Source organism: Mucilaginibacter auburnensis (assembly GCF_002797815.1).
In the GTDB taxonomy this organism is placed as follows: domain Bacteria; phylum Bacteroidota; class Bacteroidia; order Sphingobacteriales; family Sphingobacteriaceae; genus Mucilaginibacter; species Mucilaginibacter auburnensis.
In genome coordinates this window covers 1,556,074-1,613,744 of sequence record NZ_PGFJ01000002.1, presented here as the reverse complement: position 1 = coordinate 1,613,744, position 57,671 = coordinate 1,556,074, and the positions used below count along the sequence as shown (strand labels likewise).

50 protein-coding genes (2 of these 50 only partly in view) are annotated in these 57,671 nt (G+C 41.0%); 25 read left to right on the top strand and 25 right to left on the bottom strand.

The genetic code is table 11. From position 1 onward, the window contains the following. Both CLV57_RS17920 and aspS read right to left on the bottom strand, forming a co-directional pair. Positions 1 to 325, bottom strand: the 5' portion of a protein-coding gene (locus tag CLV57_RS17920; RefSeq protein WP_100342748.1) for an FKBP-type peptidyl-prolyl cis-trans isomerase. 143 nt of this gene lie to the left of the window's left edge; only the first 325 of its 468 coding nucleotides appear in the window; it begins with the start codon at positions 323 to 325; its stop codon lies beyond the left edge, outside the window. Between the two features lie 78 nt (positions 326 to 403). Then, positions 404 to 2,149: an aspartate--tRNA ligase gene (gene aspS, locus CLV57_RS17915; RefSeq protein WP_100342747.1), complete on the bottom strand. Its 1,746-nt coding sequence runs from the start codon at positions 2,147 to 2,149 to the stop codon at positions 404 to 406. 198 nt (positions 2,150 to 2,347) lie between these two features. On the opposite strand from aspS, the gene CLV57_RS17910 reads away from it, so the two are divergent. From CLV57_RS17910 to CLV57_RS17890, 5 genes are all read left to right on the top strand, one after another. Beyond that, positions 2,348 to 4,066, top strand: coding sequence for a sensor histidine kinase (locus CLV57_RS17910; RefSeq protein WP_100342746.1), 1,719 nt, complete (start codon positions 2,348 to 2,350; stop codon positions 4,064 to 4,066). Positions 4,067 to 4,078: 12 nt separating this feature from the next. Continuing rightward, a complete protein-coding gene (locus CLV57_RS17905; RefSeq protein WP_100342745.1) occupies positions 4,079 to 4,834 on the top strand; it encodes a LytR/AlgR family response regulator transcription factor in 756 nt (251 codons plus the stop codon). Positions 4,835 to 5,182: 348 nt separating this feature from the next. Beyond that, positions 5,183 to 7,573 carry a TonB-dependent receptor gene (locus tag CLV57_RS17900; protein ID WP_100342884.1) on the top strand — a complete coding sequence of 797 codons (2,391 nt, stop codon included), beginning with the start codon at positions 5,183 to 5,185 and terminating at the stop codon, positions 7,571 to 7,573. A gap of 126 nt (positions 7,574 to 7,699) precedes the next feature. After that, a complete protein-coding gene (gene pnuC, locus CLV57_RS17895) occupies positions 7,700 to 8,317 on the top strand; it encodes a nicotinamide riboside transporter PnuC (RefSeq protein WP_100342744.1) in 618 nt (205 codons plus the stop codon). Positions 8,318 to 8,327: 10 nt separating this feature from the next. Next, positions 8,328 to 9,428, top strand: coding sequence for an acyl-CoA dehydrogenase family protein (locus CLV57_RS17890; RefSeq protein ID WP_100342743.1), 1,101 nt, complete (start codon positions 8,328 to 8,330; stop codon positions 9,426 to 9,428). On the opposite strand, the gene lpxB is transcribed toward CLV57_RS17890, so the two are convergent. The 4 genes from lpxB to acs form a co-directional block, all read right to left on the bottom strand. Continuing rightward, complete coding sequence (lpxB, locus tag CLV57_RS17885) at positions 9,399 to 10,511, bottom strand: lipid-A-disaccharide synthase (protein WP_100342742.1); 1,113 nt, start codon at positions 10,509 to 10,511, stop codon at positions 9,399 to 9,401. The two genes, CLV57_RS17890 and lpxB, sit on opposite strands and share 30 nt — an antisense overlap. 27 nt (positions 10,512 to 10,538) lie before the next feature. Beyond that, positions 10,539 to 11,312, bottom strand: coding sequence for a 5'/3'-nucleotidase SurE (surE, locus tag CLV57_RS17880; RefSeq protein WP_100342741.1), 774 nt, complete (start codon positions 11,310 to 11,312; stop codon positions 10,539 to 10,541). A 103-nt stretch (positions 11,313 to 11,415) separates the two neighbouring features. Further along, a complete protein-coding gene (locus tag CLV57_RS17875) occupies positions 11,416 to 11,601 on the bottom strand; it encodes a CsbD family protein (RefSeq protein ID WP_100342883.1) in 186 nt (61 codons plus the stop codon). Positions 11,602 to 11,776: 175 nt separating this feature from the next. Continuing rightward, positions 11,777 to 13,678, bottom strand: a complete 1,902-nt coding sequence (gene acs, locus CLV57_RS17870) for an acetate--CoA ligase (protein WP_100342740.1) — start codon at positions 13,676 to 13,678, stop codon at positions 11,777 to 11,779. A 256-nt stretch (positions 13,679 to 13,934) separates the two neighbouring features. Between acs and rpmB the strand changes: the two genes are divergently transcribed. The 6 genes from rpmB (at position 13,935) to bshC (ending at position 18,970) form a co-directional block, all read left to right on the top strand. Continuing rightward, positions 13,935 to 14,168, top strand: coding sequence for a 50S ribosomal protein L28 (gene rpmB / locus CLV57_RS17865; RefSeq protein ID WP_022830076.1), 234 nt, complete (start codon positions 13,935 to 13,937; stop codon positions 14,166 to 14,168). Positions 14,169 to 14,253: 85 nt separating this feature from the next. Then, positions 14,254 to 14,436, top strand: a complete 183-nt coding sequence (gene rpmG, locus CLV57_RS17860) for a 50S ribosomal protein L33 (protein ID WP_022830075.1) — start codon at positions 14,254 to 14,256, stop codon at positions 14,434 to 14,436. Between the two features lie 70 nt (positions 14,437 to 14,506). After that, positions 14,507 to 14,671, top strand: a complete 165-nt coding sequence (locus tag CLV57_RS17855) for a DUF4295 domain-containing protein (protein WP_100342739.1) — start codon at positions 14,507 to 14,509, stop codon at positions 14,669 to 14,671. Positions 14,672 to 14,850: 179 nt separating this feature from the next. After that, positions 14,851 to 15,816 carry a signal recognition particle-docking protein FtsY gene (gene ftsY / locus CLV57_RS17850; protein ID WP_100342738.1) on the top strand — a complete coding sequence of 322 codons (966 nt, stop codon included), beginning with the start codon at positions 14,851 to 14,853 and terminating at the stop codon, positions 15,814 to 15,816. A 119-nt stretch (positions 15,817 to 15,935) separates the two neighbouring features. Continuing rightward, a complete protein-coding gene (rimO, locus tag CLV57_RS17845) occupies positions 15,936 to 17,270 on the top strand; it encodes a 30S ribosomal protein S12 methylthiotransferase RimO (protein ID WP_100342737.1) in 1,335 nt (444 codons plus the stop codon). Positions 17,271 to 17,347: 77 nt separating this feature from the next. Then, positions 17,348 to 18,970, top strand: a complete 1,623-nt coding sequence (gene bshC, locus CLV57_RS17840; protein WP_100342736.1) for a bacillithiol biosynthesis cysteine-adding enzyme BshC — start codon at positions 17,348 to 17,350, stop codon at positions 18,968 to 18,970. Between the two features lie 105 nt (positions 18,971 to 19,075). Here bshC and CLV57_RS17835 read toward each other — a convergent pair whose 3' ends face one another. Further along, positions 19,076 to 20,098, bottom strand: coding sequence for an aldo/keto reductase (locus tag CLV57_RS17835; protein WP_100342735.1), 1,023 nt, complete (start codon positions 20,096 to 20,098; stop codon positions 19,076 to 19,078). Between the two features lie 56 nt (positions 20,099 to 20,154). Between CLV57_RS17835 and CLV57_RS17830 the strand changes: the two genes are divergently transcribed. Next, a complete protein-coding gene (locus CLV57_RS17830) occupies positions 20,155 to 20,481 on the top strand; it encodes a hypothetical protein (RefSeq protein ID WP_100342734.1) in 327 nt (108 codons plus the stop codon). A gap of 128 nt (positions 20,482 to 20,609) precedes the next feature. Here the strand turns inward: CLV57_RS17830 and CLV57_RS17825 are convergent, their stop codons facing one another. Both CLV57_RS17825 and CLV57_RS17820 read right to left on the bottom strand, forming a co-directional pair. Continuing rightward, positions 20,610 to 21,590 carry an acyl-ACP desaturase gene (locus CLV57_RS17825; protein WP_100342733.1) on the bottom strand — a complete coding sequence of 327 codons (981 nt, stop codon included), beginning with the start codon at positions 21,588 to 21,590 and terminating at the stop codon, positions 20,610 to 20,612. Between the two features lie 49 nt (positions 21,591 to 21,639). Beyond that, positions 21,640 to 22,761, bottom strand: coding sequence for a glycoside hydrolase family 5 protein (locus CLV57_RS17820; RefSeq protein ID WP_157799215.1), 1,122 nt, complete (start codon positions 22,759 to 22,761; stop codon positions 21,640 to 21,642). Between the two features lie 60 nt (positions 22,762 to 22,821). On the opposite strand from CLV57_RS17820, the gene CLV57_RS17815 reads away from it, so the two are divergent. From CLV57_RS17815 to CLV57_RS17790, 6 genes are all read left to right on the top strand, one after another. Then, entirely contained in the window at positions 22,822 to 24,168 is a 1,347-nt protein-coding gene (locus tag CLV57_RS17815) for a sensor histidine kinase (RefSeq protein WP_100342731.1), read from the top strand. A gap of 14 nt (positions 24,169 to 24,182) precedes the next feature. Continuing rightward, entirely contained in the window at positions 24,183 to 26,264 is a 2,082-nt protein-coding gene (locus tag CLV57_RS17810; protein WP_100342730.1) for a cellulose biosynthesis cyclic di-GMP-binding regulatory protein BcsB, read from the top strand. A 48-nt stretch (positions 26,265 to 26,312) separates the two neighbouring features. Next, positions 26,313 to 28,157 (top strand): glycosyltransferase family 2 protein, encoded by a 1,845-nt coding sequence (locus CLV57_RS17805; protein ID WP_100342729.1) that lies wholly within the window; start codon positions 26,313 to 26,315, stop codon positions 28,155 to 28,157. Further along, the gene (locus CLV57_RS17800) at positions 28,144 to 29,721 is read left to right on the top strand and encodes a hypothetical protein (RefSeq protein WP_100342728.1); all 1,578 of its coding nucleotides are present in this window, start codon (positions 28,144 to 28,146) and stop codon (positions 29,719 to 29,721) included. Before CLV57_RS17805 ends, CLV57_RS17800 begins: the two co-directional genes overlap by 14 nt. Positions 29,722 to 29,988: 267 nt before the next feature. Beyond that, on the top strand, positions 29,989 to 32,319 hold the full coding sequence (locus CLV57_RS17795) for a hypothetical protein (RefSeq protein WP_157799214.1): 2,331 nt from the start codon (positions 29,989 to 29,991) through the stop codon (positions 32,317 to 32,319). A 76-nt stretch (positions 32,320 to 32,395) separates the two neighbouring features. Continuing rightward, a complete protein-coding gene (locus CLV57_RS17790; RefSeq protein ID WP_100342726.1) occupies positions 32,396 to 34,834 on the top strand; it encodes a hypothetical protein in 2,439 nt (812 codons plus the stop codon). A 4-nt stretch (positions 34,835 to 34,838) separates the two neighbouring features. Here CLV57_RS17790 and CLV57_RS17785 read toward each other — a convergent pair whose 3' ends face one another. Together CLV57_RS17785 and CLV57_RS17780 are read right to left on the bottom strand one after the other, a co-directional pair. Then, positions 34,839 to 36,095, bottom strand: coding sequence for a pyridoxal phosphate-dependent aminotransferase (locus tag CLV57_RS17785; RefSeq protein WP_100342725.1), 1,257 nt, complete (start codon positions 36,093 to 36,095; stop codon positions 34,839 to 34,841). A 123-nt stretch (positions 36,096 to 36,218) separates the two neighbouring features. After that, complete coding sequence (locus tag CLV57_RS17780; protein ID WP_100342724.1) at positions 36,219 to 36,956, bottom strand: acyl-CoA desaturase; 738 nt, start codon at positions 36,954 to 36,956, stop codon at positions 36,219 to 36,221. Positions 36,957 to 37,169: 213 nt separating this feature from the next. Here CLV57_RS17780 and CLV57_RS17775 point away from each other — a divergent pair, with 213 nt between their 5' ends. Then, entirely contained in the window at positions 37,170 to 38,450 is a 1,281-nt protein-coding gene (locus tag CLV57_RS17775) for an NHL domain-containing protein (protein WP_100342723.1), read from the top strand. A gap of 61 nt (positions 38,451 to 38,511) precedes the next feature. Here CLV57_RS17775 and CLV57_RS17770 read toward each other — a convergent pair whose 3' ends face one another. The 6 genes from CLV57_RS17770 to CLV57_RS17745 all read right to left on the bottom strand — a co-directional run bounded on the left by CLV57_RS17770 (position 38,512) and on the right by CLV57_RS17745 (position 44,241). Continuing rightward, positions 38,512 to 39,537 carry an LLM class flavin-dependent oxidoreductase gene (locus CLV57_RS17770; protein ID WP_100342722.1) on the bottom strand — a complete coding sequence of 342 codons (1,026 nt, stop codon included), beginning with the start codon at positions 39,535 to 39,537 and terminating at the stop codon, positions 38,512 to 38,514. 87 nt (positions 39,538 to 39,624) lie between these two features. Further along, positions 39,625 to 40,083 carry an IS200/IS605 family transposase gene (tnpA, locus tag CLV57_RS17765; RefSeq protein WP_100342721.1) on the bottom strand — a complete coding sequence of 153 codons (459 nt, stop codon included), beginning with the start codon at positions 40,081 to 40,083 and terminating at the stop codon, positions 39,625 to 39,627. A 399-nt stretch (positions 40,084 to 40,482) separates the two neighbouring features. Next, positions 40,483 to 40,944 (bottom strand): MaoC family dehydratase, encoded by a 462-nt coding sequence (locus CLV57_RS17760; protein WP_100342720.1) that lies wholly within the window; start codon positions 40,942 to 40,944, stop codon positions 40,483 to 40,485. Between the two features lie 29 nt (positions 40,945 to 40,973). After that, the gene (locus CLV57_RS17755; RefSeq protein WP_100342882.1) at positions 40,974 to 42,722 is read right to left on the bottom strand and encodes an ABC transporter ATP-binding protein; all 1,749 of its coding nucleotides are present in this window, start codon (positions 42,720 to 42,722) and stop codon (positions 40,974 to 40,976) included. Between the two features lie 170 nt (positions 42,723 to 42,892). Continuing rightward, positions 42,893 to 43,639: a tRNA pseudouridine(38-40) synthase TruA gene (gene truA, locus CLV57_RS17750; RefSeq protein WP_100342719.1), complete on the bottom strand. Its 747-nt coding sequence runs from the start codon at positions 43,637 to 43,639 to the stop codon at positions 42,893 to 42,895. Positions 43,640 to 43,722: 83 nt separating this feature from the next. Next, the gene (locus CLV57_RS17745) at positions 43,723 to 44,241 is read right to left on the bottom strand and encodes a DUF892 family protein (RefSeq protein WP_100342718.1); all 519 of its coding nucleotides are present in this window, start codon (positions 44,239 to 44,241) and stop codon (positions 43,723 to 43,725) included. Between the two features lie 122 nt (positions 44,242 to 44,363). Here CLV57_RS17745 and CLV57_RS17740 point away from each other — a divergent pair, with 122 nt between their 5' ends. Beyond that, the gene (locus CLV57_RS17740) at positions 44,364 to 44,831 is read left to right on the top strand and encodes a DUF4293 domain-containing protein (protein ID WP_100342717.1); all 468 of its coding nucleotides are present in this window, start codon (positions 44,364 to 44,366) and stop codon (positions 44,829 to 44,831) included. Positions 44,832 to 44,837: 6 nt separating this feature from the next. Here the strand turns inward: CLV57_RS17740 and CLV57_RS17735 are convergent, their stop codons facing one another. Next, positions 44,838 to 45,692 carry an alpha/beta fold hydrolase gene (locus tag CLV57_RS17735; protein WP_100342716.1) on the bottom strand — a complete coding sequence of 285 codons (855 nt, stop codon included), beginning with the start codon at positions 45,690 to 45,692 and terminating at the stop codon, positions 44,838 to 44,840. A 131-nt stretch (positions 45,693 to 45,823) separates the two neighbouring features. Here CLV57_RS17735 and CLV57_RS17730 point away from each other — a divergent pair, with 131 nt between their 5' ends. Beyond that, complete coding sequence (locus CLV57_RS17730) at positions 45,824 to 47,689, top strand: DEAD/DEAH box helicase (protein ID WP_100342715.1); 1,866 nt, start codon at positions 45,824 to 45,826, stop codon at positions 47,687 to 47,689. 74 nt (positions 47,690 to 47,763) lie between these two features. Here the strand turns inward: CLV57_RS17730 and CLV57_RS17725 are convergent, their stop codons facing one another. The 5 genes from CLV57_RS17725 to CLV57_RS17705 all read right to left on the bottom strand — a co-directional run bounded on the left by CLV57_RS17725 (position 47,764) and on the right by CLV57_RS17705 (position 52,456). Beyond that, positions 47,764 to 48,087: a hypothetical protein gene (locus CLV57_RS17725; protein ID WP_100342714.1), complete on the bottom strand. Its 324-nt coding sequence runs from the start codon at positions 48,085 to 48,087 to the stop codon at positions 47,764 to 47,766. Between the two features lie 46 nt (positions 48,088 to 48,133). Further along, positions 48,134 to 48,481, bottom strand: a complete 348-nt coding sequence (locus CLV57_RS17720; RefSeq protein WP_100342713.1) for a hypothetical protein — start codon at positions 48,479 to 48,481, stop codon at positions 48,134 to 48,136. Between the two features lie 184 nt (positions 48,482 to 48,665). Continuing rightward, entirely contained in the window at positions 48,666 to 50,408 is a 1,743-nt protein-coding gene (locus CLV57_RS17715; RefSeq protein WP_100342712.1) for a hypothetical protein, read from the bottom strand. A gap of 38 nt (positions 50,409 to 50,446) precedes the next feature. Next, positions 50,447 to 51,181: a hypothetical protein gene (locus tag CLV57_RS17710; protein ID WP_100342711.1), complete on the bottom strand. Its 735-nt coding sequence runs from the start codon at positions 51,179 to 51,181 to the stop codon at positions 50,447 to 50,449. A 270-nt stretch (positions 51,182 to 51,451) separates the two neighbouring features. Further along, on the bottom strand, positions 51,452 to 52,456 hold the full coding sequence (locus CLV57_RS17705) for an NAD(P)H-dependent glycerol-3-phosphate dehydrogenase (protein ID WP_100342710.1): 1,005 nt from the start codon (positions 52,454 to 52,456) through the stop codon (positions 51,452 to 51,454). A 201-nt stretch (positions 52,457 to 52,657) separates the two neighbouring features. On the opposite strand from CLV57_RS17705, the gene CLV57_RS17700 reads away from it, so the two are divergent. Both CLV57_RS17700 and CLV57_RS17695 read left to right on the top strand, forming a co-directional pair. Next, a complete protein-coding gene (locus tag CLV57_RS17700) occupies positions 52,658 to 52,963 on the top strand; it encodes a helix-turn-helix domain-containing protein (protein WP_100342709.1) in 306 nt (101 codons plus the stop codon). Then, positions 52,960 to 54,186 (top strand): type II toxin-antitoxin system HipA family toxin, encoded by a 1,227-nt coding sequence (locus CLV57_RS17695; protein ID WP_100342708.1) that lies wholly within the window; start codon positions 52,960 to 52,962, stop codon positions 54,184 to 54,186. Before CLV57_RS17700 ends, CLV57_RS17695 begins: the two co-directional genes overlap by 4 nt. A gap of 18 nt (positions 54,187 to 54,204) precedes the next feature. Here CLV57_RS17695 and CLV57_RS17690 read toward each other — a convergent pair whose 3' ends face one another. Beyond that, positions 54,205 to 54,630, bottom strand: coding sequence for an SRPBCC family protein (locus tag CLV57_RS17690; protein WP_100342707.1), 426 nt, complete (start codon positions 54,628 to 54,630; stop codon positions 54,205 to 54,207). 280 nt (positions 54,631 to 54,910) lie between these two features. On the opposite strand from CLV57_RS17690, the gene CLV57_RS17685 reads away from it, so the two are divergent. Further along, positions 54,911 to 56,035, top strand: coding sequence for a bile acid:sodium symporter family protein (locus CLV57_RS17685; protein ID WP_245857101.1), 1,125 nt, complete (start codon positions 54,911 to 54,913; stop codon positions 56,033 to 56,035). A 50-nt stretch (positions 56,036 to 56,085) separates the two neighbouring features. On the opposite strand, the gene CLV57_RS17680 is transcribed toward CLV57_RS17685, so the two are convergent. Next, a complete protein-coding gene (locus tag CLV57_RS17680; protein WP_100342706.1) occupies positions 56,086 to 56,439 on the bottom strand; it encodes a winged helix-turn-helix transcriptional regulator in 354 nt (117 codons plus the stop codon). 296 nt (positions 56,440 to 56,735) lie between these two features. Between CLV57_RS17680 and CLV57_RS17675 the strand changes: the two genes are divergently transcribed. After that, positions 56,736 to 57,671: the 5' portion of a TonB-dependent receptor gene (locus CLV57_RS17675; RefSeq protein WP_100342705.1), read on the top strand. It continues 1,227 nt past the right edge of the window; only the first 936 of its 2,163 coding nucleotides appear in the window; its start codon is at positions 56,736 to 56,738; its stop codon lies beyond the right edge, outside the window.

Here is a 57,671-nt window from a genome sequence, read left to right as displayed (position 1 = left end):
GCCAGCCCTGAATAAGGCCATCCATGCTTGGGAAATAGTAAGGCGTTGTTTTACTGTCAAACACAGTTCCGTTAGTCATCAACTTGCCTTCGTAAGTAATAAAAATACCGTTTGAGGTAGTTGGCTTCACGGCAGCTCCGGGTGTGATTATTTGGTAGTATAAACCCGACTCATCTTTGGTAGCAGTAATGCTGCTATCGGCAAGATATTTAACTATCTGCGCATCATCAAGCTTGGCCTGTGCTGCCGCATCAAATTTATCAGATTTTTTACAAGCTGACATAGCAGCTATTGCGACACAGAAAAACAGTAAATATCTTTTCATATACAATTTATGGTACTTGCCAAACGCAAGTTTAACGCAAAATTACCTTAACTATTTTATTAATACTGTTAAAGAATGTTAAAGCGCTGTTTTAATTTTTAATTCATTTAACTGCGCATCTGCAATGGTTGACGGTGAATCAATCATTACGTCACGGCCAGAGTTGTTTTTAGGGAAGGCAATTACATCCCGAATAGAATCTAAACCGGCAAAGATGGATGTTAGCCTGTCAAAACCGAATGCTATACCACCATGCGGAGGAGCGCCATATTCAAACGCGTCCATCAAGAAGCCAAATTGTTTTTGGGCTTCTTCTGGCGAAAAACCTAAGTGCTTAAACATCAAGGCTTGTAAAGTGCGGTCATGAATACGTATAGAACCACCACCTATTTCTGTGCCGTTAATAACCAAATCGTAAGCATTTGCACGTACTTCGCCGGGAGCTGTATCTAACAAAGCAATATCTTCCGGCTTTGGCGAAGTAAATGGATGGTGCATAGCGTGGTAGCGCTCAGTTTCTTCATCCCACTCCAACAACGGAAAGTCAACTACCCATAACGGCGAGAATTTATTTTTATCTCGCAAGCCTAAACGGTTACCCATTTCTAAGCGTAGTTCATTCAACTGTTTGCGTACTTTATCAGCATTACCGGCAAGCAAAAGCATCAGGTCGCCTTGTTCGGCGCCAAACGCAGCAGCCCACTTGGCAAGCTCTTCTTCGTTATAGAATTTATCAACTGAAGACTTCAAAGTGCCATCAGTATTATAACGGCAGTAGATCATGCCGGTAGCGCCAATCTGAGGGCGCTTTAACCACTCGGTCAGCTCGTCAATTTGCTTGCGGGTATATTCTGCACAACCTTTAGCATTGATACCTACCACCAGTTCGGCGTTATCAAAAATGCCTAAGCCTTTACCTTTTACAAGGTCATTCAGTTCAACAAACTGCATTCCGAAACGGGTGTCAGGTTTGTCAGATCCATATAAACGCATGGCGTCAGCATATTGCATGCGCGGGAAGTTGTCAAACTCAATGCCTTTAATATTTTTGAACAAATGACGGGTCAATCCTTCAAATATATTCAGTATGTCTTCCTGCGTAATGAACGCCATCTCGCAGTCTATCTGCGTAAATTCCGGCTGGCGGTCGGCACGCAGATCCTCATCACGGAAACACTTTACTATCTGGAAATAACGGTCAAAACCGCTCACCATTAACAACTGCTTAAAAGTTTGCGGTGACTGCGGCAGGGCGTAAAATTCGCCTGCATTCATTCGGCTTGGCACCACAAAATCTCGCGCACCTTCCGGGGTTGATTTGATCAACACGGGCGTTTCAACCTCAATAAAGTTCAAACCGTCTAAATATTTACGCACTTCCTGCGCCATTTTGTGGCGAAGCACCAGGTTGTTACGTATAGGGTTACGGCGCAGATCTAAATAACGGTATTTTGCCCTAAGCTCTTCGCCGCCATCTGTTTCGTCCTCAATTAAGAATGGTGGAATTTTAGCTGCGTTTAACACTTCAAGTTCTGATACGGCAATTTCAATTTCACCAGTAGGTATCTTGGTGTTTTTGTTGGTACGCTCAATAACAGTACCACTAACTTTAATAACAAACTCGCGGCCCAGTTCGCGGCTTTTTTCGCGCAGGGTGGCATCAGTATCGGTGTTGAATATCAATTGGGTCAAACCGTAACGATCGCGCACATCAATAAAAGTTGTGCCGCCAAGATCGCGAGATTTTTGCACCCATCCGCATAAAGTAACCAACTGGCCTAAATGACTGATATTTAATTCGCCGCAAGTATGTGTACGTAGCATAGCAGTGTTTTTGTGTAAAGTTTGCAAAAGTAGTGTTTTGAGGTGAAAGCTGAAAGGTATTTTAAGGCGAAAGGTTTGCGGTGAGGTAATGCCAATGAAAAATACTCAATGAAACAGGTTGTATACTCAATGTAGATTGTTGTGGCATTTCAAATAGTGCAAGTTTGGGCATTAATAATTACTTTCAACACCTATAACATGAAGCGATCAGCGTTAATTTTAGTCTTAATTACATTTGCCTGTACCGTATTTGCACAATCTACCACTACTGTAGTTTACAAAACTGCCGAAAAGGAAAGTCAGGTTGTAACTTTTGACGGATATCATAAATTGCCCTTAGAGGGTCTGAGTAGTGTTTGGGTAAGTGTTGCCGCAAGTCGTATTGATGATATACGCTTATCAATGAGAGAGCCTGTTTACGCACATGGATACAAACCCGACCCTAAATATCCGACACGCAAATGGTTACCTAAAACTCCAATTATATTAGGCGTTGTTTATACAAAAAAGAAAGATAATTATCCCCCCAGATATACCATACTATCTTTATCTAAAAGTTATACAGGATATATGATGAGTAGTGAGAATGGGGGTGTTGAAGTGGTTGCTATGGGGGTAAATGAAAGTAACCTGAGCGACTACCGTTTTAGAGCGATTGAGAATGATAGCACAGTGATAATACCTTGGACAGTTCCTAAACTTGAGCAAAAGCATGGTGCAAAGGACGCCTATGGCTATTTAGGAAAATTTTACTTTCCCAATAAAGAAATAACTGTAGAGATTGTTAACACCAAAAATTACAATGTCAGAGATGCTGTTGTTCTTAATTGGCGCAACCATTTAAAGCCGGAAATAACCAGTATAATCGGTTATATAAAAGGAAAAGGTAGTAATACCATAAACCTTGGATTAAGGCCGCCTATCCATATAAGTGCGGATGCTTTAGAAGCTGTAAACATTTCATTTAAAGATCATCAAACTATTCCTTATGATATTTACTGGGTTATGAACAGTAGTAAGTATCATAGCAAAACGGATACCGCATGTATAAGAATTGGTTTAAGGGAAAACACATTCAGTCTCTCTAATGAATATTTTGCAGTACCAGGCAGCTATAAAATTTTAGTTTATCCGGTTGGTACTAAAGATGAAAATAGGAAAAGGAGCGTGACTTTTAAGGTAGACTCTGTGGCAGTTTACAACAAATATTATTCTGTTATACAAATAGTGCCTTATGTCTTACTTGCTCTGCTTGCTTTTGGTATTTACTACATGTTTAACAAACGCAGGTTACGTAAACTAAGACGGCAGAAGGAAGTTGCCAATTTAAAATTAGGATCAGTACGGGCCCAACTTAATCCTCATTTTATGTTTAACGCGCTAACATCTATACAAAATCTTATGCACCAGCAAGACACTAGTGGTGCAAACCACTACCTTTCCAAATTTGCTGATCTTACGCGGCAGGTATTAAATGCTACAACCGCCGAATTGATTAGTTTGGAAGACGAATTGAAGATCATAGAAGATTCTCTACAAATAGAGCAGCTTCGGTTTGGTTTTGCTTACAACGTTAATGTAGATGAGAATATAAACATAGCCAATACCGAGGTGCCGGCTATGCTCATGCAGCCGTTTATTGAAAATGCTGCTAAACATGGCGTTAGTAATAAGTTGCATAATGGAAAAATTGATATTAACATAGCAAGGCAACAGAATGATCTGTTACTTGTGATTACGGATAACGGTAGTGGATTTAATACACAGAATAACGTTGCCACCGGTTTCGGGTTAAAAATTAGCCGGGAGCGTATAGCCTTACTTAACCAATTATACAAAGAACAGCCTATTACATTACAAATTGGTAGTGATGCTAATGGAACAAAAATTACAATTTTGTTATCTGATTGGCTTTAACGCCTGTTTACCATGGAAATAAATAGTATCATAATTGATGATGAGCCTAATAACATTCAAAACCTGCAAACCATTTTGCAAACGCATTGCCCCAATGTAAAAGTTTTAGCTACCGCGCAAAATGCTGATGATGGTATTGATCTTATAAAAAAATATAAGCCCTCTTTAGTGTTTTTAGATATACAAATGCCCCGAAGATCTGGCTTTGACGTTTTAACAGCTTTTAATGAACCTGATTTTGAAGTAATATTTATCACTGCATATGATCAATACGGTATTCAGGCAATAAAATTTTCCGCACTTGATTACTTACTCAAGCCTATTAATATACAAGAGCTACAAAACGCAGTTATCAAAGCGGGAAAGAAAATCAACAATAAAGACAAAGACAAAAAGCTTGAGAATTTAATTGCCAACATTAAGCATGGTCAAAAGGAGATGCCTAAAATTGCGCTTCCCACTTTAAAGGAGATCCGGTATATAAAGGTAGATCAGATTGTGCGTTGCGAAGCATTTGATAATTACACAACCATTTTTACAACTGGTGTAGAGCAAATATTGGTATGTAAAACATTAAAAGAGTTTGCTGAACTATTGAAACAATATGGATTTATACGGGCTCATCAGTCACACCTGGTAAATATCGAATTTGTAAAAAGCTTGCTTAAAGAAGACGGCGGCACACTTTTAATGGACGATAATGCTAAAATACCTATCTCGCGGCAAAACAGAGAAGATGTTAAGGCAGCGTTAAAACGTATGCTTTAACAATGCTGTTGTGATTGCTCTAACATAAATCTGAAATCAAACATCGCAAATGCGAAATAAAAAAAATACCTTTGCCGCATAATTCTCAAGGGGTGCCTTGCTTTGGTTATAAAATAAGCTGCAGGTTATTTTACCAAACTGAAAGACAGGCTGAGATCAAACCCATTGTTGAGATCAGTGATCAGAGAATAGTGATTGGGTAAAAAGCCAATGACTACTGACCAATGACCATTGACCAACATGCACCTGATCCGGGTAATGCCGGCGTAGGGAGAGGTAAAAAGTTTTATTGTATTGTGCATTCAACCCTGGTGCGCTTATGGTTTAACGTGTTTTTATACATTCATTTTGAAAAATTTATTAGCGGCATTAACCGCCCTGCTATTGCCTATTTTGGCATCGGCCCAGTTTTCCGTAAGCGGAAAAGTAACTAACCAAGCCGGCGAAGCTTTGCCCGGCGCAACCGTAATCATTCAAACCTTAAATGCAAATGCCATTACTGACGTAAACGGCAACTATCAATTTAACAATGTAGCTGCAGGTAGCTATACGCTTAAAGTTAGCTACATTGGTTTTGCACCTGTTCAAAAAGCTATACGTATAGCAGGTAATGCCAAGCTTGATTTTGAACTGAGTAACAGCGGCACTATTACTGATGAAGTTACAGTTAACGCAACACGCGCATCGGCTAAATCTCCCACTGCTTTTGCCAATTTGAGCAAAAAGGATATTGAGAAGAATAACTCCGGTCGTGGGTTTGAGTACCTGTTGGAGCAAACGCCTTCAACCGTTGTAAGTTCAAATGCGGGTGCAGGTGTAGGTTACACAGGTATACGTATCCGCGGATCAGACGGCACACGTATCAACTTAACTGTGAATGGCATCCCTATTAACGATGCCGAATCGCAAGGGTCGTTTTCTGTGAATCTGCCCGATCTGGCTTCATCTATCAATAGTATACAGGTGCAGCGTGGTGTAGGTACGTCAACTAACGGTGCTGCATCCTTCGGCGCCAGTATCAATATACAAACCAATACCCGTCAGGATACTGCTTACGCAGAGCTGAATAACTCTGCGGGCTCTTACGGTACTGTAAAAAATACGGTGAATATAGGTACGGGTTTGTTGGGCGATCATTTTACGTTTGATGGGCGCTTATCTCGGATGCTGTCTGATGGGTACATTGAACGGGCTTCGTCTAACCTAAAATCATACTTTTTAAGTGGCGCTTATTATGGCAAGAACAATGTTTTGCGTTTAAATGTATTCTCAGGCCAGGAGAAAACATACCAGGCCTGGAACGGTGTGCCCGAAGAAAGTGTTATAGCAGGTGACAGACGCTATAATGAAGTTGGTTACATCAAAAAAACAGGCGGGTTTTATGACAACCAAACCGATAATTACACCCAAAATCATTACCAATTACTTTACGACCATCAGCTAACCAGCAAATTGTCATTTAGCGGCGCGTTACATTATACCCGTGGTTTTGGTTATTATGAGGAATACAAAAACGATCAGAAGTTAACCAACTACGGCATTACGCCTGTTGTTATTGGTGGTACAACCATAAGCAATACCGATTTAATACGTCAGCTTTGGTTAAGCAATCATTTTTATGGCGTAACGTATAACTTGAACTATAAGCCCGGCAACAACCTCAATATTATTTTAGGAGGAGCTTATAACGAATATAAAGGCGACCACTACGATAAAATAATGTGGACACAGGCCAGTACCAATGTGCCACCCGGATATGAATATGCACGCGATTTTGCCAAGAAAACAGACTTTAATGTTTTCAGTCGCGCGGAATTGACATTAGGAGACTTCTTGTTATACGGCGATGTGCAATACCGACACATTGACTACTCTTTCCTTGGATTTGACAGGAACCTAAACAATGTGCAGCAGGAAGCTTTGCTGGATTTCTTTAATCCGAAAGTGGGTGTTACCTATAATATCAGTCCAAGCAGCAATGTTTATGCATCATTAGCGGTAGGTAACCATGAGCCTAATCGGAATGATTTTACCAATTCAACGCCCGCCAGTCGGCCAAAATCAGAAAACCTGAAAGATTTTGAAGCAGGTTATCGCTTTGGGTCGAAAAACTTCAGCGCTAATATTAACGGCTTTTACATGTTGTACAAAAATCAGTTGGTGTTAACCGGGTCATTAAATGACGTTGGCGCGGCTATTCGTACCAATATTAAAGACAGCTATAGGGCAGGTATTGAGGTAAGCACCCGTTTAGGTATTACCGAGCAGCTTACCTGGCTGGCAAACGCTACTGTAAGTACAAACAAGGTGAAAAACTTTGACCAATACCTCTATAATGCTGATTCGGACACTTACGATTTAACCCAATATAAGAAAACGGATATAGCTTACTCGCCAACTTTCATAGCGGGAAGCACCCTTGCTTATAAACCGATAAACAATACTGAAATAGCGTTTATCAGCAAATACGTAAGCAGACAGTACCTGGATAATACATCAACCGTTAGCCGCTCATTAGCTGCCTACTTTGTTAATGATGTTCGCTTGTCTTATAACTTTAAAGTTAAGGGAGTTAAAAATGTTGGTTTAGGCTTGCTGATCAACAACGTGTTCAGCGAGAAATACCAGTCTGATGGCGCTACCTATCCAACAATTGAAGGTGGGCAGATAAACAACTACAATTATTGGTTTACACAAGCGCCAGTTAACTTTTTGGCGAGTTTGAATGTGAGGTTCTAACATAAAAACAAATCTGTCAATTTGAACGACAGTGAAGAATCTTATAAATCATGCTATACTAAGAGATTGGTTAGCAAAGCGTACAAGATTCTTCACTTCGTTCAGAATGACAAATACAGCATAGGGATGGACATACAACATTGGATAAACCTTTTTAAAGAGCAGATAAAGCAAACTTCTTTACTGGAGTGGGCATCGGTATCATTTGGCATAGCGGAGGTTTTGCTGGCTAAGGTGAACAATGTGCTGTTATATCCGGCAGGCATTATTGGGATCTTACTGGGCTCATATATAATGTTGGATGTTGGCTTGTATGCAGAGACCCTATTGAATGGTTATTACCTGGTAATGAGTATTTACGGTTGGTGGTACTGGATAAAAAAGCGTAACGAGCCACCGGTTAAAATTTCTGCAAATACCCGTCGGGATTGGATAATAACTCTATCAATAGTTTTCGTAGGATGGGGTGTACTGTATGTGCTATTAAAAAACTTTACCGATTCAACCGTGCCAATTTGGGATGCCTGGGTGTCATCAACAGCATGGGCCGGCATGTGGCTATTGGCTAAACGTAAGTTGGAGAACTGGGTTTTGCTCAACGTAAGCAACCTCTTTGCCATCCCGCTACTTTGGCATAAGCAATTGGTAATGTTCTCGGTGCTTACCCTGTTTTTATTTATAGTGGCCATTTTTGGTTTTATAGAATGGCGGGGTATCCTCAAAAAGGATAAAGCCGCCGTGTAATTTAATTTTTATGGGAGAGATCCATCACCCTTCAAAATATATAGATGCGCGTTACGTGGACCTTATCCGCACTAACGCTGCTGAGGCGGAACAATTGGGTAAGCTGAACGCTGACGCACTGGAAATTGTTTATAGAGAAAAATGGTTTCGCTTATTGGTGCCTGCCATTTATGGCGGACGAGAAATTACGCTTCCCGAATTAGTGCGGTTACAGGAATCTATCAGCTGGACGGATGGCAGCACAGGCTGGGTAGTTACCCTTTGCAGCGGTGCGGGCTGGTTTGGTGGCTTTATTGACCCAGATGCTGCTAAGGAGATTTACAAATCCGAAGAGGTTTGCCTTGCAGGAAGCGGCGCTGCCAGTGGTACAGCGGAACAAACTGATACTGGATACATCCTTAATGGAGAATGGAATTATGCCAGCGGCGCTTACCATGCCACGCATTTTACAGCCAACTGCTTTATTACCCGAAATGGTGAGAGGCTTTTAAACGAAGCCGGAGAGCCGCTCATTTTGCCATTTGTTGTAGATAAAAAAGATGTGACCTTGCTGCCTACCTGGAAATATATGGGCATGGTTGCAACCGGTAGTCATTCGTTTGAAATGGAGGATGTACATGTGCCTGCAAACCGCTGTTTTAAATTAGATCCTGAGCATGCGCAAGTGGAAGGTAAATTATACAAATACCCTTTTATGCAATTGGCTGAAGCCACATTGGCGGTGAACTTATCCGGAATGGCGGTGCATTTTGTTGATCTATGCCGTGAGGTTTTTGCAGATAGAAAAGGGCATCCAAGGGTAACACCATCGCAAACAGAAATGGTGAACCAAGCATTGATTAATCAGGCGGAAGAGTTGGATAGTGCTCGTATTGCACTTTTCAAGGCTGTAGATGCGTCATGGAGTGATACTACATCTGACAATTTAAAGCAGGTAAGCAAAACAAGCAGAATATTAGCAGCTACGGTTAGGGATGTAGTGAGCTTACTTTATCCCTATTGTGGCTTAAAGGCGGCAGACCCAACAACAGAAATTAACCGCGTTTGGCGCGATCTGCATACTGCAGGGCAGCACTCATTGTTAACCTTTCTGGATGTAGCCGATGATTAATTGAGCTGTTTTAGCCGACGCACCGGGTTCGCCCATTAATTGGTCTAATTCGTCATAATCTGCAAGCATTTGCCGCCGGTAAGCAGTGTTGTTCAGCAGCGCGTCTAACTCGGCGGCAATTGTTTTTGGGTTACAGTCTTCCTGTATGAGTTCTTTAACTACCGGTCGGTTCATTATCAGGTTAACCAGCGATATGAACTTGACCTTTACTACCAGTCGCCCTATAGTAATAAACAATGGTTGACCCTTATAAACCACCACCTGTGGAACATTAAGCAAAGCGGTTTCAAGCGCTGCTGTGCCCGATGCTACAATAGCAGCATCGGCATTACTTAACAGATCATAAGTAGCGTTAAATACAATAGGTATACGTTTGCCTTGTAAATAAGGTGCATAGTAATCCACATTGAATGATGGCGCACCGGCAATTACAAACTGATAACCTTTAAACTGATCAATAACAGCCAGCATATCTGGCAGCAGTTTACTTATCTCCTGCTTGCGACTGCCGGGTAATAAGGCTATCAACTTTTTGCCGGTAAGGTTATATTTAACCAAAAAATTATTGTCGGGTTTAAAAGCGGCAACAGCATCTAACAGCGGGTTGCCAACATAGTCAACCTGCATATCCCATTGCTTATAAAAATCTACCTCGAATGGTAATATGCAAAACAAATGATCAACAACGCGCTTAATTTTCAGTACGCGTTTTTGGTTCCATGCCCATACCTTAGGCGATATATAGAAATTGACGTTTATACCCTGCTTTTTAGCAAACTCTGCAATTTTCAGGTTGAAACCGGGGAAATCTATCAGTATCAGTGCATTGGGTTTCCAGCTTAGCAAGTCCTGTTTGCACTGTTTCATGTTGGCTAAAATGGTGGGCAGGTTCATAATAACCTCAACAATCCCCATGTAAGCCATCTCGGCGTAGTGCTTCACTAATGTCCCGCCTTCGGCCAGCATCAAGTCACCGCCAAAAAAGCGAAACTCAGCCTGCGGATCAAGTCTTTTAAGTTCCTTCATCAAATTAGCCCCATGCAGATCGCCGGAGGCCTCGCCGGCTACCAGGTAATATTTCATACAGAGAATATATTTAATGAGCTCATGTTAAACATTGAACTTCCAACTGTTTAAAACAGGAATTGCGTGGTGGGCGGTCATATCAAAATGAACCGGTACTACCGATACATAATTATTATCCAAGGCCCACGAGTCGTTGTCCTCGCCGTTATCATTTAACTGGAATACACCGGTTAGCCAGTAGTAAGGGCGTTGGTGCGGGTCCATACGCTCATCAAACTCTTCGGCCCATTTAGCATTAGCCTGGCGACATATTTTAATGCCTTTCAGGCTGCCTCCTTTCGGGAAGTTAACGTTAAGCAAGGTGGCTGTAGGCATGCCATTTTGCAAAACCTGTAAGGCAATTTCTTTTACATATTTTATGCAATGGCTAAAATCAGCCTGCAAAGTGTAATCATCCAATGAAAAACCTATTGCCGGGATGCCTTCAATAGCCGCCTCTACCGCTGCCGACATAGTGCCTGAATAAAGCACGTTTATGCCATTGTTCAGTCCGTGGTTAATGCCGGATACGCACAGATCTGGTTTTTGACCTTTAAATATTTTATTTACTGCCAGCTTAACACAATCAACCGGAGTGCCGGAACAGCTGTACATTTCAATGCCCTCGTAAACATCAACAGGGTCTAAACGCAGCGGTTTACCAATAGTTATGGCATGCCCCATACCCGACTGTGGACTGTCGGGCGCTACCACAACCACGCGGCCTATCTCTTTCATTACATGCATTAGCGCCTTTATGCCGGGCGCGGTAATGCCGTCGTCGTTCACTACAAGTATGGTGGGTAGGTGCTTTTTCATATTTATGCGAAGTTAGCCATAATTAAAGAGGAGTGAGGCAGTCTTTATAAATTATGGCAGTGGGGTTAAATAAAAAAGCTCCTTTTTACAGGAGCTTTTGTTGTTATAGATCGTTGATCCATTTTACCAGTTCTTCGCGGCCCTTGCCGGTTTTCTGCTGGAGTTTACCTAACAGTTCGTCGTCTTTTCCTTCTTCTCTTACCAGATCGTCATCGGTCAGATCGCCGTAGGCTTGTTTTATTTTTCCTTTCAACTCGTTCCAGCCGCCTTTTAATTCTAACTTATCCATAGTGTTTTTATTTAGATGTATAGGTTTAACATCTGAAAGCACTATGGGTTTTAAAATTAAGAAACAAGAATTAAGATTCAAGAAGTAAGACATAAGTTGCAGCACATAATAAAAGAGCCCAAACCCTCTGGTCAGGCTCTTAAATCTTGCCTCTTATCTCTTCATTTCCATCAATCTACAACGCTCCCGCCTTAATCTCCTCCACCACAGCCGGATCTAAGAGTGTAGATGTATCACCTAAATTACCGGTATCGCCTTCGGCTACCTTACGCAGTATGCGGCGCATAATTTTGCCTGAACGCGTTTTTGGCAAGCCGCTTACAAACTGAATTTTATCGGGCTTGGCAATTGCGCCTATAATGCGGGCCACGGTCATGATGATGTCTTTTCGGGTAAGCTCATCATCTGAGTGCTTGTTCGGACATACCACAAAGGCATAAACCCCTTGGCCTTTAATGTCATGCGGATAACCTACCACTGCCGATTCAACTACACTGCTGTGCATGTTGATGGCATTCTCCACCTCGGCAGTGCCAATACGGTGACCCGATACGTTTAACACATCATCAACACGACCGGTAATGCGATAGTACCCATCCTCGTCGCGCAAACAACCGTCGCCGGTAAAGTACATATTGTCGTAAGTAGCAAAGTAGGTAGTGCGGCAACGCTCATGATCGCCATAAGTAGTGCGCAGCATACCAGGCCACGGGAATTTAATGCACAAGTTGCCGCTTACGTCGTTACCAACAACTTCTTCACCTTTCTCGTCAACCAAAATGGGTTGTACACCCGGTAATGGTAAGCCTGCAAAACTTGGTTTAAGCGGCGTTATACCCGCAACAGGCGAGATCATAAAGCCGCCGGTTTCGGTTTGCCACCAGGTATCAACTATCGGGCATTTGTTATGACCAATATTATCATTAAACCAGTGCCATGCTTCTTCGTTAATAGGCTCGCCTACAGAGCCTAATTTGTTTAGCGAACTCAAGTCTTTATCTTTTACAACATCCAGGCCGAAGCTCATTAACGAGCGAATGGCTGTAGGGGCAGTATAGAATATATTTACTTTATATTTCTCAACTATTTCCCAAAATCTGCCCGGAGCCGGCCAGGTAGGTATGCCTTCAAACATCAGGGTGGTTGCGCCTTGAGATAGTGGGCCGTATACGATGTATGAGTGACCGGTTATCCAACCGATATCAGCCGTGCAGAAATAAACTTCTTCAGGCTGGTACTGGAAAGCAGTATCAAACGTAAAACCCGTATAAACCATATATCCGCCGCAGGTATGAACCACACCCTTGGGTTTGCCTGTTGAACCTGATGTATAAAGGATGAACAACATATCTTCTGCATCCATCTCTTCTGCAGGACAGTCTGGGTTGCCTTGTGTTTCCACTTTTCTGATCTCATCTTCCCACCATACATCACGACCTTTTATCATGGATATTGGTGTGCGGCTATGGGTAAGTACAATAACGCGTTCAACAGATTTGCACTGTACCAATGCATCATCAATAATTGATTTAAGTGGAACTTCTTTGTTGCCGCGCACACCGCCATCTGCAGTAATTACAATGTTACAGGCGGCATCCTGTATACGGTCGGCAATAGATTGTGCCGAAAATCCACCAAATACCACCGAATGAATTGCGCCTATACGCGCGCAAGCCAAAACAGCAATGGCCAGTTCGGGCACCATGGGCATGTATATACATATACGGTCGCCTTTTTTAGCGCCGTTGTTTTTTAATGCGTTGGCAAACTGGCAAACCTTATCATGCAGCTGGCGATAGGTCAATACCCGATGTGAATCTTTAGGATCATTAGGTTCCCAAATAATGGCGGTTTTATCGCCGTGTTCTTCTAAATGGCGGTCAAGGCAATTCTCGGTAATGTTAAGTTTAGCACCTTTAAACCACTCAATACGAGGCTCTTTAAAGTTCCACTCTAATACTTTGTCCCACTTTTTTCTCCACTGAAACGTGTCAGCAACTCCGGCCCAAAACTCTTCGGGCTGTTCAACGCTTTGTTTATATACTTCTTTGTAATGGTCAAATGACGAAATTTTCATAATGGCTTAATTGGTAGCGCAAATTAACGATTTATGTAAAAGGTGTAATTAAAGCGCGATTAATTTTTACGAATACGAGAGAGTTTAAAATAGCATCTGCATGATGCGCATTAAATGTGTTTATTGAGCCTCGCTATGCTCCTTTTAAACAGCGAATTAAAATTTTAAAATATTTTTAAAACCTTGTTGTCTATTTGATTGAAAATCCTGATATTTGCAAACTCTTTTGATAAAAGGGGTTTAAAATTAATTTGTCATGTCAAGAATTTGTGATCTAACAGGAAAAGGCTCTATAGTTGGTAACAACGTTTCTAACTCAAACGTAAAAACCAAACGCAGATTTCATCCAAACCTGAAACTTAAGAAGTTTTATATTCCTGAAGAAGATAAATGGATAACCTTAAAGGTATCTACATCAGCGGTAAAAACCATCAGCAAAAATGGTATCACTGCCTGCATCAATAAATTTGTAAAAAAAGGATATATATAGTAGTGTAATAGAGATTGGAGATTAGTGATTAGTTTCACTTATTCACTCGCTCAATCCTCATTCGCTCCTTCAATAATTAAATACGATGGCTAAGAAAGGTAACAGAGTTCAGGTAATTTTAGAGTGCACCGAGCATAAAACAAGTGGTATGCCAGGTATGTCTCGTTACATTACCACCAAGAACAAAAAGAACACTACCGAAAGATTAGAGCTTAAAAAGTTCAATCCGGTTTTACGTAAAGTAACTGTTCATAAAGAAATTAAGTAATTAGTTGGTTAGGCTGAATGGAAACGTTCACTCAATCACTTATTCGCTAATTCAATAATTAAAAAAAGACATGGCAAAGAAAGTAGTTGCAACCCTGAAAACAGGTGCTGGTAAAGAATACTCAAAAGTAGTTACAATGGTTAAGTCGCCTAAAACCGGTGCTTACTCATTCAAAGAGGCAATTGTGCACAACGATCACGTTAAAGACGCGATCAACGCTGCAAAAGGTCAATAATTATTTTTGATGATAATATTAAAGCCGTCTTGTATTTACGAGAGGGCTTTTTTTGTTTACCTCACCCCGACCCTCTCCTAAAGGAGAAGGTGGTTTGACGGTAAAATGAAGAACAGAGTACTATATTTGCTTTAAAGCATTCATAACTCCTCCCCTTTAGGGGAGGCAGGGAGGGTAACATGGGACTATTTGATTTTTTTAAGAAGAAAGAAAGCACGCCACAGGAACAGGAAGCCTTAGATACAGGTCTGGAAAAAACCAAGGACAGCTTTTTTTCAAAGATAACCAAAGCTATAGCAGGTAAATCAACCGTTGATGATGACGTGTTGGACGACCTGGAGGAGATATTGGTAACATCAGATGTTGGCGTATCAACCACGCTTAAAATAATTGAACGCATACAGGCCCGCGTTGCCCGCGATAAGTACGTAAGTACATTAGACTTAAATGGTTTGTTGCGCGATGAGATACAGCAACTGCTTGCCGAAAATAACAGTAACGATTTTGCCAATTTTGAATATGGCAGCCACAAACCTTACGTAATTATGGTTGTGGGTGTAAACGGTGTGGGTAAAACAACTACTATTGGTAAATTAGCGCATAAGCTAAAGCAAGCCGGGAACCAGGTAGTGTTAGGTGCTGCGGATACTTTCCGCGCGGCTGCTGTTGATCAGATCAAACTGTGGGGAGATAGGGTTGGCGTTAAAGTTGTGGCACAGGCTATGGGTTCAGATCCCGCTTCGGTTGCATATGATACTTTGCGGTCGGCAGTTGCCAATGGCGACGATGTGGCTATTATTGACACTGCAGGTCGTTTGCATAACAAGGTTGGCCTGATGAACGAGCTCACCAAGATCAAAAATGTGATGCAAAAGGTTGTGCCCGGCGCGCCGCATGAGATATTATTAGTGCTTGATGCTTCAACCGGACAAAACGCCATTGAGCAATGCAAGCAATTTACAGAAGCTACCGCCGTTAATGCTTTAGCCCTTACCAAGTTAGATGGTACGGCAAAAGGTGGCGTAGTAATAGGAATATCAGATCAGTTTAAAATACCCGTAAAATATATTGGCGTAGGCGAAGGCATAGAACAACTGCAGTTGTTTGATAGAAAAGGTTTCGTAGCGTCTTTGTTTAAAGAGTAAAAGTAAGATTGTTCATTCTGAGCGATAGCGAAGAATCCTATCAAACTTTTAATGCGACGCGTTATAGTTAGGAGTATAAGATTCTTCGCTATCGCTCAGAATAACAGTAAGGAAAATTAATGCGTACAAAAGAGATAAGTAAGCCGATACAACTTAAAAAGCCCCGGGTTAACGTGGTTACACTCGGCTGCTCAAAAAACATCTACGATTCGGAAGTTTTGATGGGACAGCTAAAGGGCAATGCCTTTGATGTGGTGCATGAGGCTGATAAGGTGGGAAAGAATGATATTGTGGTGATCAACACCTGCGGCTTTATCGACAACGCCAAGCAGGAATCAATTGATACCATATTACAATACAGCGAGCTCAAAGAACAGGGTAAAGTTGGGAAGGTGATTGTTACTGGTTGCTTATCTGAACGTTATAAACCTGAGTTGGAAGCCGAGATAACCAATGTTGATGCCTATTTCGGCACTAACGATCTTCAAAATATTTTAGGCTCATTGGGCGCTGACTATAAGCATGAATTAATAGGCGAGCGTTTGTTGACCACGCCATCGCACTTTGCTTATTTTAAAATTGCCGAAGGTTGTAACCGCCCGTGTTCTTTTTGTGCTATTCCATTAATGCGTGGTACGCATGTATCAACACCAATGGATGAATTGATAAGGAATGCAGAGACTTTAGTAAAAAACGGTACAAAAGAGTTAATCCTGATAGCACAGGATCTTACCTATTATGGTTTGGATCTGTATGGAAAGCGTAATCTGGACGAATTGTTACGTCGCTTATCAGACGTTAACGGTGTTGAATGGATCAGGCTGCAATATGCTTACCCTTCGGGCTTCCCGATGGAGATTTTGGATGTGATGAACGAACGGTCTAACATTTGCAAATATCTGGATATGCCGTTACAACACATTACAGATAACATGCTGAAATCAATGCGTCGTGGTATCACCAAGCAAAAAACCATTGACATAGTTAACCAGATACGCGATAAAGTGCCTGGCATTGCCATGCGTACAACGCTGATAACCGGTTACCCGGGCGAAACACAACAGGATTTTGAAGAGATGCAGCAATGGGTGGAAGATACCCGTTTTGACCGCTTAGGTTGCTTCACCTACTCGCATGAGGAAAAAACACACGCTCATAGTTTAGTTGATGACGTACCCGAAGAAGTAAAGCAGGAACGCGCCGATGCTATAATGGAAATTCAGCAGGGAATATCTTTTGAAAAAAATCAGGAAAAAGTTGGTAATACCTACAAAGTGCTGATTGACAAAAAAGATGGAGCTTACTTTGTTGGCCGTACTGAGTTTGACTCGCCTGAAGTTGACAATGAAGTGCTGATTGACGCGACAGTTGATTATGCTCCTGTTGGCAGCTTTGTAAACATAAAAGTTGACTCAGCAGAAGACTTTGACCTTTATGGACATATTGTAAAATAATCAGGATTTATATAAGCAATTATCTTTTTAGGATATTAAAATCTAAATTCGGCATTTCAGTATAAATCCGAAATAAAATGGACGTTGCCTGTATAAGCTATAAAGACACTGGTTTTTTCTCTTCAACTGTAACAGATTACATTGAGGGTAAGCCTGAGCTTAAACCCTTTTACGGCTATAAACCGGATTTCGACGGCTTCGCTGAGTTGCTAAAAAATAAAAAAGTAATTGCCAACAGGGAGATATTATCCAACGTTTTAAACGAGCAATATCAGATCATTGTTAAATACGCCCGTATTTGGAACAGTAACTTTTGTATACCCGGAGCGGTGCAAAATAACATCAACCTGCTTAAGGAAGATAACACGTATACCATTACTACCGGCCACCAACTCAATATATTTGCTGGTCCGCTTTACTTTATTTATAAAATAGTAACAGCTATTAAACTGGCCCAACAGTTAAAGGAAAAACACCCAGATAAAAACTTTGTGCCTGTTTACTGGATGGCCTCAGAAGATCATGACTTTGCTGAGATAAGTTATACCTACATCGGCGGTAAAAAAGTGCATTGGTGGCTGGATGCATCTGGAGCTACGGGGCGCATTAATCCGGAAACCATGCGTCAGGCGCTTAACCAGTATAAGGGAGTGTTAGGTATGGAACAGTTTGGCTCTGAACTGGCCGAAATTGTAGAGACCGCCTACACCCGCTTTGATAAACTGGCCGATGCTACCCGATACATGGTAAACGCCCTGTTTGGCCAGTATGGTTTAATTATTATTGATGCCGACAATACCCGCCTTAAAAAACAGTTCGCGCCCATAATTGAGCGTGACGTTTTTGAACAGAACAGTTTTAAAAATATAACCGATACTAACAAAAAGCTACACGATTTAGGCGTACACATACAGGTAAACCCACGCGAGATCAACTTCTTTTACATGAAGGGCGGTGCGTTACGGGAACGCTTGATTTATGAAGACGGTTTATATAAAGTAAATGATACCGAAATAACTTTTACGGAGGAGCAACTGCGCGAACAGATCAATAAACACCCTGAACGGTTCAGCCCTAACGTAGTAATGCGACCGCTGTACCAGGAGTGTATATTACCCAACATAGCGTATGTAGGCGGTGGGGCAGAAGTAGTGTACTGGCTGGAACTAAAATCAAATTTTGATTTTTACGGGGTTGATTTTCCTATATTAATATTGCGTAATTCCGCTATGGTAATGCGTAAAGATACCGCTGGGAAAGTAAAACGCATGGAATTATCAATAGCTGACTTGTTCAAGTCTGCTGATGCAATAAAGGCGCAATGGGTACAGCAGCACAGTGAAAATAAGCTCTCGTTACAAAATGAATGGCAGCAGTTGCAGGCTGTATTTGAGCAAATAAAAGCTAATGCTTCGCGTATTGATGTATCGTTGGTACCATCAACTGAAGCGGTGCAAATACGTTTGAAAAAAGCGTTGGATAACCTGGAGAAGAAGCTGATCAAAGCCGAAAAGCGTAATTACGAAACCCGCTTAGGGCAAATTGATGCTATTAAAGCAGAGCTTTTCCCTAACGGTAGCTTGCAGGAACGTACCGAAAACTTTGGTATGCTTTACGTACGCTGTGGGCAAAACTTTATTGACGAACTTGTCCGCCTTTTTGAACCGCTGGATTTTGAGTTTGCGGTGTTGACGGAATAAGATATTATTAAGCGTCATGCTGAACTTGTTTCAGCGCCCCATCAAACAGCCAGCGCATAACTTAGCGCGTGAGATGCCGAAATAAATTCTGCATGACGTTGTTAACTATTTCCTTTTTTCTACCCTGTCATAAAATCCACCAAAAACATTTTCTTTAACCGCAGCTTCTTTGAAGAACTCTCCAGGGAAGCCAAGGTCAATTTTGCTTGCTTCATCTAGCTTGTGTATTTGTTCGGCAGACAGTTTTAAATTAACCGCTTTAATATTTTCCTGTAGTTGCTCAACCTTAGTTGCACCTGCAATGGGTATGGATGAAAAACCGCGGCTCATGGTCCATTGTAACGCAACATGGCTGGCTGGCACACCCAGTTCATCAGCAATACTAACAACGGTCTCTGTAATGCCTGTGGCCCGCTCGTTACGGCGGTTGCTTTCTGCTTTAACCCTGCCTTGTTCTCCACGCAAATATTTGCCGCTCAAAACGCCTCCACCCAAGGGCGCCCATGGCGTAACTGTCATGCCGAAATGTTTAGCCATTGGTATCAATTCGCGCTCGGGCGTGCGTTGCAGCAGACTGTATTCTACCTGTAAAGCTATAAACTGGCTCCAACCCATTAACTCGGCAAGGGTGTTGCCTTTAGCTACCATCCATGCCGGCGTGTCGCTTATGGCAGCATAATTTACTTTACCTTGTTTTATCAGGTCGTCAATGCCACGCAGTATTTCATCAACAGGGGTAAGGTCATCCCAAATGTGGAGGTATAAAACATCTATAAAATCTGTTTGCAAACGCTTCAAACTTTCCTCCACACTGCGCATCATGTTTTTGCGGTTATTGCCTGATGCGTTAGGATTAGTGGTGTTATCTTTCAATGTATATTTAGTAGCTACCACAAAATAATTACGATCATGATTGCTCATATACTCGCCAATTATCTTCTCGCTGGTACCCAGTTTATAAATGTTGGCGGCATCTAAAAAGTTACCACCTGCATCGGCAAAGGCATCCATTATGGCAAAGCTCGTTGCTTTATCGGCACCCCAGCCTGCTTCAGTACCAAAGCCCATCGTACCTAAACATAGTTCAGAAACTTTTAGCCCCGAACGGCCTAACAACTTGTAATTCATAGTAAAATAGTTTATATCAAACTTAAACAATAAAACCTGCGGGTTGTAATTTATATATGAAAGTTATAACACTATATAACCGCATTACAACAGATGAGTTGTTAAGCTATTTGCAGCAAAAGCTAAACCCTTTGTTTAAAGAACAACGGCAGGTAGATAATGTGTTGCAAATATTTAAAGCAGATGAGACAGTAACTGTTACGATGCCTGAACTATATGAAGGGCCGCTGTTTGAAATAGCTGTTAACGGTAGCGAACTATGGATAACCCGAAATGAGCATTATGTTGACGATGTTAACTCACTCGCAATTGAGTCAATACTAAACAATTTGTTTGATGATCTGTCAGGAGGGCAGGGGACAGATTTGGTGTTAGAAGGGTAAATCGGTTTATCTACGTATAGCTGAGAATACTGTATGGTTTGTTTTGATTTAAGCTAATCAAACGCAAAAAATAAGGCCTCTTTTTCTGATGAAAAGAGGCCTTGATATTATTTGTCTCAAAATGCAGTTTATCCGTATATCCAGCTAAACTTATATTCCAACTCGGGGTTTTTCATGCGGTCGGCAACGCGCAATAAACGGGCCGGTAAAGCCAAAACGTAGTCGCGGGCTTTTTCGCCTTGCTCATCTAAATCGGTCACTTTTTCAATTTGCCATTCGTTGATCAGGTCCTTTAAAATGTCAACATAATCAACAGCGGTATATATACCCAAACGCTGTGCAGCATCAGTAAAATGACCGAAAGTTTGGCCTATCTTTAAACCAACTTCGCGTAAAAAGTGAGCTGGCATTACAATCTTTTTGCGCATCATATCTTCAAAAGCCAGCATAGCCTCGTTTGCATCTATTTCAAATACTTTTTTGATGAAATACATGTATGCTTTGGCATGGCGTGCTTCGTCAGACGCGATAACACCGCACATTTTTGAAAGCAGGGTGTCGCCATCTTTCTTAGCCTGCGATGCAACCCTTCTGTGCGATACGTTAGTAGCTAATTCCTGAAAAGAGGTGTATATAAAGTTACGGTACGGATCATGCCCTGTACCAATATCAAAACCATCAGCTATTAAGTATTGGGTAGAAACTTCCATGGCCCGCATGTTAACACGACCGGTTAAGTAGAGGTATTTGTTAAGGAGGTCGCCATGACGGTTTTCTTCGGCTGTCCAGTGGCGCGTCCATTTCATCCATCCACCCTCTTCGTTATCTGATACGCCTTCAACCATTGTTAACCATGATTCATAAGTTGGCAACGCTTCCTCAGTGATAGTATCGCCAATTAAAACAGCAACAAGATCATATGACAAGCCCTGTGCACTTTCGCGCAGGTCTTTTATTTCGTCAAAAAACGAATCGCTTGAAGAATCGGGTAAAAAGTCAGTAGGTTGCCAAATGGTATCAATTGGCTTTAAATATTCATGCATTTTTTCAAGCATGAACTGTTCAATATGCCGCATTGCTTCCCGCCTTTTTTCTTCAAAAAATCTCATAATTAATAGTTAGCCCGCAAAGTTAATCATTTAACATTTAGTACTTACATCAATTTTTAACCCCGTACCCAATAGCATCTTTCATGCAATCAGGCAATGTTTCAATTGATGGGTTACCCGTAAAAATAGAAAATGTTCCGTTATAGTCCCACAACATGCCCGGTATATTTAATGTTTTAAGCGTTTTACGCATAGCTTTTATGTAACGGCAACGGCTATCCAGATCGGCGTATTGGTTGTAAACGCCATATTCACCGCATAATATAGGAACGCCATATTTCTCTCCCCATTTTTTAGCTATTGTTAACTTATCAAACAGCGCTTGCTCATTTCCGTCTGTGCTATACTGGGCGTAATTGGTTTCACCCCATGTGTTTTTTGCTTTGGGGTTAAGCTTAGGAAATTTTTCCGCACTATAAGGAAATGGCACCCCAACGGTGGCTACCTGATCGCCCACCCAATCTGCACCTTGATGCGTGAAGAAAAAAGGTTCGTAAAAATGAAAAGTATAGATAATGTTTTCGTCTGCCAGGCGCACAAAACGGCTCAGTTCATATATGCTGTTAAAGTTGGAAGCGCCAACTATCAGCGTTCTGTTAACGTCAACTTTTCTTATAGCTGTGGTAATATTGTAAGCGGCATCTTTCCATATTTTTTCATTCATATGCGGCGGCTCATTATATATTTCAAATAACAGGTTATCGGCACTTACATTCTTATAACGTTTAGTTAAAATAAGCCATATGTTAATGATTCTGGGTGTTTCTGTTAAGTAACTGGTATCATTTAACTCGCCATAATGGCAGTCAATAACCAGTTTAAACTGGTTTTTATTGCAAAGGTTTACAATTGCATCAATGCGTTTTAAAACTGTATCGAGCGGGATTTTTTGTTGCTCAAAAAAACCAAACGCAACCGGAAGACGTATACTTTTAAACCCTAATACTTTAAGCAGATTGAAATCGTGTTGGTCAATATCACGTTTTAATATATCTTTATTCCACGTTTGTTCAAGCCAGGAAATACTAACGCCATTATCTAAACTTTTAGCGCGTTTAAACGTAGTTAAACGAACTTTGGAAATGCTTGGTTTGTTTTTTGCTTTAACCTGGGCCACGGCTGTTGTGGCAATGAGGGTAGATGCGGCCAATATTAAAACTATATTTTTCATTAAGTTATTTTGTTTGTTTAATAGTAACCGTTTAATCTTTTTATAATTTAAAAACGAATAATGTTTGTTCAAATTACAAAAGAAGAATTTTCAAAAGAGGTTTTAAAAAAAGCGTGGTACCAAACCAATAATATTATCTGGGCCCTTGTTTTCCTGTATCCCCTCATAGGTGTAGTTGATTATATATGTGCCGGCGATGTGTGGGTACAATTTGTGATCGTTCGTATCATTATTGTACTTTTAGTACTGGGTTTTTACACCGTTTTTAAAAGCAATAAATATAACTATCGCATACTGCTGCATTGTGTATTCTTTCTGGTATCGTGCTCTTCAGCTATCTTTTGCAACCTTGTTCCAACAGATCATTTACAAATTTACTGCCTTGTTTATTCGGCCTTAATTTTATTTTTTAACATACTGGTTTTTTGGGAACCGGTGCATTCCATTGTACAATCTCTTGCTGCCCTGGTTTTACTATCTGTATTCTTTAACACCCTTAACAGCAGCAGCGCCGAAGATTTTATTGATAATGGCGGGCAATTCTTTTTTATTGTTGCCTCACTATCATGCCTTATTCCCGGCGCACGTTTTAAAGTTATGGAACGCGAAGCCAGGCAACAATTGCAGATTGAAAAATCAAACGAACAGCTTAAATTACAGAACCAGGATATTGTTGAGAAGAACCGCATTATTGATATGCAGTATGAGCGTATGCTTAAAATGGATGAGCAGAAAAACAGCTTCATTAATATTGCGGGTCATGATCTTAAAAACCTTATCGGCTCAATTGTAATGAGCACCAACATGATAAAGGAGGATGAAGACAGGCTTACCGCAGACCAGCGCGAGTTTATTGGATACATCACCGAATCGGCAGAGAAAATGCAATATATGCTGAACAAGTTGATGGATGTTAAAGAAATTGAATCGCCTGAATTGAAATTCAATCTGGAAATATTTGACATCAACGTAGAGGTGCGCCGCATTTTCCGTGGTTTGGTGGAGACTGCTCAAATGAAGAACATCGCGTTAGCTGATAATATTTTGAAACTTCCTCTAAATGTGAAATTAGATAAAGTGTTTGCAGGGCAGGTGTTTCAAAACTTGTTGTCAAATGCTATAAAGTTTTCGCAAACCAATAACAATATCAAAGTAATTACCAGTTTACAGAGGCAGAAATTTGTTTTTGAGATAATTGACGAGGGTATTGCTATAGGCCAGGATGAACTGGATATGATGTTTAACAAATTGCAAACACTTAATGATGCATCAACCAGCAAGGAAAGCAGGTTAGGTTTGGGCTTATCAATAGCTAAACTAATAACCCGTGAAATGGGCGGCGAATTATTTTACCGCAGCGATGATAACGGAAATTATTTCAGAGTAGAATTTAACGTAATAAACTAATATACCAGTAACCAATGAACAAATTATTAAGCTTATTAGCCTTTTTCTTTTTCTTGAGTACAGCCAGCTTTGCTCAAAAAATAGTATCGTTTAAAGCAATGGGGCATGAAGACGAGGCGGTGCAGGGAATGAGCGGCAGTACGGCGTATTATTTGAAAATAGATCCGCTGGTGGAAATGAACGGCAGTAAACTGGTATTGTTTTTTGAGGCATCGCAAGCCCTGATCCGCGAAAAATCATACGTAAACGTTATTATTAATGACAGGCCGGCCTATAGCGCCCGCCTCACACGTGATTCTATCCAACAGGTGTCTTTAAACCTAAGTCGTAATGATCTTTCAAGCGATAAGTATTTGAAGATACAAGTGAAAACTATGTTGGCCGTATCAGACGAAAAATGTAAGGATCTTGACAATCCGGCTATGTGGTTGAGAGTTAAATCCTACTCATACCTTAACCTTGTTAAAAGCAATGCTAACTTTTTTGCTAACGTTAATATAGGTAACAGTTTTGAAACCATGCGTGCTATAGTGTATCCTGCAAATCCAAATTTGCATGATCTGAAAGCGGTTGCGTGGGCGTATTCAAGGTTGAAAAAGGCCGACGTGAGAAACATACAGGTTTATCAACAAGGTAAAATGCCTGATAGCGTAAAGAACTATATAGTAGTTGGTCAGATAGATCGCCTTACTCCAACCCAACGCAGCCTTATAAAAGTTACGCCACAAAAAGGTGAGGGTTTAATGTATTTAAACAAGTCTACAGCGGTTGCTTTAGATACCATTGTAAGGCTGGTAAAAGCAGGTGCAAAAATAATGACGGTTAAATCCTTAGCGCAAAGCACTGTTCCGTCTGAAATATTATTCATTACCGGAGGCGACGATCAAGGATATGAAAAATCAATAACCTCTTTAGGTAATATCAATATTCTTAACTCAACGTTTGGCGATTACCTGTTGATCAATAAGGCTGAGAATACCTTCTTTAAAACTATTGACGAAAACCGCTCTAAACTTAGTTTCAGGCAAATAGGTGGTACCACAAACTTTATGAGTGGTATTGGTAACCTTAAAAGTGTATATAATTTTAAAAACAGCGATTTTAGCTTCACGCCTAAAGAAGTTGAAATTAGGGTAATGGCCAATTATAGCAGCCTTGGTCAAGGCGATAGGGGCTATTTGAATATCTATCTGAATGGCATGCTTATCCAGTCAGAAAAACTTGATGGTTCGGGTAAAGTAAACACCGCGGTAACAATTAACCGTTATCAGCACCATAAGTACAACACGTTAGAAACCGAATTCAGGTTCTACGCAAGCGGTGGTAACTGTAACAATAGTTTTAATGGTTTTTTTGCTGAAGTTGATGTAGATAAATCATATTTGGAGTCAAAAAATCCTTTTGTCACCAGTGACTTAAGCTTCTATCAATATCCTGAAGCATTTAACAATGGTACCACCCGCGTTGTTGTAAGTAAAAAGTATGCTCCGTTTGCGGCAGCTGCCTTGGGTGAAATTATTTATGAATTGAATAATAACATCAACGCCAATAACTTCCCTGAGTTTAGTTACTCAGATGACATGGATGTAAATGAGTTGAAAAAGAACCACATTATTGCTTTATTGTCACATGATGATAAACTGATGAATGAATTCCCTGATGCTCCAATTCAATTCAACCGTAAATTCAGGTTATATAATAACGAGAACAATAAGATAGTTTATGAACTGTCTGACTCTGTATCAAACGGCCTGGCGCAAATATTTTACGGACGCAGCAACAACGCTGTATTGGTTTTAACTGCTACGGGTAAAAACATGGCTAACGCATTTAGTGCAGCATCCAGATCAATAACCGAGCAGTTGTCAACGCTGTCAAGCAACGTGGCTATATCTGATGTTAATAACAACAAGTATTTATTCAATATCAGCAAATCAAGCGAGAACCTGGAATATATTGATACAAAGAGCGTTTTGACGCGTTTTTGGGAAAGCTACAACCTGTACATATTATTGGCCATGCTGGTGCTGATACTGTTAGCATTCCTTTATATACGCGCCAAAGTTCAAAAATCACAAGATATATTCACCGACTAATTATACGCTCCGGCTGCTTTCATGCAGCCGGAGAACTTAATATAACACATGAAATTATCAGTCCCAAAGCTCTTAATACGTGATGGCTTTTTAACCGAAGACGATCAGGAAAGGATAGATGATTTTTCGCGACGCTCGGGCTTATCGTACGTAAAAATTGCGCTGAACTTTGGCTACATCTCACGTAAAAATTACGAGCGATCTCTTATCAATGCGGGTTATGCATTCCAGCAAATAAGGGATGAACCTCGCGATGAGGAGGTGCTGAGCAAAATTGAACTCAAGTTTGCTGATGAACATCTGGCGCTGCCTTTACGCATACAGAATAATAAGGTTGTTACGCTAATGGCCGACCCATCTGACGAGTTGTTTATTGACTTTATCAGGTTTACCTACAATTTAGAGCCCGAAATAATCGTTGCTTCTGATTTGGATATTACCTGGTTAAGCCACGTTTTGTTGGGACAAAAATATGTGAAGTCGGCCGTTTTTGAACTGCTCAACCGCGATCCCAAAAACTCAGCGCTCACAACTTTTACTACCCCACAGTTAGTATTTACGTTTGGCTTATTAGGCGTAGTAGTTGCCGGATTGATACTCAGTTTTGCTAATACAGCTATCATCATAAATGTTCTGCTCAGCAGCTTCTTTTTGGTTGCTATAGTTTTCAAGCTGTTTTTGGCTTTGGTTGGTTCAAGGTTTGAGTTGGATGAAGCTGTTACAAAAAAGGAAGTACGCGAAGTAGTGGACGATGAATTGCCCATATATACCATACACCTCCCGGTTTATAAAGAAGATAAGCTGATTAAAAAGCTGATATGGAACCTGCAAAGTATTGACTATCCGCGCGAGAAACTGGATATAAAGTTACTGATTGAGGAAGATGATGATAAAACACTTAATGCGGTGCGTAATCTTGATTTTCCAGCAGTGTTTGAGGTAATTGTTGTGCCTTTCCACATGCCTAAAACTAAACCTAAAGCATGTAATTACGGGCTTCATTTTTCAAGGGGTAAATTCCTCACTATTTATGATGCTGAAGATGTGCCAGATACCGATCAGCTAAAAAAGGTGGTTGCCCTGTTTAATAAACTGCCGGATAATTATATAGTTATTCAAAGTGCTCTAAACTACTTTAACCGTAACGAGAATTTTCTTACCCGTATGTTTACGCTGGAGTATTCTTACTGGTTTGATTATATGCTACCCGGGCTTGATACTTTTGATATACCAATTCCACTTGGAGGTACAAGTAATCACTTCAAATTTGAGTACCTGATAGAGTTAGGCGGATGGGACCCTTTCAATGTAACCGAAGACGCAGATCTTGGTGTTAGGGCTTATGATAAGGGTTATAAAGTGGCCATTATTAATTCAACCACTTATGAAGAGGCCAATAATGAAATGTTTAACTGGGTGCGCCAACGTTCGCGTTGGATAAAGGGCTATATGCAAACGCATTTGGTGCATATGCGTAACCCGATAGCATTATGGAAAAAAATAGGTTGGAAAGGCTTTTTAGGATTTAATTTTTTTATAGGTGCAACGCCTGTAACCTTCCTGGTATATCCGTTGCTGCTATGCATATTTTTCTGCTACGTTATCTTTGATCTGGAAACCATACGCACCTTGTTTCCTGATTGGGTATTATTTATGTCTATTATCAACCTCATGGTAGGTAATATTTTAATGATATATGTAAACATGATGGCTGTGTTTAAACGCCGCTATTACGAGTTGATATTATTCGCGGTAGCTAATCCAATTTACTGGTTATTGCATTCCTGGGCAGCGTACAAGGGGCTTTATCAGCTTGTTGTAAAACCATTTTACTGGGAGAAAACTAATCACGGTTTAAGTAAAACCCATAGTCCTACAAATGTCACTCCGTAAAATAAAAATAACCAGCGGGCAATCTCTGCTCATTATTACATCGCTGCTTGCCATTTATTATCTGGTATGCGGTTATGTACTTAGTGATATGGGGTATAGTAACCTTGAGTCGGTTTTTTATGTAGAAAAGGTACGTATAATATTTGAGGGCATTGGCTATAAGCTTAAGGTTATGGGCCTAACATCGCCCATTATACCCTTCTTTGCAACATTTGCCTTTACGGTTATTGATCCCTTGCTTGCGCCTGTAATAGCATCTTGTTTAGGGACAGCGGTACTTTTTTACATGATTGCGGGGGAGATTACCAAAAGACTTAAGGATGATTTTTATCTGTTTCTGTTGTTGGCTGTTTTCCTCTTTCATCCGGGCTTACTTTATACGGCCTGTTCCGGCAAGTCAATATATCTGGTATTGATATTCTTTTACCTGTTTTTTGTTAACCTTTTCAGGTATTACACATCCAACACAACTTTCCACGTATCAATTGCCAGTATTTGCCTGGTAATACTGTTGTTTTGCGATTATAAGTTTATCTGGCTTACCTTGTTTTTTATACCGCTGGTATTTTCCATTTCCATACAAAGCCTTAATCTGGCCGAAAAGGAATCTATTTTCAGGATGACGATGAGCTTTAATAGTCCATCGCTAAGGCGTAAACTTATTAATAAAACATTTGCCCTTTACATCATTTTGTTTGTGTTGCCAATAGCATCAATTGTTTGTTACAAACTGCTTAACCTGACCAACGCAAATGATGTTGACTACTTTTTGCAGAGCCCATACTCAACATGGACGGTTTTAGCCGACCGGCTTAACTATGATCTTACCGCAATGAACCCGGGGGCCGATAACACCGAAGTTTCACTATTGATCACGGCTAAAATAATTGCCTTCTGCCCGCTTATTGTGGTGATGATGTTCTTTTTCAGGAATAAGGTTTATCAGGTTTTAACACTGCTTACCCCGTTTGCTTTTGTTGAGTTTTTGCATTTAAAGTATGATAAAACACCTATAGCTTATCAGTATTATCTTATTTTTTTAGTGTTGGCAATTCTGTGCATCATAATTAAAGGAGCAAACATAAAGCAACAACTTATTTTTAAAGTTGCTTTAGGGTTCATTATGTTGCTGCAATGCTATACAGGATACTATTTCCTGAAAAACTCATCGTCAGACGAGGAAAGAAAATTTATCGCTGCCTTTATTGACAGGAAACTGGATGAGGAAAAAGCAGACGAAGACCGCAATATGGCTAACTATATTAACGGTTTGCCAGAAAATACACGCGTATTGGTTGATGATGCCGTAGCTTACAAGATAGTTGCTTATACAGATAATATAAAAGGACTTATACTACCCTACCAGGACAATTACGTTGGCGCTGTTGAGTCGCCGGGAGATTATGCGCAGTATATATTGGTAACATCTCCTAAAAACTTAATGGCGGGTTACACGCTACTCAGCTCCAAATATCCTCCTTTACTTTACCAAACAGCAAATAATTATGCCACCTTGCAAAAGGTGCATGAAACACCAAACTGGGTGCTTTACAGGTTTCTATAGCATTAATTTTTAATATATTTTGCCTGTACTGCTATGGTAGTACAGGCATCTTTATGTTTATGGCACCATACAATTAACCTGTTATTATACCGGATTGTTGTTATATTGCATTGCCAATAAACTTATTTACCTAACCTCTTTATTGCCATGCGTTTTAACCGTGTGCTCTGTTGTTGTATTGTTGTGTTTGCCATTACACTAACCAGTAACTTTCTGTATGCGCAACTTGCCTCCAGGCAGTCAGATGCTCGATCAGGCAGAAAAACAATGTTCGATTCACTACTTAACTTGTACGGATCAAAATACAGATCGCCTGTGTTATATGTGCATTTTGATAAAAACGTATATTCCAACAACGAAACTATTTGGTTTACAGGTTACCTGTTAAATGGTGCAGACGGGTTAAGCTATAATACGCTGTCGCTTGTACTGGTAAAAGACGATAACAGAAGCATTTTAATGGATGACCGTTTTGTAATAAACAATGGCTTTTGTTTTGGCAATACCACCATTCCCGATTCTGTGAACGCAGGTGCCTACACTTTGATAGCTTACGGTAACCGCATTTCGGGCGATGTACCGGATGCAGTGTTTACCCAACAAATTACAGTTAAAACGGGTAATCAGCCAACTTTTAATGCTTCGCTTAACCCTCTTGATACATCTGCCACTTTAGCCAATCAAAAAGTAATGTTGCTGGTTAATTTCATGGATCAAAAATCGGCACCGGTTAGTGTGCCGGTTAAGTTTTTTGTTGGCGATGCGCGTAAGCCGGTTACCACCGGTGCTGTTAAAACTGCAAACGGGCAATATATCTTTAACATTCCATCGTCTTTGTTAAATATGGCTAATAACAAACTGCATGTACAGGTAAAGTATAAAGCAGAGGTGCAGGACTTAAGCATGGTGCTACCAGTAGCTTCGCAACCTGCACAGGTGTTGTTTTTCCCTGAAGGCGGAAATTTGGTAAACGGTATTGTAAATACCATAGGTTGGGAGGTTAAAAGTGCCGAAGGAAAACCGCTTTTTGCCAATGTGGTATTGTATGCAGACAAGCAAGTGCTAGATACCGTACATAATAACGGCAGTGGGCTGGGCAGATTTGCATTCATCCCCCAAAAAAACAAGCAATACTATTTAAAGCTACTTGGCAGCAATAACAATGAGGTATTTAACCTTCCGGCCATTGTTAATAGTCCGTCGCTCACGGTTAATAAGGCTGTTGTTAACGATACTTTGATTGTTGATGTACATAATAACGATCCGCAACGCAAGCTATACCTCATAGGTCATAATTACAGTCAAACTTTTTTTGAATCGGTAGTTGAAAATCGCGTAGGGCAGCGCATGAAGATCATTTTGAAAGATGTGCCGCGCGGATTATTGCAGTTAACTTTGGTTGACAGCTTAGGCAGGCCTTATGCCGACAGACTTATTTTTGCACACTACAACAACACTTCCAGGCTTGAGATCACCACGGACAACGCCACTTATGCCGCCCGAAAAAAAGTAAAGCTTAATATTAAGCTAACCGGTTTGGCGGATAACGCGGCTGTTTCTGTTGCAGTAGTACAGGCCAACAGGGTGGAAATGCGTAATAAGAACGATATTGAAACTTATATACACTTACGACAAAAAATAGGCGAACTTCCTTTAAAGGAGAATTATTTCAGTAACACATTTTTTGACAAGCGCGACCTTGAAGACCTGTTACTTATAAAGGGGTGGAGCCGTTACAAATGGACAGATGTTTTAAAGGCAGAGCAAAATACTTTAGTAAGTAAGGAAACTGAGTTGAAGCTTAGCGGAAAGGTAACAAGGCTCATTGGTAAGTTTAAACCACCGGTAATGTTAATTACCTTGAATCCCGGTGCAATGTACGAAACCGACATCAATGGAAATTTTGCATTACCCGATAGCAATATTCTAACAGAACCTAATAAAACTATTGGCATAATGGTAGCTAATGGAGATGTTGCTGATTATAAAATAGACATCGTTAACCCTTACGACACTGTTAATAAGGTACTTGCTTTGAACATGAGTCCGGTAACTATTTACACATCTGCACAACAAAATTCATCTGATCTAAGCATTCCGGGCACAGAGAGGGCTATCCAGTTAAAAGAGGTGGTAATAAAAGATAAAAAGGTTGATGATGTTTTCTATCCAAAATTTGGCGGCATAGGAGCTAACGAGTGCGGTGATTATGTGTGCCAGTATAATATTTTAAACTGCCCAAACCATCGGTTCGCATCAGGCAACACGCCCCCTATAGTTGGTATGTCATACCAGGGACGTGTTTATCAGGGTTGTCAGATCATGAAGGTGGCCAATAAGCAAACCGGTTTAAAGTTTAAGGGTATTTATGCCGCGCAGGAGTTTTACCCATCCGATTATTCGGAGATCAATCCATCGCAACCAGAATATTTGTCAACCATATATTGGAAAAACCAACTGCTCCTTAAAAAAGGTGAAGTGCAGGAAGTATCCTTTTATACGGGCGATATCACCGGTCCGTTTAAAGTAATTGTACAGGGCATAACAGCTGATGATGTTATTTACGGTGAAGCGGTTTTCAATGTTAAAAAACAGTAAGCTTATGTCGAGATTACTGTAGTTAAAAATTTAGTTATATATTGCTTTCGCCAAAATCTTTATTCAGATAAATCTTATGCCGCTTGTTTTGAAAGTACCGGTATTCGCCTGTAGTTTATTGTTGTGTTTAAATTTGTTATGTGGCAAAGCAAATGCACAGATCATTGAAAAGCGCCCTGCGTCTTCTACTGTGCAAACCAATTTTGACTCGCTTATCAGCTATTACGCGGCAAGCCGGCATTCGCCCGCGCTGTTTATTCATTTTGACAAAAATGTTTATTCCAATAATGAGAATGTTTGGTTTACAGGATACTTACTTAACTATACAGACGCGGCACTGTATAACACTTTGTCTCTTGCCCTGGTAAAAAATGACGATAGAAGTGTTGTTATGGACGACCGCTTTATCATATCCGGCGGGTTTTGCTTTGGCAACACCAACATACCCGATTCGGTGAGATCTGGCGCTTATACCTTTGTTGCTTATACTAACCGCTTGCAAAACGGTAAACCCGAAGTGCTGTTTACGCAACAAATAACGGTAAAAACAGAAACGGTGCAAACCTTCAATGCGTCGTTGAACCCATTAGATACGTCGGCTACGGCAGTTAATCAAAAGGTAATGTTGCTGGTTACATTTATGGATGTAAATGCCGCACCGGCTACCTTACCTGTAATCTATTATGTTGGCGATGCCCGTAAGCCCGTAACAACAGGAGCGGTTAAAACAGCTTTAGGACAATACATTTTCAACATATCATCTAAATTATTAAGTGCCGGCAACAACACTTTACATGTACAGGTGAAATATAAAGACGAGATTCATGATGTAAAAATGAAACTTCCCGTGCCGCAGCAACCTCCCAAAGTGCAATTCTTTCCGGAAGGTGGTAATCTGATAAATGGTATAGTTAACCTGGTGGGTTGGGAAATTAAGAGTGATGAAGGCGCACCATTATTGGAGGAAGCTTCACTATATGAAGATGATAAATTGATTGACGCCTTTACCTCTAACGGCTATGGTTTGGGCAAGTTTTACCTGGTACCGCAGGCTGGCAAAAAGTACAGCCTTAGGTTAAAGAGAAATGATGGTAAAGCAATTTATAATTTGCCTGCTGTTATTAATGGCGCCACATTAATTGTAAGGCATGCAGTGGTTAATGATACGCTTATGGTTGATGTATATAATAATGACGGCGGAAGGCACCTGCACCTGTTAGGCCACAATTATGAACATTTATTTTTTGATGTGCCTATTGAAAAAAATCCTATACAAAGGGTTAAAATTGTTCTGAACAATATGCCAAGGGGCTTAATGCAGTTAACATTGGTTGATAGTAGCGGCAACGCGTATGCCGCACGTTCGGTTTTCGCACATTACAACAACAATTCAAATATCACTATCACTACTGATAACAATAGTTATGGCACTCGGAAGAAGGTTAGGGTCAGCCTTAAACTTGAAGGGCAGAATAAGGAAGCGGCAGTATCAATAGCAGTTGTGCAGGCTAACCGGGTTGAAATTAAAAACAGTAACGATATTGAAAGCTTTATTCATTTAAAACAACACCTTTCTGGTATACCTGTGAGGGAGAATTATTTTGAGAATTCGGAATTTGCCAGACGCGACCTGGAGGATATACTCTTAATAAAAGGCTGGAGCAGATACAAGTGGACAGATGTTTTAACAGTGCAGCCTCATGATACAGTAAAAACGGCTACTGATTTGGTTTTTACAGGTAAGGCAGTAAGGAATTTCGGTAAAATGAAAGCCCCAATTACCATTTTAACTGTTGAACCGACAAGTACTTATGAAACAGATATGTCGGGCAATTTCACATTGCCCGATAATAATATAGTAACGCTGCCGGGCAAGAAAGTGGGCATAATGGTGGCAGCACGAAACATGGCCGATTTTAGTATTAAAGTAGTAAACCCTTATGATAGCTTAAATAGATATATGGCCGGGATTATTGAACCGTTTACCTATTACTCGCCTGCACAAGAAAACTCTAACGCCTTACAATTGCCCGGTAGTGAGCGCGCTATACGGCTTAAAGAAGTTACAATAAAAGATAAAAAGGAAGATGATTTTTTTGCCACAGGCCCTAACCCCTGCGGCGATTATATTTGTGTTTATAACATACTAAATTGCCCTAATCATAGGGGGGCTTCAGATTGTAAGCCGCCGGTTAAAGGAGCAACCTATAGGTCTGGTATTAATGGAACCGGAACCGTTGTATACCAGGGATGTAATCAAACTTCCGGTTTAAAATTCAAAGGTATATATGCACCTCAGGATTTTTATCCGTCTGATTACTCAGAGCTAAATCCGTCACAGCCGGAGTATCTGTCAACAATTTACTGGAAAAATCAGCTCATGTTGAAAAAAGGTGAAACAAAGGAACTCTCATTTTACACGAGTGATATAACAGGTCCGTTTAAAATAATTATACAAGGCGTAACCAATACCGACGTGATACACCAACAAGCATCTTTCCGGGTAAGTAAGTAATTAACTATTTAAGCTTAGCTAAAGCCTTGCGTACACGTGGCATAGCAGCAGCAATATCCTCATAGCTACAAGCACCAACAGATGCCCTGAACCAGGTAACTTCATCGTCTGTGCCAAAAGCTGCAAAAGGCACAAATGCTATCTTAGCTTCTTTTATCAGGTAAAAATTAATATCTGCCGAGTTTTGTAATACCGCCCCATCAGGAGTTGTTTTGCCTTTGTAGTCAATTTTAATGGTTAAGTAGATAGCGCCCATCGGAGCTATTGAATCTACAGCGAAACCATCAGCCTTTAATTGCTGAAAGCCGTTGTGCAGGGTATTTAAGCTTTGTTGTACACGGCCTTTTAAAGTATCCAGATAGGTATTTACAGCAGCATCGTCCATTATGTACTTGGCCATAGCAACCTGCTCAGCCTTCGGCGACCACGCACCCATGTGTCCAACAATGGCTTTCATGTTATTGATAACACCTTCCGGCCCGAAGCCCCAGCCAACACGCACACCTGTTGCGGCAAAGCACTTAGATGCACCGTCAATAAATATTACATAGTCCTTCAACTCAGGGCGCAAAGTAACCGGGTCAAAATGCTGGTTATCGCCAAAAGTTAATTGAGAGTAGATCTGGTCATATAAAAAATAAAGCGGTTTTTCGCCTGCCGCACGGCTTTTATTCTCGGCAATTACCAGGTCGCAAATTTCTTCCAGGTCTTTTTTGCCAAACATGGTACCGGTAGGGTTAAGCGGAGAACACAGTGCCAGCAAAGCAGCGCCTTTAATATGCGGTCGCAGTTCATCAGCGGTAGGCATAAAGTTATTTTCGGCACGGGTTTGTACCATTACGCCTTCGGCTTTAAGCAGGTCGCAATAGTGATTATTGTTCCATGACGGGGCAGGGAAAACCACCTTGTCGCCCGGATCAACTACCGCTAAGTAAGTTGAGTAGATCAGCGGACGAGAGCCGCCTGAAATTAAGATCTGATTGGCTTTGTAATCCAGCCCTAAGCGGTTCTTCAGAAATACCGATACACTCTCGCGCAGGGCAAGCACACCATCAGCAGGGGGGTAGTTGGTTTGATTGGCTGCATAAGCCTCAACAATATCCTGCTTCAACTCATCCGGAATAGGATAAATGTTAGAATCGTAATCACCAATAGTTAGGTTGGCAATGTTTTGTCCCTGGCGTTTTAACTCATTTATTTCGCCCGCAATTTTTATGATCTCAGAACCACGCAGGTTCTCCGCTAATGCAGATACTTTCATTCTTCAAAGGTAAAAGGATAAAGCTAAAAGGTGAAAGGTTTTATTGTACCTAAAAACAAAAAAGGTAAAAGGAATGCAAGAAGCCCACACTCCTTTTACCTTTTTGCTTTTGTCCTTTCAATCTCAGGATATATATGGCTTTCTTAATCTTATAATTCGCACCCAGTGCATCACTTTCATTACCGGGTAAACAGGGTCAAACTCATACCATTTTGCAGCAAAGTTTGAACTGTTAGGACGCTTGTGGTGATTGTTTTGAAACAACTCGCCCAGCATTAAAAAATCAAGCGGAATTGAGTTTTTTGATTTATCGCCGTTGTCAAAGTTAGCGTAGCCGTATTTGTGGCCGCACCAGTTTACAATAGCACCGTGCAACGGACCCATTATAAAATGGATAGGCAATAGCAAAAACATCCACCAGTGGGTAGCAAAAGCAACGTAAAAAGCAACGTAACCTAAGCCAAACAATATGCGCGAAGCGTAAGTAGAGCCCCAGTAATCCAATGCTCTCCATTCAGGGCAGTACCCGGCAAATTGAGCATCAGGTTCTTTCAAACGTTTTTCATAAAGTTTATAACTGATTGCAGTGCGCCACATCATCTGGAAAACATCCGTAAAAAAGTGTGGTGAATGCGGGTCTTTTTCTGTATCGCTATAAGCGTGGTGTTCACGGTGCATTATTGCATAGGCCCTCGGATTTAAGTACGACGAACCTTGGCAGATAAAAGTCAACAAATGAAAAACACGCTCATTAAATTTATTGGTCACAAACATTTTATGCGACGCATATCTGTGCAGATAAAATGTTTGAAAGAACAGGGACAAAAACCAATGTCCCAGAAAGAATAGTAAAATAGCCACTAAAAAATTGTATTGATGTATTATATATTAACGGCGAAGATACGATTATAGTTTTACAGCACTGAAAGTAAATCAAATAATGACAAGGATCATTTTTGCAAAGTATTGCGTAAAAAAAGTGCCAAGTGGTTCGCTGCCTGTATATAAATTACCCACAAGCGGGTATTTTTTGGTATGAAATGAAAATTATGTTTGCTGTAAACATTTCAATATATGCAGATCAACATTAAAAAGACGATCAATACCATAGTCATGGTTACTTTGATCATTACGTTCCTCCCTGGTTGTAAAAAAGAAAATGCCGATAACCCTGATCCTATCCCCGTGGTAGACAATAGTCCGGTTATAACAGGTATGAGTAACACAGGAGCATTGCCCAATAGTGTAATAACCATCACAGGGAGTAATTTGGGCTCCGCTAATGTTGGCGCTACAGTAACCTTTAATGGTGTTGCAGCTACCATAAGTTCCTTAAGCGCTACTGAAATTGTTGTTACCGTACCCTCAACAGCTACAACGGGTAAAATAGCAGTAACAGTAGGCGGTAAAACCGTTACATCAACCTCTAATTTTGTTGTAAAAACCGGGAATGTAACTACTTTGAGCACAACATATGTTGAACATTTGGCGGTTGATGCGGCCGGAAACATTTACGGAGATGCTTCAACGGCAATATATAAAATTACGGTGGGAGGAGTTACAACCTTATTTGGCGGAACTGTAAATACTAATGTTAATAACCCAATCAAATCGGCATGGGGAATAGCTGTTGATACAGCCGGAAATTTATACCTTCCTGATATCAGAGCTTATGCTATTCACAAAGTGTCAAAAACCGGTGTGATAACCAGATTGGCTGGAAATGGAACAGCTGGTACGCTGGATGGTAAGGATACAGCTGCGAGATTCACTTACCCTAAGGGCATAGCAATAGATAAGGCAGGAAACCTGTATGTTACAGATAAATACAGGGTGCGTAAAGTAACTCCTGCAGGCGTTGTAAGTACACTTGCCGGAAGCGGTGTTAAAGGAGATGTTAACGGGCAAGGTACTGCAGCCCAGTTTGGCGAGTTAGAGGGTATTGCTGTTGATGCCAGCGGCAATGTTTATGTGGCTGATTTAGATTATAAACGTATACGTAAAATTACTTCCGCTGGTGTTGTCAGCACTTTGGCGGGAAGCGGAACAGCTGGCTTTGCAGATGGTGCAGGTACATCAGCACAGTTTTTTTACCCGCAAGGCATGGCCGTTGATGCTGCAGGAAATGTTTTTGTAAGCGACGGAGATTTTCAAAGCTCCTATTATGCTATACGCATGATCAATAAAAATGGTGTAGTAAGCACTTTCATGAAAGGCAGCGATGCGCCTGTTAAAACAGGGCCTGTAAATACAGCTACTGTTAATTTTCCGGATGGAATAGCTTTTGACGCAGCAGGTAATATGTACATAACAAATACAGGCAGCGGCATTGTAAGCAAAGTAACTATTAATTAAAGTACATCATTTCTGTAGCTAACAAACAATGGCCCGTGAACCAACGTTCACGGGCCATTGTTTATGCTATTGTACTACCCAATTCAAACAGATCAGCCAATAGTTTATAAGAAAGTAGTCTGTCGTCAAAATCTTCGGCAATGGTAACGGCTATTATTTCATCTATGCCATAGCTTTCGGCTAAGGTTGACAGGCGTTCTTTAACCATTTTTGGGCTGCCTGCTACTACTCGCTGGCGGTTGTAACGTATCCTGTCCTGCTCCGCAAGAGAATACTGCATGTCTTTTACATCCTCATAACCTAAAGCAGAAATGCCTCCGCCGCGCTCCAATTGAATAAAACGGTGATCCATAACCGCTTTATGTTGCATAACTTTCTCTTCGTCTTCTGAGCAGAAGACAAATATAGCCATATTGGCTTGCGGCGTTTCGCGGTCAAGCGACGGTTGAAAGCGCTCTTTATACAATTGTACAGCTGCTGGTCCGCCAACCGGGTTAATAAAATGGGCAAAAGAAAAGCCCATGCCAAAATGTGCGGCAAATAACCCGCTTTGGCCGCTTGAACTAAGCAACCACATATCAGGTACGCTTTTTACCTGTGGGATGGCGCGTATACGACCCTGCGGCGTGCCTGGTTCGCCGGTATCATGAAAATAATTTTGCAGATCTGTTAACTGCTCCATAAAATCCTGCTCGGCCCAGGTGTTTGATGGATTAAGTATAGATGCGGTAAGCCTGTCTGTACCGGGGGCTCGGCCCATGCCAAGGTCAATCCTGCCCGGAGCCAATGCTTCCAGCATCCTGAAGTTCTCTGCAACTTTTAAGGTACTGTGGTTAGGCATCATTACTCCGCCTGAGCCAATGCGGATAGTTTTGGTTTGTGACGCCAGGTATGCCAGTAATACCTCGGGAGTTGAGCCAGCTAAACTCCCCGTATTATGATGCTCAGATACCCAAAAGCGGTGAAAGCCTAATTGTTCGGTATATATAGCTAAGGCAATAGTTTCCTGCACTGCCTGCTCTGCCGTAGCTCCTTTGCGCACCGGCGATTGATCAAGCACGCTTAGCTTTAATTTCTGTTTTTCCATATCGATGTAAGCAAAGTTAAGCTTACTTGTAATGGACAGATAGCGGGCCGGCTTTTTATGGCATTAGCGTTACATAGCAATTTCTAATTATTGCGGTTCTTTAAAGATGTACTCCTCTTCCCATTCTATATCGAACAATCTCAAAAATTTTCTATACTCATCTAAAAAGGTTTCTTTTTGATGGTGCTGTTGCTGGTTTTGTATGTATCTTATTACTGCGGGGACCTGACTTTTTGCGTAAGAGAAAGCGCCATAACCTTCTTGCCAGGCAAAGCAATTGGAATATTGTTGCTGCTTTATCCATTTACTGCTTTCTGTTTTCACTTTCTGAATGATTGAGGAAACAGATTGGTGCGGACGTAACCCAACAAAAATATGTATATGGTCAGGCATGCTGTTTATTTGAAGCATTTTGTGCCTGTTTTCCTGCAGGATACCTGTGACGTACTTGTGTAGTTGTTCTCTCCAGCTATCTTCAATCAAAGCCGTTCTGTATTTTACTGCAAATACAAACTGTATGTGAATTTGGGTGTAACTGTTGGCCATGTGTCAGGATTAGGTTATCTACCTGCAAGATAGTTATTTCACGAATCGTTCCGATGGAACGACAAATTTTAGGTTGTTTAATTCTACCGACGAGATGTTCCTTAGGAACATTTTTTTCGACCTTTTCTACCCCGCGGCCTTTGAAATATTTACTGTGGTTTAGTTGCCTACGAGATATTCAGCAGGAATATTTTCTTGCCTTTCTATCCGGATATTCTCAGCCGGAATATTTATGGTGATTTTTCTACCGGCGAGATGTTCCTTATACAATGTTCCATCGGAACATCTCGTCGGTAGAAAAGAAATAGCAAATTAAATAGCGTGCCGTAGGCACGCTTCGTGATAAACTTAATTTGTGATAGACATTATATACTAATAATTACCATTCTGGTTCTAAACTCAATCCTTAAAATGATATAAAAAAACCACCTCACCCGTGTAGGCCGGTTTTTTCTCGCCATCAATTTCCATGGTTACGCCTATACTGGCTTTTGTTATACCCCTTAGGTTTACAATAGATACCAGTTTTGCAATTAATCTTACACTGCTATTCACCTTAACAGGCTGCGCGAATTTTATGCTTTCAACAGAATAGTTAATTTCCATTTTTAAATTCTGCACATCAGCAATCTGGTGCCAGAAGAAAGGCAATAGGGATACTGTTAAATAACCATGTGCTATGGTAGCGCCAAACGGACCTTCATTTTTAGCACGTTCTTCATCTACATGTATCCATTGGTGATCAAGTGTAGCATCAGCAAATTGGTTTATTTGTTCCTGGGTGATGGTGTGCCAGGCAGACGTGCCTATTTCTTTACCTAAAAGCGCTTCAAATTCGGTGAAATTGTGGATAGTTACCATTCGGCTATAATTTGTGGTTTTAAAATTGGTTAACGGGTTATACCCGCTGAGTTAAACTGAAGATCGTATAATTTACGGTAATAACCATTTTCTATACGTAAAAGTTCTTGGTGAGTACCGGCTTCTTTTATTTCGCCGTGATCAAGCACAATAATCTTATCGGCATTTTGTATGGTTGAAAGGCGGTGCGCTATAACAATAGCCGTGCGGCCTTCCATTAGCTTATCAATAGCTTTTTGAATCAGTATTTCTGTTTCTGTGTCAACAGATGATGTAGCCTCATCCAACACCAATATTGCCGGATCATAAACCAATGCCCTGATGAATGATATTAACTGTGCCTGCCCGGCTGAAAGGGTTGCGCCACGCTCCATTACATTATAATCATATCCGCCGGGGAGGCGTATAATAAAATCGTGTGCACCAACATCTTTAGCCGCCGCGATGATTTGTTCGCGTGTTATGTTGTCGTTATTTAAGCTGATATTGTTGGCAATGGTATCGCTAAACAAAAATACGTCCTGTATAACGGTTGCTATCTGCCCACGCAGGTAGTTGATATCGTACTCGTAAATTTCGTGCCCATCAATGGTTACCTCGCCTTTACCTATCTCATAAAAGCGATTAAGGATATTAATAGTTGATGATTTACCCGCACCGGTGGCGCCAACTAATGCGAGCTTCTCGCCGGGCTTAACTTTGAAGTTGATGTCTTTTAAAACCCAGTTCTCATCGTTGTAAGCAAACCAAACATTTTTAAATTCTATCTCGCCATTCAGTCTGCCGGTGCGCAGTTGCCCTTTATTGACAGTGACCTCGTCGGTATCTAAAACTTTAAATATCCTGTCGGCCCCAACCATGCCCATTTGCAGGGTGTTGAATTTGTCGGCCAACTGCCTTATAGGGCGAAACAAAAGGTTGAGGAGTATGATAAACTCTAAAATAACTCCTGCTGTAACCGGTTTTCCTGTTGCTGTAATGGACGATAATTGTTGATCTGTTAAAATGCGTGTACAACCATACCAAACCAGTAAACCCATACAAACGGCAAACAAAATTTCAACCACAGGGAAGAAGATAGAGTAATACCAGTTAGAGCGAATGTGTGCATCACGGTGTTTGAGGTTTACATCATTGAACTTGCGCATTTCCTGCTCCTCGCGGGCAAACACCTGTATTACGCTCATGCCCGATATATGTTCAGCTAAAAATGTATTTAAACGTGCTACCTGCGTACGCACTTCCTGAAAAGAGGATTTTATAGCTTCCTTAAAAACATAAGTAGAGGCAAAAAGCACAGGCATGGGAATGAGTGTGATCAGCGCCAGTTTCCAATCTTTAATAAGCATGGCAACAACTATGGCTATTACCAGCAACAGATCGCCTATGATGGAGATCAACCCTTCCGAGAATATATCGGCTATCGTTTCCAGGTCTGATACAGTGCGGGTGATCAGCATTCCAATAGGGGTGCGGTCAAAATATTTCAGCCTAAGGGCAGTAATGTGATTAAATACATCAATACGCAGATCTCGAATTACAGATTGACCAAGTGTATTAGTAAGATAAGTTTGATAGTATTGCGCAATGGTTTGAACAATCAGCAGGCCAATCATGAGTTCCACCATCATTGACAGACCATCATAATCATTGATCATAATAAACTCGTCTAACGTTTTTTGGATGAGTAAAGGAAGCGCTAAGGCAGCAACAGCTAAAAAGATAGTAAGAAACGCGGCTATAATAAAAGTAACACGATATGGCCTTACGTAATGCATTATACGTTTAAACAGTTGCCAATCAAACGCCTTACCGGTTACGCCCCCTCCGCCCCCTGAAGGGGAAACTTTTGAATTATCTTTTGATTTTTCGTCGCTCACAAATTCAAATTTAGTCTATTTTTCTTAATCATTAAATTGGCTAAAGTTCCCCCTTCAGGGGGAGGGGGTTAATACTTCACCTCAGTTAAATATAACCCGCAAGCGGGTACAGATGTTCCGGCATTACTGCGATTTTTGCTTTCTATAATATCTCTTACCGCTTCGGGTGCAATTTCTTTACGCCCTACCATTATTAAGGTACCTACAATAGCACGTACCATGTTGCGGAGAAATCTATCAGCGGAAATATGAAATATAACGCCATCCTCGGTTTCTACCCACTCAGCGCGGCTTATTTTGCAGTCATTAGTAAATACCTGCGTGTTAGATTTGCTGAAGCAGCTAAAATCAGTATACTCTCTTATAATAGACGCTGCCTGGTTCATCAAAGCAATATCCGGCTTGTCGCGTATTAGCCAGGAATAACCTTCTTTAAATGGGTCTTTTTGAAAGTGGATATAGTATTGATAGGAACGCAGCGTAGCATCAAACCGCGCATGTGCATCAGCATGAACAGCTTTAATACTTTTTATGGCGATATCGAGAGGTAATACTGAATTTAAACCTCGTATTATTTTGTCCATAGACCATGGTCCATGGACCATGGTCTCAAGGTCAAAATGCGCGAAAAACTCCTTAGCATGTACACCTGTATCGGTTCGGCCGCAACCTACTGTTTGAACAGCTTGCCTTAAAACGGTTGAAAGCGCTTTGTTCAAAACTTCCTGAACGCTTACAGCATTGGGCTGTATTTGCCAGCCATGGTAGCGCGTGCCATCGTAGCTTAGTTCAATAAAGTAGCGTTGGGTATTCACCCGGCAAAATTAGTGATTAGAGATTAGTTAATTAGTGATTAGTTAAACGAACTGCAACTAATCTCTGGTCAACTAATCACTAATTAACTAATATACTCCTTATAAATAGCGTCAAATAATATCTTATTCTCAACAGCCAGGTCAAAAGGATGGTCAAAAAAGGAATTATTGTAGCCTAAAGATTTTGCCAGGTTTTTTAAAACTTTAAAGTAGGTTATTTCAATGCCTTCTATGATCTGCAAATAAAATAAAATGAAAACGTCTCGCTCAACAGGTGTTTTGCCCGACTTAATTACCGAGATGTACGCTTCCAATGTTAAACCCTGCATGCCCAATATGCTTATTTTTGATGGTTGCTCGTTTATCATGTTGTAAACAGAATCCAATTGCATCATTTGTGTAACAGTATCGTCCTGGCACTCACGTAGCGCAAGCTTTAACTGGTTAATTGACGCTATTTCTACCACTTCTGCCAAAAAATCAAGCAGGTGCTTTTTGCCGTAATAAATATTATTTAAATGCTCCAAAAAAATGCGTTTTAAATGCGCGTCGGCAATTACAACGTCTTTGGGCGTTTGGGGTTGGTTAGGGGTTTCTGTCATTTCAAGTAATTCGGTCTATAAATTTAAGTCATTTGTACGAAATAATATACAATCAGGTTTATAATTAAAAAGAGAGTGGTGCTCTAAAAAAATTATATTTGCTGCATCTTAAGTAATAGCATATGTTGCAAAGAATACAAAGTATTTACCTGCTGTTTGCCGCCCTTGTTATTGCGGCTTTGTTTGTTTTTCCGTTGGTGCATGATGTGTATGTTGACGGACAAACGGTTACCGTAAAAGTTACCGGCATATATAACTATGTTAATGGCGAGGCAAAGCAGGTATTGTCCTTTATTCCGTTATCAATAGCCACCGCCTTCGTAGCTCTCATACCCATTATTATTATTTTTATGTATAAAGACCGTAAAAAGCAAATTATGCTTTGTTATGGAGCCATGGGGGTAATACTGGCGTTCAGTTATTGGGTAGCTACTACAGTAAAGAATGCGATAGGCGGCGCTAACCTTGAAATGTCAAACTACGGTATTGGCATCATCTTGCTTTCACTCGCTGTCTTTTTAATTGTTTTCGCTCAAAAATCTATTCAGAAAGATGAAAAGCTGGTGCGTTCCGCTGATAGGTTGAGATAGTATTTATCAGTAGTACATCCGCTTCCCCTCAATTCTTTGAAAGGGATGAGAAAAGAAATTACTTATCAGTGCGTTGAACCAATCTTTCTGGTAAACGGGTGTTGAATGCCCCGATGCCGGAATTATCCATAAATAAGCATTAGGCAAAGCTTCAGCAATTTCAACAGTATGTTTGGCGGGGATAGCTTCATGGTCGCCGCCTATTATAAGTGTAGGCGCTGTTATTACATGTAATTGCGCCGGTTTTATATTGGGGTGTACCAGCATCATATGGTTTACCTTATAGGCATTTTTTAGTTTTGCCGATGCTTTGCCTGTTTTTATTGAATCGCGCATTTGCCTGTCCGTCGTTAAAATGTCGTTGTAAACATATGGATGCAATGCGGTAGTATCTGGCCGTAAATTGGCGCCCGTGGCAGCTATTTTGCGCACTTTATCCGGATGTCGCATAGCTAACAGCAGTGCATTTATAGCGCCGTCGCTCCAGCCTATTACATAAGCTTGCTTTAGCTTCAGGTAGTCAAGCAATGCATTGTAATCATCGGCCATCATCTCATAGCTTAAAGAGTCTGTAGCATCTATAGATTTCCCCTGCGCCCGGCTGTCTGCCACAACAACCTTGTAGTTTTTAGCAAAAAAATCTATCTGGTTCTCAAAGGATTTTATAGTTCCTCCGTTAGGGTGTATTAAAAGCAAAGGCTCTCCCGTTCCGTATGTTTCATAATACATCTTAAATCCTCTTATATCAGCATATTTTCCGGCTGCAGCGTTATCTCCATATACCGTAGTTGAACTTTGTGCAAATACGATTTTGCTTAAAAATATGAGTAAAACAAGGCTGATACTACGTTCAAAGGTCATGGTGCGGGTTTTGAGCAAATATACCTAATTGTCACACCAAACCCACAATAAGTCAACAATTTGAAATGGTGAAAATAAACCGTACCTTTGCCGCCGATTTGGCGATGTTGCCAGATTCGTTATTTTAAATCATGAACCCATTTATTAATCTGGGAATCCGTCATGATATTGTTAATGCCATCTCTGAGTTAGGCTTTGAAAACCCTACTCCAATCCAGGAACAGTCAATCCCGGTATTGCTTACAGGCAGCAACGATTTTGTCGGATTAGCCCAAACCGGGACCGGTAAAACTGCTGCCTTTGGCCTGCCTTTGTTAGAACTGTTGGATTTCGAAGAAAATCATCCACAGGCACTTGTTTTGTGCCCTACCCGCGAACTTTGTTTGCAAATTACTAATGACCTGAAAAACTACGCTAAAAACATGAACAACGTACACGTTGTTGCTGTGTATGGTGGCGCAAGTATATCAGATCAGTTACGCCAAATTAAACGCGGCGTGCAAATTGTTGTGGCCACGCCTGGCCGTATGCTGGATATCATTAACCGTAAGGCTATTGATTTCTCGCAAGTGCAGTATGTAGTATTGGATGAAGCTGATGAAATGCTCAATATGGGCTTTCAGGAAGATATAGACAATATCCTGTCAACCACTCCAGACGAGAAGAAAACCTGGCTGTTCTCTGCCACTATGCCCGCCGAAGTTAGGCGCATAGCTAAAAAGTACATGGAAAACCCTTTTGAGTTAACCATGGGCGAGAAAAACACCGGCAACGCTAACATTGAGCACGAGTACTATGTAATACGTGCCCGTGACAAGTATGCCGCATTTAAACGCATTGTTGATTTTAATCCTGAAATTTTTGGTATAGTATTTTGCCGCACCAAAATTGAAACGCAGGAAATTGCTGAATCGCTGATAAAAGACGGCTATAATGCCGATTCTTTACATGGTGACCTATCGCAACAACAACGTGATAAGGTAATGAAACGCTACCGTGAGCGCAGCTTGCAGCTTTTAATAGCTACAGACGTTGCCGCACGTGGTATTGACGTTAATGATGTTACGCACGTTATTAACTACTCGCTACCTGATGAGATAGAAAATTACACCCACCGCAGTGGTCGTACAGCGCGTGCCGGTAAAACAGGTGTATCAATTTCTATCATCAACTCAAAAGAGTTTGGTAAAATACGCCAGATAGAGCGTGTAATAGGTAAAAAATTCGTCAAAGCCGAAATTCCAACCGGGTTTGATGTTTGCGAAAAACAACTTTTTGCGCTTATACATAAAGTACATAACGTTGAAGTGAATGAACAGCAAATTGAGCAGTACATTCCGCGTATTATGAACGAGTTTGCTGATCTGAGCAAAGAGGATCTGATTAAACGCTTTGCATCGCTTGAGTTTAATCGTTTCCTTGACTATTACAAAAATGCGCCAGATTTGAACGCGCCTGCTGATGACCGTTTAGGACGTGAAAGAGAAGGTGGCGATCGTTTTGCACGTGAAGGTGCACGTGGCGACTTTACCCGTTTGTTCATCAATTTAGGATCTGTAGATGGCTTTAGCCGCGGCGATTTGTTAGGTTACATTTGTAATACATCTAAAATCAGCGGTAAAGTGGTTGGTAAAATTGATGTTAAAGGTGTGTACTCTTTCTTTGAAGTACCGCATAGCGATGTTGCCACTGTTCAGGAAGGCTTTAAAGGAGCTGATTTCCAGGGGCGCGATGTACGTATTGAAATATCTGGCGATGGCGTTAGCACCAACCGCAGCGGTGGCAGACGTGAAGGCGGCTACCGTGGTGGAAACCGCGAAGGTGGTTTCCGTGGCGGCGACAGACGTGAAGGCGGCTTTAGAGGTGGCGATCGTCGTGAAGGTGGTAGTAATAGTGGCGGTGGTTTCCGTGGTGGTGAAAAACGCGAAGGCGGCGGTTTCCGCGACTTCTCGGGAAAACGCCGTGAAGACCGTGGCGAGCGTAAGAAACGTTTTTAAGTTTGATTTTTTTATAATAACGAGGCCTGCCGATTTATCGGCGGGCTTTTGTTTTTTATAGACCTGTTATCAGCTTATTTTCTGCGGAAGTTGATCGTAACTGAATCTGGATCGAGAAGGGTTAACGATTGATCATCAATTTTGGTGATAGTGTATTTACTATAAGGCTGGTTACCCTCAAATGATGTGAAAATGGTATCATCCTTCACAAAGTAGTCCTCATTTATCTGTGCTTCTGCATCAATGGCGAAGGTCTTATCTGTTATTTTTAATTCATGTATACCGTCTTCAGCAATCCAGTTGCCCTTCAACCGGTTAACCGGGTGGTCTGTACAGGCAACTGCAACCAAAGCGGCGGCTGTTAAAAAGTGAACAGTAATAAGCGCGATCTTTTTCATAAAGGTGTAAACATTAAGCGCCCGCATACGGGCGCTTAAAAAAAAATTATTTAGCTGGTTTTGTGGTACGCATTTCTGCTTTGGTTATAAATACACGCTTGCCTTTTTTGTTCACGTAGAAGTACTTACCATACTCGTCAATATAAACCAGTTCGCCTGTTGGTGCCCAGTGGCCTTCATAGCGTTTGTCGGTTACGGCGGCAGCACCTTTTGAAGCGAGTTCTGCTGTTTTATTGCCTACTTTTTTTGCTGCTGTTGATGTAGCGTTACCTACTTTATTGGCGGTTTTGTCTATTTTCTGGCCAAGTGTAGTGTCTTTTTTTGTTTGGGCATAAATATCGGTTGTTGTCATTACTGCAATGGCAAGCAACGCGGTGCTAAGTATCTTTTTCATGGTAATGTTTTTACAAACCTCATTGCAAAATTGCTGCCAACGCGTCTTAGTTAACCTAATACCCGCTAGTCAGCTCTTTTTGTATAAAATTCTAATCGATTGTTTGTATAAAATATCGAACTGTGAAACAAAAAAGCCGCTTCACAAGGAAGCGGCTTTGAGGTTATGTGATTGAGTTTGGGAATTATTTGCAATTTCCGTTGTAATTGCCACTAAGGGTTAAGCTGTTATCAGCAGCGGTGTATTTGCCAACTAATGCAATGCCGCCACCAGCCTGGGTAGTAAAGTCACTTTTTGAAAGTGTAAAGTTTGATGATGAGTAATAACTACCGGTACTGTAAGTTGACATATAGTATTGGCGACCGGCTACTAATTTAATAGCGTATTGCCCGTTGCTTTGGCTTACAGGAGCGCCTGAGTTGTAAATGATGTTGCCGTTTTGCAGATAAAGGCAGGTCCATATTCCGGTAACATAATCATACAATTCAAACCAGCCTGATGGTTTTATCTCCACGCTTTTGTTTGAGCATTTGGCCGTAACATTAATTTTTACGTTGATAAAATCGGGCGGCGGCGGACCTTGGAAAGTCAAATTCACAGAGCCTTTTGTACAAGGGTTAAATATTTCTGTTTGTGCAAGTATGGGTAATCTGGGGTTTAGGTACAAATTAAAGTCAGATATTACCACTTTAGCTTTTGCAATGTTTGCAACGTTAGGGAACACCACCTTTCCGCCATTAGTTAAAACTTCGCCATGCGCTGCGGCCAGATATTGGTTGTTCGGTGTAACCAAAGCCACATCATAAACTCCTGTAACGCCTGCGCCTATGTTAAGATTAACGGTTAACGGAACGTTACAAGTACCGTAAGATACACCTGAAATAGCCCATGACCAATCCAGGTTAAAGCAACTTAAGTGAGTGGTGGTGAATTTTGCTACCAGGCTGCCGTTTTCAGAAACAATGGTAACCATCCCCTCTCTTTTCCACTGACCGGTTGATTCTTCTAAGCTCCATAACGGAACCTGATCACCAGCCTTAATATTTTCTCCGGTTGTAAAATTGGTGGTGTTAGGGTCAAGGGTCATGTCAACCAGAACAGGTTTTGAAAACTTCTTAACTTCGGATGATCCGGCCGTCATTTTTACAGAAAGCAGCCCCGCAGACACGAAATTGATGCCAAAGCCGCCGTTGATAGGATTGCCGGCCTCATCAACAACGTTAGTTGGATTAAAACCACCCGGAAATGCACCATATGAGGTACGCGATACTGCGCTGAAATTAACAAGGTTAGCGGTTAATGAATTGGCGTTAATAACTCCTCCGTTAGCATCAAGCATTTGTGTGCCCGAAGGTATGGTCACAACTGCTTTTTCCTTCATGCCTTCGCCGGGATTGACATTGATAGTACCGCCAGCCGAAGTGCCTGAATTTAACGCGCTTTGCGCAGTTGCCACTGCTGTACCAACAACAGGTTTTGCGTATTCAATAACGCTGATGTCAACAACCGAAGGGCTGTCCTCGGTAATGGTTACTGTTTGGGTAATGGGGGCGAAGCCGGGAATGGTAGCATAAACATTGAATTTTACAGGATTGGCTTTTGAAGGTGCAGCAACGCTTGTTAGTGCAAGTGGAAGGAAGCCATTTGAAGCTTTAAAGTCGGTTGATCCGCCATCCATTTGTACTATAGCGGCATCTTTGCCTGATATTTTAACATCAAAATCCTTGATTGCAGTTGTTGACTCGGGATTGGCGTTCACAAAATGAATCAGTACAGGAGCTTTGGCCAGCGATGATGTGTTAACCAATAAGTTTATTCCTTCGTTAGGCTTTTTGCAGGCATAAAATCCAACTGATACTAGTAAAACAGCGGCAAGGCCCATCAGCGTAGCTCTGCCAAACTTCCGTGATTTATAAAGATTTTTCATGTTGTTTGTGATTGAGGTGTGTATTGAAATGATTTTACTTAACGTATTCTGAAATTGAAGTTTAATTGTAATACTGGCAGCCAGCGATAATCTTTAAGATTTTGGTTAAACTGAGGTTCCAGCTGGTTGTTATCTATCAAAAGTTTAGTGCCTACTATTTTGGTGCTTGGGGCAGTAAGGTAATAGGTGCCCAGGTCAAGGTTGATGTTAAAGAATTTGTTAGGAAAACTTCTAAATAAGCCGATGCCGAAATATGGAGCAACGCCTTCCCAGGTGATATCCATTGTTAAGGTTCCAATGTCGCTGCCTTTAAGTTTATAGCCGCCAAAAACGTAATCGCCTGTTGGGGTGATCACCAGGTTGCCCTTGGCTTTGAAAAAATAACCGGCACCACCCACAAACCTAAAGCCCGATGAGTTACCAAATGGTTTAACATCCAACAAAAGGTGGGCGTTTGTAAAATCAACTCTTTGCGAAGAGTTGGTTTGAAAACCATCAATGTTTATGTTGGTGTTAGCATTGAAAGGTGCCGCAGCCCCGCCCAGGCGAACCGCCAGGCGATTGGTTACACCAAATTTGAGTTCGGCTCCTCCGCCTTGTGTGCCGCCGTTAATTTGTAATGAGAGTTTGTTTTTGTCGTTAATTAGCGATGCGGTTTTGACGGAATCTGTGGTGTTGTTTTTTAAGGCGAGGCTGTCTGTTTGCGAGAATGCCTTTTGCGTAAGGGCAGTACATAGCACTGCCGTTAAAGCCATTAGTAAAGGTTTAATCATTGTGATAAATTAGTTGTGATTAATTAGCGTGATTTATTGCAGCTAATTTACCCGAAAACCTTTGCGCGGATAATACCCATTTATGGGTATTTTAATAAAATGGGTGTTTTAACCCAAGTTGTTATGGTGATTTTTGCTTGTTGTTAATAAATTAATATTTTTAACTCTATTTTGTTAAAAATATCAAAATTTAGATTGGTATAAAAAGCTGTTGTTTAAGGTAATGATAAAATCCGAAATGCTAATAAGAAATCGGACAGGGGAGAAAACTCAATTTAATTGTGCCGCAAGCTGGCTCATTACAGTTACCGGAGATTTTTTTTGATAAACAATTGCGTAAACAGCATAGCAAATAGGCATATTTACGTTATGCTGTTTATTGATCTGATATAAGCAGTTTACAGCGTAATAACCTTCTGCTACCATGTTCATTTCTAACTGGGCCGACTTAACCGTATAGCCTTTACCTATCATGTTACCAAAGGTTCTGTTCCGACTGAACTGCGAGTACGCGGTAACCAGCAGGTCACCCAGGTAAGCTGATTCTTTTATGTCCCGGTCAATAGGGTGAACAGCATCTACAAACCGCATCAATTCTCGTATAGCATTAGATATTAGTACAGCCTGAAAGTTATCGCCATAACCTACTCCGTGACAAATACCACTGGCAATAGCGTAAATGTTTTTTAAAACTGCGGCGTATTCAGTTCCATAAATGTCATCAGATGTTATTGTTTTTATGTAACGGGTATTGATCATGCCGGCAAAGTCGGCAGCAAACTCGGCATCGCCAGACGCAATGGTAAGATAAGAGAGTTTTTCAAGTGCCACTTCTTCAGCATGGCATGGGCCACTCAATACGGCAAAATCATGCGGTGTTATACTGTAAGCTTTATTGAGATATTCAAATATGATGAGGTTCTCGTCTGGGACTATACCTTTAATGGCAGAAATTATTTTTTTGCCCTTCAGATCATCAGCACCTACGTCGGCAAGCGCTTCTTTTAAAAATGCTGCGGGTACGTTTAGCAAAATCATATCGGCAACAGCAATAAGGCTTTTCAGATCGGTTGAAATGTTTTGCTTAGGCAGTTTTACCTCAACCGAACTCAGATAGTTAGGGTTGTGCCCAAATTTGTGTAAATGCTCAACCGCTTCTGCGTTGCGCATCCACCAAAAAACCTCTTTGCCTGTAATGTTATCAGTTAACATTTTAATGTTAGCAGTAGCCCAGCTACCTCCGCCAACAACTAATATCTTATTTTGCTTTTGCATTAATATGTCCCGGGCAAAGTAACAAAAAATGTACGGATTAATTTATATCTACATAACAGAGAAGCTTGAATACCTTTCAAGCTTAGCATTATTACTATACATGCCACTTCCCAAAAGATGTTGGATTTTAAAGCTAATAATGTAAATTTGTAATACAATAATGTTAGTTATTGTGTTTTATTAATTATAATTAATATTATAATGTTACTTACTACACCAGTAAAGGCTCAATTGAAAATTGCAGAAAACGTGCGCGCCAAACGTATAGCTATAGAGCTTACGCAGGAAGGGCTTGCTGAGCGTTCCGGCGTGCCGCTTGCTACTTTGCGTAAGTTTGAGCAAAAGGGAGCAATTTCGCTTGAGTCGTTAATTAAATTATTAATGGTTACCGGAGGTGTTGAAGAACTGATAGAGGTGTTGAAACCGGCAAAGCCAGCCTTTAAATCTATTGATGATGTACTTAAAGGCGATGGTGAGGTAACAAGAAAAAGAGGACGAAGAAGATGAACACATCGGTTAAAGAAGTAAAAGTTGGTTTAGATTTTGGCCAGATAGTTCACAATGTTGGACGATTGGCGATAAGAGACCGCATAATCTATTTCGAATACAACGATTCCTTTCTTCAGCAAAATATAAATATATCGCCGTTACGTTTGCCTTTGCAACGTGGTTTGATTGAATTACCTCAGCGCCCTTTTGAAGGATTATCAGGCGTTTTTAACGATAGCCTGCCTGATGGATGGGGGCGATTGCTGTTCGACAGGTTGTTAAGATCTAAAGGTATATTACCGGGAGATGTATCGCCGTTAAGCAGGTTGGTTCACGTTGGGTCTTCCGGCATGGGTGCTTTAGTTTATGAGCCGGATAATAGTCCTGCTAATCATAACGAACTTATTGATTTAAACCATCTCTATTCACAAACTCAGGAAGTGTTAACGGGTAGTTCAGCCGATGTGATCAAAGAATTGCTTGCCCTGAATGGGGCTTCTGCCGGGGCCAGACCAAAGGCCCTGATTGATATCAGTCATGACCGTAAACAAATAACGCACGGGCTAAATAACATTGCCGATGAATTTGAACCCTGGATTGTTAAATTTTCAAATAGTCAGGATGGTGCTGATGCCGGTGCCATTGAATATGTTTATGCATTGATGGCGAAGGAGGCTGGTGTACCAATGCCGGATGTGCATTTGTTCCCTTCAATCAATGGCGCAGGCTATTTTGCTGTAAAGCGTTTTGACAGAGATGGTGCTAAACGCCTGCATGTACATACAGCAAGCGGCCTGTTGCATAGCGATTTCCGAACCCCATCGCTTGATTATGAAACACTGCTTACCTTAACAAGCGTACTCACAAAGGATATACGTGAAGTGGAGAAAATGTACCGACTGGCAGTTTTTAATGTTTTGTCGCACAACCGAGACGATCATGCAAAAAACTTTAGCTTTTTGATGGACGAGCGTGGACAATGGCATTTGTCGCCGGCATATGATCTTACTTTTTCTTCCGGTCCGGGCGGAGAACAAAGCACCATGGTAATGGGCGAGGGTAGAAATCCGCAGACCACTCACTTAGTTAAGCTTGGTCAGGAAGTTAAGTTATCTAAAAAGTTAATTGATGAAATTATTGAAAAAACAAAAAACTCCTTAAATAAATGGCCAGAGATAGCCGTTAATCATCACGTATCCAGAGCTAATATTCAGCTTATTGCGAAAAAAATCAATAATTAATCTGGCAACTGTAGTTAATCACTTCTCCAAATAATCCTTCAAACTCGTACCTAAAATATAGTTCCAGCCTTTGCTAAAATTCTCTTTGGCAAATGATGGATTATCCTGCGGGAAACTCTCCAAACCGGTATGCGTTAGGCGTACCCTGGTTTTATGTCCCTCACTAAACAGATCAATAGTGACCAATGAGTTGCCGGGGTAATCTTTATATCGCCAGCTATGCGCTAACTTGCGTTCAAAAACGGCTTCTGTAATTATGCATTCGTGCTCAAAACGCACGCCTTTGTCTTCGCCCCAAAAATGGAAGATAAAGCCTTGCTCCGGCTTAAAGTCGTCAACATCAAAATACCAGGCTTTAATTTGTGTTTTATCAGTAAGCGCCTGCCAAACCATGTTAACAGGGGCATCATATACGCGCTCAATTATTAAAGGTTCTGTTTTCATAACAATGGTAACTTTAATAAATATAATAATTTAATACAGCTTGTGTTTAAAGAAATTAAGATTGACGGCTATTGTAACATTTATATAAGCTATGTATTTAGCGCCGTTTTTATTATGATTTGAGCGATAAAATTTGTTTTTTTGAGGCGAGTAAGGCCGTTTTCACACAAAACGGTTTAAACCAATTGTACTATTTAGCATTTGTTTTTGAGCGTTGTTTAGCTTTGTGCTTAACCAATGCGCAAACGTTTGCACTTATTTGTAACCAAATTAATTTAAATTGAAAAATACATCTCTTTACAAAGCGGCATTGGGCGCGGCAGTTATAGCCCTTATTGCCGGAGTTGTTATGGCTTTTTCGGGCAACGGCGCGCAAGCCGGACCTGCATTCATTGCTTTCTTTTTGCTTTTGGCAGTTGGCGTAAAAATCAATGCCACTACCGGCAGGTTCTCCTATACCGTATTAATATTTGCATCAACTGTTGCAGCATTATACTACCCTGCGTTCTTTACCTCATGGGGCGATTTCAAATTATCTGTATTGCTTATCCCATTAATCCAGATCATTATGTTTGGTATGGGTACTTCAATGGGTATAAATGATTTTGTTGGCGTTGTTAAAAACCCACGTGGTGTATTGATAGGCGTGGTAAGTCATTTTATTATTATGCCCGGCGTAGGTTATATTTTGGCAAGTATAAGCGGTTTGCCTGTTGAAATTGCCGCCGGTATTGTTTTAATAGGTTGCTCACCTAACGGTATGGCATCAAACGTAATATCATATCTGGCAAAAGCTAACCTGGCATTGTCTATCACTATTACAGCGGTTTCAACTTTATTATCTCCGTTTGTTACCCCAATGTTGATGGGATGGCTTGCAGGCGCAATGGTGAAGATTGAGGTTACGCATATGATGTGGGAGATAGTGAAAATGGTAATTCTGCCTATTGGAGCGGGTTTATTGTTTAACACACTATTCAAAAAACAGCAAAAAATTATTGATGTTATTATGCCGGTTATATCAATGGCGGGTATAGTAATAATTATAACTATTATAGTTGCTGCAGGTAATAAAAACCTGTTAACTATTGGTCCGCTGCTGTTATTACTGGTGTTAATACACAACCTTTGCGGTTATACATTCGGCTATTGGTCTGGCAAACTGTTCAAAATGAACGAGCGCGATTGCCGTACTATGGCTATTGAGGTGGGTATGCAAAACGGTGGTTTGGCAACGGGTATTGCTCAAAGTATGGGTAAAATGGCAACAGTAGGTTTAGCGCCGGCTATATTCAGTCCGTTAATGAACATTACAGGTTCAATATTGGCATCCTACTGGCACGGAAAAAAATTAGACGAAGCTTCAATTGAAGCCGCCAAAACCGATACAGTGACCAAACACTAAAAAAAGGAAATTTTAAAAATATATTAAGATTTTGCCGGACTAAAATGCGCTTAAAAACGCATTTTATGTTCGGCAAAATTGCATAATGAGTCCAGCAGTTCGCTCAGCTCCAGTCCTTTTTCAGTCATGGAATACTCCGTTTTTGGCGGCGGACCAGCTAACTGATGTTTGTTGATCAACTCGTGCTGTTCAAGCACCTTCAACCTGTCGGCCAGAATATGATCGCTTATAAACTGCAGATCTTCCTTTAAGGTAGTAAAGCGGTTATGCCCCTCTTCAATACTGAATAACACCTCCGTCATCCAACGTTTGCTGAGCAGATAAAGCAGCTCATTGAGGGCGCATTTTTCTTCCAGGAAAGTTTGATTCTGGAAATTGGTAGAACTTAATTTTCTTTCAGACATAGTAACATTATTTAGTAATCGGGTTTTTAATTCGCACCGACAGTTCGGGTAGTGGCCAATGCATTTGCACAAAAATAAGGCTATTCAACTAAAACCGATGTGTTTTTTATCTGTGTAGAAATTTGGTAGCAAAATTAAACCACTTATTGTACAAGCTTAACTAATTTGTAAGCTTTTTTACAGCAACTAATGCCAGATCACAGCCAACACAAGGTTTGTAAAGCGTTTTTTGCCTTGTGTTTTTGTGAGTAACTATTTATAGTTTTGCACAAACGCAACTTGCGTATACCCCAATTATGAAAGCCTTTTTTATTGCAATTTTTACATTTTGTTTTGCGTGTGCTATACAAGCTCAAAATCGTGTTGAGATAAGCGTTACAGATGTAAAAGACCAGCATCCGCTGCAATCTGTTACCATTCGGTTTAAAAGCGGTGCATCGGGCATTACAGATAGTAACGGTAAAGCTGTGTTGCAGGTAGCCACAGGCCAGCAGGCGGTGAAGCTCTCCATCACCGGCTATGAAAGTAAAGACACCAGCGTTGTGATAACTGCAGGTAAGGTGCTGAACATTGCAATGCAACCTGAGCAAGATGAGTTAGAAGAGGTAGTTGTTGTAGCTTCCACCCGCAATAATCAAAGTATAGAGAACGGCCCCATGAAGGTTGAGGTGCTCGGCCTTGAAGAGATGACTGAGGAAGCGGGATTAAAGCCGGGCAATATCGGCAGCATTCTTGGCGATCTGAGTGGGGTGCAGATACAACAATCATCGGCAACATCGGGCAATAGCAATGTGCGTATACAGGGTTTAGATGGTCGTTACACGCAAACACTGCGAGATGGTATGCCTATGTATGATGGCTTTTCGGGTAACTTTGGTATTCTTACCATTCCACCGCTTGATTTGAAGCAGATTGAGTTAATTAAAGGATCTGCCAGTACACTCTACGGTGGCGGCGCTATAGCCGGTTTAGTCAACCTTATTTCCAAGCGGCCAACCAATAAGCAGGAGCTTGACGTATTGCTTAATTACACCACGTTGAAAGAATTTAATGCCAACACATACACCGCAAAACGCGGCACTAAGTGGGGTTATAACCTGTTCGCCGGCTACAATCGGCAGGAAAAAGTTGATGTGGATAAAGATGGCTTAAGCGATTTGCCGGATGCCAAAAGTTTTATTTTTCACCCCAAAGTTTTCTTTTATCCAACGGCTAAAACGCTGTTGTCGGTT

What these genes read in the sequence shown, in the direction of transcription:
- CLV57_RS17815 (WP_100342731.1), top strand. Translation starts at nt 22,822, where the DNA reads ATGTTTGTTCAAATTACAAAAGAAGAATTTTCAAAAGAGGTTTTAAAA.
- CLV57_RS17745 (WP_100342718.1), bottom strand. Translation starts at nt 44,241, where the DNA reads ATGACAGAAACCCCTAACCAACCCCAAACGCCCAAAGACGTTGTAATT.
- CLV57_RS17825 (WP_100342733.1), bottom strand. Translation starts at nt 21,590, where the DNA reads ATGAGATTTTTTGAAGAAAAAAGGCGGGAAGCAATGCGGCATATTGAA.
- CLV57_RS17810 (WP_100342730.1), top strand. Translation starts at nt 24,183, where the DNA reads ATGAACAAATTATTAAGCTTATTAGCCTTTTTCTTTTTCTTGAGTACA.
- CLV57_RS17830 (WP_100342734.1), top strand. Translation starts at nt 20,155, where the DNA reads ATGAAAGTTATAACACTATATAACCGCATTACAACAGATGAGTTGTTA.
- acs (WP_100342740.1), bottom strand. Translation starts at nt 13,678, where the DNA reads ATGAAAATTTCGTCATTTGACCATTACAAAGAAGTATATAAACAAAGC.
- CLV57_RS17730 (WP_100342715.1), top strand. Translation starts at nt 45,824, where the DNA reads ATGAACCCATTTATTAATCTGGGAATCCGTCATGATATTGTTAATGCC.
- CLV57_RS17695 (WP_100342708.1), top strand. Translation starts at nt 52,960, where the DNA reads ATGAACACATCGGTTAAAGAAGTAAAAGTTGGTTTAGATTTTGGCCAG.
- CLV57_RS17835 (WP_100342735.1), bottom strand. Translation starts at nt 20,098, where the DNA reads ATGAATTACAAGTTGTTAGGCCGTTCGGGGCTAAAAGTTTCTGAACTA.
- CLV57_RS17890 (WP_100342743.1), top strand. Translation starts at nt 8,328, where the DNA reads ATGGGAGAGATCCATCACCCTTCAAAATATATAGATGCGCGTTACGTG.
- lpxB (WP_100342742.1), bottom strand. Translation starts at nt 10,511, where the DNA reads ATGAAATATTACCTGGTAGCCGGCGAGGCCTCCGGCGATCTGCATGGG.
- ftsY (WP_100342738.1), top strand. Translation starts at nt 14,851, where the DNA reads ATGGGACTATTTGATTTTTTTAAGAAGAAAGAAAGCACGCCACAGGAA.
- rpmG (WP_022830075.1), top strand. Translation starts at nt 14,254, where the DNA reads ATGGCTAAGAAAGGTAACAGAGTTCAGGTAATTTTAGAGTGCACCGAG.
- CLV57_RS17800 (WP_100342728.1), top strand. Translation starts at nt 28,144, where the DNA reads ATGTCACTCCGTAAAATAAAAATAACCAGCGGGCAATCTCTGCTCATT.
- rimO (WP_100342737.1), top strand. Translation starts at nt 15,936, where the DNA reads ATGCGTACAAAAGAGATAAGTAAGCCGATACAACTTAAAAAGCCCCGG.
- CLV57_RS17680 (WP_100342706.1), bottom strand. Translation starts at nt 56,439, where the DNA reads ATGTCTGAAAGAAAATTAAGTTCTACCAATTTCCAGAATCAAACTTTC.
- CLV57_RS17720 (WP_100342713.1), bottom strand. Translation starts at nt 48,481, where the DNA reads ATGAAAAAGATACTTAGCACCGCGTTGCTTGCCATTGCAGTAATGACA.
- CLV57_RS17855 (WP_100342739.1), top strand. Translation starts at nt 14,507, where the DNA reads ATGGCAAAGAAAGTAGTTGCAACCCTGAAAACAGGTGCTGGTAAAGAA.
- tnpA (WP_100342721.1), bottom strand. Translation starts at nt 40,083, where the DNA reads ATGGCCAACAGTTACACCCAAATTCACATACAGTTTGTATTTGCAGTA.
- CLV57_RS17795 (WP_157799214.1), top strand. Translation starts at nt 29,989, where the DNA reads ATGTTCGATTCACTACTTAACTTGTACGGATCAAAATACAGATCGCCT.
- CLV57_RS17805 (WP_100342729.1), top strand. Translation starts at nt 26,313, where the DNA reads ATGAAATTATCAGTCCCAAAGCTCTTAATACGTGATGGCTTTTTAACC.
- CLV57_RS17705 (WP_100342710.1), bottom strand. Translation starts at nt 52,456, where the DNA reads ATGCAAAAGCAAAATAAGATATTAGTTGTTGGCGGAGGTAGCTGGGCT.
- CLV57_RS17770 (WP_100342722.1), bottom strand. Translation starts at nt 39,537, where the DNA reads ATGGAAAAACAGAAATTAAAGCTAAGCGTGCTTGATCAATCGCCGGTG.
- CLV57_RS17690 (WP_100342707.1), bottom strand. Translation starts at nt 54,630, where the DNA reads ATGAAAACAGAACCTTTAATAATTGAGCGCGTATATGATGCCCCTGTT.
- CLV57_RS17875 (WP_100342883.1), bottom strand. Translation starts at nt 11,601, where the DNA reads ATGGATAAGTTAGAATTAAAAGGCGGCTGGAACGAGTTGAAAGGAAAA.
- surE (WP_100342741.1), bottom strand. Translation starts at nt 11,312, where the DNA reads ATGAAAAAGCACCTACCCACCATACTTGTAGTGAACGACGACGGCATT.
- CLV57_RS17755 (WP_100342882.1), bottom strand. Translation starts at nt 42,722, where the DNA reads ATGCATTACGTAAGGCCATATCGTGTTACTTTTATTATAGCCGCGTTT.
- CLV57_RS17820 (WP_157799215.1), bottom strand. Translation starts at nt 22,761, where the DNA reads ATGAAAAATATAGTTTTAATATTGGCCGCATCTACCCTCATTGCCACA.
- pnuC (WP_100342744.1), top strand. Translation starts at nt 7,700, where the DNA reads ATGGACATACAACATTGGATAAACCTTTTTAAAGAGCAGATAAAGCAA.
- CLV57_RS17710 (WP_100342711.1), bottom strand. Translation starts at nt 51,181, where the DNA reads ATGATTAAACCTTTACTAATGGCTTTAACGGCAGTGCTATGTACTGCC.
- CLV57_RS17715 (WP_100342712.1), bottom strand. Translation starts at nt 50,408, where the DNA reads ATGAAAAATCTTTATAAATCACGGAAGTTTGGCAGAGCTACGCTGATG.
- CLV57_RS17905 (WP_100342745.1), top strand. Translation starts at nt 4,079, where the DNA reads ATGGAAATAAATAGTATCATAATTGATGATGAGCCTAATAACATTCAA.
- rpmB (WP_022830076.1), top strand. Translation starts at nt 13,935, where the DNA reads ATGTCAAGAATTTGTGATCTAACAGGAAAAGGCTCTATAGTTGGTAAC.
- CLV57_RS17785 (WP_100342725.1), bottom strand. Translation starts at nt 36,095, where the DNA reads ATGAAAGTATCTGCATTAGCGGAGAACCTGCGTGGTTCTGAGATCATA.
- bshC (WP_100342736.1), top strand. Translation starts at nt 17,348, where the DNA reads ATGGACGTTGCCTGTATAAGCTATAAAGACACTGGTTTTTTCTCTTCA.
- CLV57_RS17740 (WP_100342717.1), top strand. Translation starts at nt 44,364, where the DNA reads ATGTTGCAAAGAATACAAAGTATTTACCTGCTGTTTGCCGCCCTTGTT.
- CLV57_RS17910 (WP_100342746.1), top strand. Translation starts at nt 2,348, where the DNA reads ATGAAGCGATCAGCGTTAATTTTAGTCTTAATTACATTTGCCTGTACC.
- aspS (WP_100342747.1), bottom strand. Translation starts at nt 2,149, where the DNA reads ATGCTACGTACACATACTTGCGGCGAATTAAATATCAGTCATTTAGGC.
- CLV57_RS17760 (WP_100342720.1), bottom strand. Translation starts at nt 40,944, where the DNA reads ATGGTAACTATCCACAATTTCACCGAATTTGAAGCGCTTTTAGGTAAA.
- CLV57_RS17725 (WP_100342714.1), bottom strand. Translation starts at nt 48,087, where the DNA reads ATGAAAAAGATCGCGCTTATTACTGTTCACTTTTTAACAGCCGCCGCT.
- CLV57_RS17700 (WP_100342709.1), top strand. Translation starts at nt 52,658, where the DNA reads ATGTTACTTACTACACCAGTAAAGGCTCAATTGAAAATTGCAGAAAAC.
- CLV57_RS17735 (WP_100342716.1), bottom strand. Translation starts at nt 45,692, where the DNA reads ATGACCTTTGAACGTAGTATCAGCCTTGTTTTACTCATATTTTTAAGC.
- CLV57_RS17775 (WP_100342723.1), top strand. Translation starts at nt 37,170, where the DNA reads ATGCAGATCAACATTAAAAAGACGATCAATACCATAGTCATGGTTACT.
- CLV57_RS17790 (WP_100342726.1), top strand. Translation starts at nt 32,396, where the DNA reads ATGCCGCTTGTTTTGAAAGTACCGGTATTCGCCTGTAGTTTATTGTTG.